This window comes from Nostoc sp. UHCC 0870 (assembly GCF_022063185.1).
Classification (GTDB): domain Bacteria; phylum Cyanobacteriota; class Cyanobacteriia; order Cyanobacteriales; family Nostocaceae; genus Trichormus.
On the sequence record NZ_CP091914.1, the window covers coordinates 57,672 to 115,342 of the forward strand.

Sequence of the window (57,671 nt, forward strand, 5' to 3'; positions counted from 1 at the left end):
ACCGTTAGATAGTTGACTCCAAGGAGTTGCTAAAACATTTCCTGTTCCTTGAGTTCCATCATTAATAATGAAAATATCTGATAAATTGCGCCAATCACTACCACGAGAGACTAATCGTTGATGAACCTGTTTAGTTGCGAGTAAAGTCCGTCCTACATCTCCCAGATTTTGAGCAATAAATGTCTCAAAGGAGGGTAAATTTAAGAAGCGTGAACCTTCATTCCAAGTTTTTTCTACTTGTTCCCACCATCCTGAATTTAACTTAGCACGATGCTGAGGAATTAATTTATTTACTAATTCCTGCATTGGTTGGGGCATATTCTCATAGGATATACCTGATTGGATAGCCCAGGAAAGATTTTGTAAGTCTTGATGAGCAAGATCAGAATTAGCTGTTGCTAAATTTAATGCCGCTAATACCTCCTTACGCTTTCCTCCGTATTGTCCTAAAAGATAACGATGTCCATTGGGACTTGCTGCTACTTTTTGCAAACAGTAAACTTCCACAAAAATAGCATAATCCCCAGGAGGTATAGCATCTTGTGGATTAGCATTCTGTAAATCAAGCACTACAGGGTTAAATTCATTTCCTGGAAGAGAAGGAGTTCTCGGAAACAGTTTGTCACTGCTCACTGTGACTGGGGCATTTTTTTCTGATATTTCTCTGAGTTGTTTGGCTAATAGTGATTCTGTCAATTGTCCACTATCAATACAAAATCCAGCAACACAGATTTTTTTACCACCAATTACACGATTTATATCATCGAATAGACCCTTACGAAGTTCTGGTTGATGAGTAATAACCTCAGCAGCTATTGCCTGTTGTTGAATATTGACTACATTATTGGTTAAAATTAGGCTCAGTAGTAAATTGGTAATTATTTTATTATTAGAATTCATGGTAAACCCCATTGATTAATATCAAATTGCTCTCAATTGAAGCTTTAATGATATTTATAGATTACAAATGATCAAAAATTAGTGGGGCTATTTAATGCGAATGACAAAAATGGAATCATTGACACTAAAATTATTGACTTAGAAGTTTAGTAGGGTGCGTCAGTGTCAAAAAACCTAACTAAAACAACATGGGTTCGACGAATTTAAAAGACCCCTCTCCAAACCTCTCCCCTGCAAGGAGAGAGGCTTCAAAACCTTCATTTTTCCTTGAGCTTTCAAGATATTTAAGCCCCTCTCCGCGTCGGAGAGGGGTTTGGGGAGAGGTCATTGAACTCACGTTAAACCAAGAAATTATTTATACTGACGCACCCTACATTCTAAATTGATTGTGAATTGACTCGTCTTCTTGATCTGTAATTTCCTCCATATCCATAAAAGCGTACTACGTAAGTTGTACAGAGATTATATCGACCCCTATCGTAAGTCCCATTGCTGTAGACAGCTTTAATATCATAAACACATTGGTAGTTATCATCATGAAATGTGACCTTTGTTGTTTCACCACTCGATACGATAGAGTTGAGAATATTTGACCCCCAAGAGTCAGAATATTGCGAAGAAACATAAAAACCAACAATTGCTAGTCTATTTCTGTTATAAACAGAGAAATCACGAATGTCGTTTGCTAAAGATTGTTGGCTAGCGACTGATAGGGTTGAAAATGCTAAGGTAGCACCTATTAAAGTGTTGCGAAGTTGGGTCAACATTGTACAAATCTCCTAAAGTTAAATAAACTTTGCTGAAAATATGCTTGATAATTTCTATGCTGAGAATGAGTCATTGCACATTCATGTGTTGATTTCCTCATTCACAGTTGATTAGTGGCGATATATATAGATTACAGGTGACAAAAATAAAGATATCTTTCTTGATGCGAATGAGGAAGCCAGTCAATGAATATATTAAAAACCCCTATTCATTCCAAATAGGGGTTTAACTTTTATTAGTCAAATTTATGTTTTCTTTCTGAAATTCAACTTCTAAAGAAGTTTAAAGTTTCTTTCTTATTTTTCTGCGTTGAAAAGGCATTTGGTTTCCATTAATTCAACTTCCGAAGAAGTTTAAAGTCTGAAAGAACTTTTTATTTCCTATGGTAAGCCTGGTTTCCATTAATTCAACTTCCGAAGAAGTTTAAAGTGTGAATGGAAACGGCAAACTTCCGCTCTCGCCCAAATCGTTTCCATTAATTCAACTTCCGAAGAAGTTTAAAGAATACGCATCCCGCTGGCAATTCTCTCCTGCATGAGCCTTGGTTTCCATTAATTCAACTTCCGAAGAAGTTTAAAGGCGGACTCAGTGTTTTTTGGTCGATTAAGGCTATAGTTTCCATTAATTCAACTTCCGAAGAAGTTTAAAGGTGTTCGCCAAAACCCAAGTGTATTACTATCAAAGTTTCCATTAATTCAACTTCCGAAGAAGTTTAAAGAATACGATTGGCTTACATTCATTCTTATCTTGAGACAAGTTTCCATTAATTCAACTTCCGAAGAAGTTTAAAGAATTGCACACTCTACCATGTTTGGATTGATACTTTCAAGTTTCCATTAATTCAACTTCCGAAGAAGTTTAAAGTGAAGTTGATGTGAACTCTGCCCAGTTCCAACAGGGTTTCCATTAATTCAACTTCCGAAGAAGTTTAAAGATTATATATGCAGTCGTCTGCATAATATATGCAACGTTTCCATTAATTCAACTTCCGAAGAAGTTTAAAGAATAGTTACTGACTCTAAATATGCAATTAGCCATTTTTTGTTTCCATTAATTCAACTTCCGAAGAAGTTTAAAGATGAAGTTAGTCAGCTAAAGATAAAACTCCAACGTGTTTCCATTAATTCAACTTCCGAAGAAGTTTAAAGAGCAGAATATAGCCGACTTTCCAAAGCAAGTTTTTTAGGTTTCCATTAATTCAACTTCCGAAGAAGTTTAAAGTTCTAGACTCTCTTCTGGGAAACAATGAAGGTTTCCATTAATTCAACTTCCGAAGAAGTTTAAAGTCTGCATCTGTAGGAGTATCAACGGTTGTTATTCTTGAAAGTTTCCATTAATTCAACTTCCGAAGAAGTTTAAAGAACTATGATTTGAGTTTTTTACTTGAGAGAGCAAAAAAGTTTCCATTAATTCAACTTCCGAAGAAGTTTAAAGATGTTTCTGAAACCAGCGACTCCTTCTCAAAGTTGTTTCCATTAATTCAACTTCCGAAGAAGTTTAAAGGCTTGGCTTCTGAAAACCTTACCCTGACTTAATTATATACAGCCAAATTTGCGGGGGGTCAAGACTACCTGTCAATAAGCCTAGTTTATTGAGAATAATACCCTAGAGGACAGCACCCAAACCCTTACCCAGAAAGCGATTTGCGGGGGGTAACGATAGAATCAGTATTTCAGCCATTGCCTACCCCCCGCAAATTTACATTTCGTTACATTTCTCAAATTATCGGTCAATACACTTTCACTTCACCCATCAAGCAAGCAATATACTCCCATTACGATAATATTATTGCTCAACTGTCGTAATTACCTAAAATTCCTTCTCCTATTGTCTTCACCCTCTGCACCAAATCTTCTGGAGTTACCACCTTCACCCCTGCGCCAAAACCAACAATCCATCGCCACAAGTCAAAATCGTCTAAAGTCCACTTGGGAAATGTGGCTTGAAAACGATGGGGGAAATTGCGATCGCCGGTTTTCTGCAAACAAAACAATGACTCTGGTAAATTAGTTGTAATCTTGTGAATTGGTGGCGACATTTTCATCTGTGCAAACCGTTTTGTCCCCTCGGTAATAAAAGGATAAATGCGATCGCTAAACCAGAGTTCCACAGTCACGCAGACTTGCATTCGCTTATTCAAATCAGCACTGAGAAACAGTTTTTGGTCAGTGGTGCTGTTTCCCAAGTGCATACCTGCACCAGCTTTAAATAATTTTTGTAACTTTTGTAACGTCTTTTCTTGTTCTTCCTGACTACGTTGCTTCGTTTGTTGTCTACCTAAAAATAGTCTATCCAGACGTTCAAACCGCAATAAACCAGAAGTTTCACCACTGACGCACTCATAACCCAAGTACCAAGCCAAATTCGAGAAAACTATTTGCAATGGATACGCTAAGAAAAAATCTTGTTCATCCCCTGGGTATCTACCCACACCCACCAACCGTTTTAGCTCCAAAATGCGTCCTTCTACAATCGCCGTCTCTAATTGGGCAAGATTATTACTTAACGCGCTACTATGGAGATGCTTGGGGTCTATGATGGAACTATTAGCGATCGCCCGTACTGGATAAACATTTTCAGTATTTTCAATAATATGTGTTTGTAACAAACGCTGCTTAAAGGTTTCGTAGATTGCTAAAGCCTGGGGGTCATTTAAACTATTGGCATGGGATTGGATAATATCAAATACCTTAATTAATTCTGGTTTAGAAAGGATACTTGTACCCGCAAAATAACCACTACGCATAGGAAATTCCGGTAAGATTTTATAAGGTTTTAAAACTTTTTCAATATCTTTACGAATTGTAGCTTTTTCGCTATTAGGGTTGTAAATTACCCCAGCTTGTGCAAGATATTTAGTCATAGTTTCCAAGCTACCACCACCCACGTTAGCTAAAAAAGGATAGTGGAGAATAAAGCGGATTGTACCGATTAAACGCTCAAAAACTTGTTTGTCTGAGTAAGAGTGTACTGCACTTAAAGATATCAATTCATCACTATCAAATTCTTGAGCATTTTCATTGGTAATAGGGAAAGTCGCATTAATAATTCCTTGAGTTTCCAGCCATTTCAAATCCGCCGCTATAGCATCTTCCTTGGCGTAAACTGCACCCCGCAATTTAGTCATCATGCTAGTAATCTCTTCCAGGGAATTAGTAAAATTAGGAATATATCCGAGAATATTTTCTAATAATTCAGGTTTAGTTAGGTGGAATTCACCAATCCCAGGATAGTTAATGATTAAGAATATCAAATACATCAAACGCTCAAAATCTAACAGATGACCATAACGGTGGGGTGTGATATTTGCATGACGATTTTGGAAATTGACAATTTGACGGGGAACACCTGCAATTAGTTTAGCAATTTGGTGTAGCGAAAATTTGGGTGTAGTAACATCAATTTTATTGACTGCGGCGAATCCTTCTCCAGTAATGGGCGGAAAATCTTGCAGCAGCTTATACATACTCTCAATAATATTTGAGGGAACTTGGCGTTGGCGTTGTTGATTCCATTCAATGCAAGTTGAAAGGGGAGTTTGTAAGTACCAACCAATCCAGTTGGGTTGAGTTAATTCCCATTGAGCAACTTGGGCGTTGACTTTGAGTAAAAAGTCCATGCGAAAACAACGCTTAAAATTGGTAGCATCATAGACTACACTTTTACCTTCGCTCAATACAGTACAAATACGGTGAATGGCAATGTCTTCAATTTTATGCCATTCCCCTTGAATTGTCGCATCACCATATAACTCTTCGCGGATGTCGTCAGTCGAGATGATTTCACAATTTCCCAAGCTAGATATGAGTTTCGCGAAGGTAGATTTACCGCTTCCTGGTGTCCCAATGAGAAAATGAGCATAGACCGCCGTAGGTATCGCTTTTGAGTCGGTTTTAGTTGATACTTGATTCTTGATTATGGCAGTTGGCATATCAGGTAATATTTGTTTCGCTGGGCTTGTTATATCTGATATTAAACTGCGATCGTCTTTTCTAGTCCAGTGCTGGTGCGAATGACGATTTTTTATAGGGAAATTCTAGAATCTTCTGTCAAATTCCATAAAGCTATAACCATCTTCAATTATCTATAAAAAACAAAATACCCAATTTTTTAGATAAATCGGGTATCTCCCATACTGGGTCTTGTTTCCATTAAATCATCTGCTATATAAATCCTAGACAAGTCTAGACATTTATTTCTTACTTCACTGGGAGCATGGGAGCGGTTATCCCTCAGTAAGCTTTCAAGGTTTAGCCAACCTCGATAAATTAATTGCGGCGTTTAAATCTCTATCCATTGAATGACCACAACTACCACAGTTATAGGTTCTTTCTTTGAGTGGCATATCTTGAATATGACCACAATTTGAACAGGTTTTACTGGATGGATACCAACGATCTGCAATAATTATTTCACAACCAAACTTTTTAGCTTTATATTCCAACTGCCTTTTGAACTCATAGAAACCGCAATCAGCAATGACTTGGGACAATTTATGGTTAGATAACATCCCAGAAACATTTAAATCTTCTACTACTATTTTTGCGTGGTTTTTACATAAGAAAGTAGTAATTTGATGAAGAGTATTATTTCTGAGATTTGCGACCCTAGCATGATGTCTGGCTAGTTTAAGTTTGGTTTTATGTCTATTGTTAGAGCCTTTAACTTTTTGAGAAAGTTTTCTAGAAAGTCTTTTGAGCTTTCTTAAATTAGCTTGATAGTATTTTGGGTTAGGAAATACTACCCCAGTTGATAATGTAGCTAATTCTTTCACCCCTAAATCAACACCTACAACTTGGTGCTGCTTTTGAGTTATTTCATTTTCCTGCTCGTAAGCAAAAGAAATATACCAACTATCAGCAATTCGAGATATAGTGATTGATTTACAAGTTGTATGTGGTAAACTTTCATGAGTTTTTACCCATCCAATTGTAGGTAACTTAATGGATGTCCCGCCTACAGGAATAGTTTGACCGCTAGCATCTATAGTAAAAGAATCATGTTTACCTTTCTTTTTGAAATTAGGATAACCACTCTTGCCAGAAAAGAACCTGCCAAATGCTGAACCTAAATTATCAAAAGAGTATTGAGTTATTTTCTGACAAATTCCCTTTTCTTTAATCCATGTAAATTCAGGTTTTACGTGATTGTTAAAGAATTTTTTGAGCAGGTATTTGTTAGGCTTTAATCCATCTTTAACAAAGCTATTCCAAGTAGCAAGACCCCAATTATAAGTAAATCTCGCAATTCCCGCGTGCTTACTCATGATTATTTTTTGCTCTTGACTTAGTTTGAGCTTTGTTTTGATAGATAAAAGCATTTGACACGACCTTTTCAAATGTGGGAGCATGGCATAATACACGTATTATATAAGCAAGTCAACCTATTTTAGATTTTGGATTTGAGGTTTTAGTAGGGGTGGGTTCACTGATATCCTCAATTATTCACGATGATTCGGGTAAACCTGCCCCTACTGCACCCATACAGGTATGCTCCCTGGAATTAAACGCTAATAGCTTAAGTGATGCTATCGAGAAAATATCTAGAAAGCAATAAACAGTTGACTAGGATTGTCTATTTATGTCTAGCAAATTGGTTACTAGTAATCATCTCCACATTGTTAGTAGAGACTAGTACAATTTCAGCGATCGCCTGTCAATATCTCCTTTTTGAAAAAAACCTCAAATCTAGTCACAGGAAGCATTTGAGAGTTTGCGCGAACCCCGATTTCCCTGGAAATTGCTCAAAAGCAGAATAGACAAGGGTTTGAGGGTTATATAACAACTGTTAGATCAAAACAGCTATAGGTTCGCGCGATTATCCTCTCCTCAAACTCATCAATGCAATCCATCTTGAGTTAACTGAGTTAGAACCCAGTCACGAACATCAGAGTAGATATAGTAAGGACTATTCAAGCCTACATAGTGACTTACAGGGTTATTAAAAATTCGTGCTGTTTGCTGACTGATAGTCGTGATTTCTGTCAAAATTTCTGTCGGGGAACAAGCTTGATTAGCATATTTAATCTTGTACTTTCTATCTTTTTCTAGGATTTTTACCATACTTTCTAAAGAAACACCCTGAGAACTATGAATGATTTGGTTTCTTTTATCAATCCAATAATCCAGCCTATCTAAAGATTCAGTAATTTTTTGCCAAGCAGTTTTTTCTACTATATCATTTCTATAGTTAATAAGAGCATCCACAAAATTCCATTTACTAAACCTGCCTGGTAACCGATACAAAGATTTTTCATTACTTTTTTTACCTTCTTTTTTCTCAAAAATTTGCCATAATTGAGATTCTACTTGCTTTTTATTGACATACCAATCATCAGGATAGTTAATTTTATCAAAATATTTCAACCCTCCTAATTCTTTGATAATATCATGTAAAACTTCTTCACCAAAAGAAGCTAACCTAGATAAGAAATGAGCAATTTGGTTCAATTGCCAAAAAATACGGCATTGAGTATAAATATTCAAAAGCCGATCATAATTATCATCGCAAATTAACTTATGTAAATTACTAGATTGACGCAAATATTTATTCTCAGCCTTTTTCAAGTCTTGACTGGCTTTAAAATTATCTAAATTAAAACAGTCTACCGCTACATTTAAGGCTATAATAACCTGTTCAATTAAATCATCATTAACTGTACTTACATCAATCACATTTTCTTGTATTAAGGATTGCAAATATTCCTGATAGCTCCTCATTAATTGAATAGAACCATCAAAATCCCAGCGTTGTAAAATTTGATTAATTGCCTGATATTTTTGTCCTCGAATGTATAGCCAATAAGCATTTAACTTGCATGGGGAAGCTTTCCCTGCTAAAACTTTAACAATATCTAATTCTGGCTCTAGATAAGCTTGGAAATCTACACTCAAAGCCATAACTTGGATTCGCAAAGCGATTTGCATTTGCGGTGTACCACCCTTGAGACTAATTAGAATCTTATCCTGTCCCTGACTTATTTTCTGCAACTGTTCATAATAGTAATTAAACAGAGCATCTTGCTCAACAGGTTTAATGTTTTGGGGAATTATAATTGGTGTGATTTGCAAATCCAAAATTTCTCGTTTCAACCAAATATTGAGAATTTTAGCAAGATTAATAGTATCTGTAGGATAGCCGGAAACTTCAGTCGGTGGTTGATCAGTAACAAAATAGTAAACGTGTTTGACATGAAACTTTTCCTGTGCAGTTTTAATAATTCCCCATATTCTGCCAGGACGCAATCTAGAATGCCATTGTTCAGGATTTTGTTGATAATTTTCTAATATTTGGTGAGTTAAATCTCGAAAGGAAGCATTATTATTCAGCTTTAGTTCATCACATAAAAATTCTTGGATGAATGATTCACGCTGAGTCCAAAGTGCTGCTTCATTAGAATTTGCAGGTGGTAACTTAATATTTGGTTCATTCCGGTCAAATTTTATGGGAAAATAGTAATCTTCGATTTTAACTGCTAAGTCAGAAGTGCCGATATTAGCAATAAGGATAGACATATTTTGGTTCTCACTAAGCCTAATTTTTGCGGAATTGGATAAACTGAACAGCAAGATTTAACAAGGAACAGTGAACAGTTATCAGGCATATCAGCATAGACTTCAATCCAGAGATTTAACTGATAACTGATAATTGGTTTATCGTAAATTCAAGGGTTTAAGACCCCTACGTCTACACGTAGTATCAGTTGAGTTGGGGTTTAAATCCCCGACTCCAACTGTCTTTAATTTTGAATTTTGAATTTTGAATTTTGAATTGTTAAAATCTCCCCTGCCAAATTTCTTGATATTCCTTGATAGGATACTCTCGTTGCATTAACGAATCGAAATATGCTTTACGAATTGGGTTATCAACCCCGAAAATAGTTATGACATCAAAGCGATCGCCAATACGCGCAATCCAAATCGGCGATCGCATCCGTATCGAACCACACAATTCGGAGTCATAACCATTACCTATCCTGGCTTTTTGATGCAGCAAGGCTAAAGCTGGAGGTTTATCATGACTAAAGTCACCCTGAACGCAGATAATCCGACAGTTGCTATCAACCGCCTCTGCCCAATCACCAGTTCTGGTTGCGGTTCTTGGCTGTGTATAATCGAAAGATAACTGAGTCAGTCTTGATAGATTCGTATAAAAAGAATTTAACCGACTACGAAAAAGACTTTGAAACTGATCTAACTGTCTAGGGCAATTCCAATATTTATTTTCTGGACTTTCGCTCATGAGTTTGACAGTTGAACCACGCCAAAAAGGGGGTCTAGAATTGCGCCTTTCTTGGCGAGAATAACATGGTCTTCTTGCTCCTTGACCAACACCACCAAGATGAAAAGTTAGCCATGTTAAACTTGCTAACAAGTTTGTCAAAGCTGTTTGCTCTTCAGGCTGCATCTCTCGAACAACTTGTGACTGATATAAAATTAAACTTCCTGTAGCTAATCCAAATTCTTCTTCATCATCTTGAGCATTATTGCGGATGATTTTACCATCAGGAAGTTCTAATTGAAACATTCCCAGTGTAGCTGTAGGGTCAATACCTCCAAAAATCTTTAATTCCCATTCTTTAACTATATCTGCCTCCAAGACTCCCAAAGCTAATGTCCGAAACCAATAACGCAACATAGAACGAAAAGCTGGAGGACGGATTTCAGATTTTGCCTCTCCTGGTGGTTTCCATCCTGTCCCTTCACTATTTTTTGCCCAATTTTTAAATCCCTGTCTTCCGTGGACTAATTGTCCCTGCAATTTAAATTTAACACTCAGAATTGATTTCCGTTTTTTCGGTTTTTCTTGTTCTGCTTGAGTTTTAACATCTAACACTCCATAACCACTATTGACCCTTGAACCAACACCTTGATTCAGACCTTTAATTAACCATTGTTGAACACGGTTAAGTATTTCTAGATTCTGGCTATTATGTACACGTAAACCAACTACAAAAGTCACTTTTCGCAATGATAAAAATACATTAGGATTAGTTTTATATTGAGGATTATCACCATCCCATGTCCAGATAGAATTTGCCATATCCGGTACTAATCCAGATACTTCATCTGGGGAATCTTCATCTATTTCTGGGAATGGTAAGGGGTAAGCATCAAGAAAAATCACTTTCCCCATACAAGCAGTTGGTTCAATATCGCCAAATATTTCTCGAATCTCATCGTCAGTGACATTGCGATCGCGTCTTGCCATTTCTCGCGCCACACCCTTTAATGTAGAGCTAGGGATAGAAGGCATACCCAAAGCATCAAACGCAGGTAATAACATCGATGCTGGCCCTCGCATCCCTCCCACACGCACCCGCCAAGATGCAGTAGCCTCAAATGATACTGTAGCTAACCTCCGAGTACGGTCTGTTAATGTTTTCAGTCGAGAATCATAGTTACTTATTTCTTGTAATTTATCCAGCAGTTGTATAACTTCACCGTTGTTGACTAAATCAATTTGTGTGGCTAATTTTTTCCCCCGTTCAGAAGTGTCATTTGGTTTTTCTCGTAAAATCCGCATCCATCGCAGATATTCGACAAAACTAGCTTCTTCTACAGGATTTGGATTGCGATTTAAAGGGTGATTTAGCCAAGGATTAGTGGGAATAGGTTGTTGTCGTTCTCCAGCATTGGTCATATTAACAGTTCCTAGCTTTTTAATGTTGCTGTACTTGTTTAATTAGAGATTATCTATAAAGTAAAAAGAAAATTACTGTAGGGTGTGTTAGGCGCATATTTTCGAGATAATTTGTCACAAAAAACTATCTGAGTGCCTAACGCACCGCCATGTAATATGGTGCGTTACGGCTAATTATAATTGTCTGCTTGTCTCAAATCCTTTCATAGCCGTAACACACCCTACTTAATATTTACTTTATAACTAACTACTAAAAATATTTGATATGTAGAGTGCGTCAGCCGAAAAAATATTGAACATACCGATAAATGATTCGTACTGACGCACCATACTAACTACCAACTGTAGTTGCTTGATTAGTAGTTTGATTTACACCATTATTAGACTTTGGTTTAGCGTATAATGCTTCAGCCCAAAACGAAAATTCCCGTGCTACTTGCAGTGCAACTCCTGTTAATCCCAAATATTCTGACGCAGACAAACCAATAATTTTTCTCATTCCTTCCATACCTATAAGTGGGTTAGGTTGCGTATTTGGGTAAACTAATTCTCCTAATGTTTGAAAAAAGCATCTCACAATCTTCTGTTTTTGGATCTGATTAACTAAAGCAGGGTCTTCCCCTTTTAATCGCATTAATCCCCAGGTAGCAATATAAGTATAAAGTTCAACCGCTTGACTTTTTTGTTCATCATGATGTTTGGCATCTTGCGTACTGTCCTTAACTGTTTTGAGATTTTGATAAACCTTAATGGAATTTTTGCGAGGATCGTAATTAGCCATTTATTTTCTTCCTATGTACATAATGATGGAATTAATTCTCAGTTTAGAGACTTCCAGGTAAAAAAATATGGCACATTGTAGGGTGCGTCAGTGCGTGAAAACCTAGCTACACCAAGAATTTATTTATACTGACGCACCCTACCAAAGCATGAATCTAGGATAATTTAATATCTGGAAATCCCTGAAGCAATGAAACATCCCGCACAATTTTTTAACCAACTTTGGGGGGTTAAATCACCGGACGCTCACGGACTCGCTACCGCTACGCAAAACGTAATTGCGTTGGCGTTAGCCTTGCCGCAGGCTATTGCGAATTGCGTTAGCGTAGCGTCTCGTAGAGAAGCGGGACGTTAGTCCATTGCGAATTGCGAATTGCGAATTGACTTAACGATTCGGTCGTTGAGGTTTTTGTAATGGTGGAGTTGGAGATATTTCGACTTGAGTATTTTCAATTTTGGGAGTTTCTATTGAAGAAGTTAATTCAGGTGTCCAGAGTTCCACTAAACCCCTTCCTAAACTTTCTTGTCCACCAAACTGCCAAATATTTTGCTGACTAAATATTTGTCTTAACTGATTACCAGCAGTATCACCATTACCATTCGCAGTTGTGGTAGTTCCCCAAGGAAAATACATCAAAGTCTCAGGAGGAATTGCTTCTTCATAACGAAAACCTGCATTGTCAGCCAGGGTTTTACCTTCACTTAAATTCACCCTAACTTGTTGCCACAGACTGGTTTGAATCAAAACCTTACAATCTTGATCAGAAAGGACTAAGGCTTTATTAATAGTTTTCGTAATTTCATTATCTTGAGGAATATATTGCTGCCAATCTGACCATGAATTAAGTTCTCTTGCTTCAAATATGGCATCTTTTAAATAAAGCTGCTCTCTATTACCACCACTAAAACTATTTGGAGATGGTAGACTCAGAGATTGATTATGTAATCGCAACCACCGACGCAGTAAAAATTGCGATGTAATCCAAACAATGCCATGACTTAAAGAAGGAATTGGAAACCAAAGAATTGCCGCATCACCAATCCAAATAGTACCTTGAGTTAGATTATCATCTCCATTTTGTTGCACATCTTCCAGCGTATTCCCCCATAAGAATTTCTGCTGTTCTTTTGGGGTACTAGCCCTAACTCTACCACGCAGACCTGCGCCTGGCATATAAGGTAAATCTGTATGAACTTCACGGGCAATTCCCACAATATTTCCCTCTTGCGTTGCACCTCCTGTATGTAGAGGTGACAGTAAATAAAGATACGATAAATTGGTTTTCATAACTACTTACTCCAAAGTAAAACACCATAATTGAGACTAATCAAAGTTTCCAACCATTTATGGTCAAACTCACGTTCTGTAGATTGTTTGGACTCAGGGACAAGAGATTTTTCCGGTAAAAGTCTGCTAACCTCATTCATCCCTTGCTTGAATAAGTACACTGTCCCTGGAGGCACGAATGCACGTTGTGGTAGCATGGGAGTTGCAGTATGCCTAGATTTACCACCCCATAAAATCGGGCGATCGCTGGCACAACTGAGTAGACTTTCTCGCCACACCCCAGGACAAATCCCATAAACGAACTTTTCAGGATCACTTGCTGCTAGTCCAGGAGTTAACAAATAAGCTTTATTGCGGTCTGAGGATGGCTGCATAAACTCCTCAATAGCATCCCAATCAGGTAAACTATCCAGGGGAGAAACCAAAGCCCGATGTCCCTCACCTCCCAAACGCACGACAAATGATTCCAAAGTTGCGTTAATAGCTGCAACTAACTTCCAGCCAGTGTGTAGCCGCACTGCAACTTCCGTAAAATAACCATCTTCATCTCGGACTTGACGCTGGTCTGTTTGCATTTGAATATGAGGTAAAACCTGCACACTCCAAGGATCGTCATGAAAATCTTGCGGATTATGTAGACTTTCTCCCTTCAGGTATCGAATCAATGCACCTGCTTTCATCCAAGGTTTTGGACGACCACAAATCCATTCATTCTTACCTCTCACCGATGGACTATCACAGATATCTGCATTGTCAGAAATTGGTGGCGGAATCATGGGGAGAAGATGATTTTCCTCCAGGGAAGCCGAACCACAACAGACATCTTTCCATACTGGACTCTCAAAGTTTAACGGTTGTAAACAAACTAGACGCGACCATTCATCTAATTTCTCTATTTTTTCGTATTCTGGATTTTCATCTGGGTTATTACTGCGTTCCCTCACACAAAGTAAATCCTTTGGTGTAGGTAGCCACAGTTCTTGAGATGTAGATGTCTCCCGCAGCAAAAACGGCCCCATAAATTCTAACTTTTCTGTAGTCTTATCTGTTTTGGTGACAGAACGTAAGGCTTGAAAAACAGCCGTTGGTATTGGTGGAAACATTCCCTTAGCCCATGCACCTTCTCCCGGCGAAAATGGTTTCGCCTCTCGGAATAATAAGACATCTAACGCTTCAATTGCATACCATTTCTTCATTTTCAGTTTCTTAAATCCAGTTACTTTCTACTTGCCGACGCGACATCAAAAATGCCGTAAATTTTAACAGCATAGACATATCTTCTGGAGTATTACCTAAAGCCTTATCTTGATTTTCTGTGCTTCTCCCTATACAAAAAGCCCACTCTTCCCATTCATCTAACCAAGTTAATAAAGCATTTTTCACATCTTCAGGAACTTCTTGATTACGACTTTGAAAAACCACCTCAGCAACTTGCCGGAATAATTTATCATTCTCTGTAACATCAGCATGACGCGGTAATTCCTCTGCTAACCGATACAAAATTGGACTAAAATCTACTTGTTCATAATTTTGACTAACTTGGATAAATTGCCACCAACTTTCAAGTAAATGACCTTTCATTAAGGCTTCTAAAGTATTACCAGAACCGTAAATTATTTGGAAGCACAGACCATCTTTATTAGGTATTATTTTATTCCCAATACCTCCACCCAATAGCTTTTTCGCCTTATCTTTTTCTGCTGACCATAACTGTTCTAAAACTGTTGGTAAAGGAACACTCTTGTGAGCAATGACTACTCCTAAACTCATCGTTGCTTCTTTACCCATAGTAAATAACGGACGAGATGGAATATCGGCTGGTTTTGGGCTTTCTTCATTCCATTGCCAATAACCACCCATACTCCTAAATTCATCTTCAGGGTCTTTACTACCGCACCAAGCAGCACGTAATGAACGCAAAAATTTAGGTAAATCAGCTAATGGTAATGCTACCATTACATCATCTCCACCACTATAAATTACCCGTCCACAACAACGCTGTTCAGCAATATAAGGAACTAAGCGGTTAGAAAAATCCAGCAATGCTCGGTTGAGTCCAACGTGAGTAGCAGGCCCCATTCTTTTGCGTGTATTTTTTAATAATTCCTCCCATCCCGGATTTCTGATATGATTTTCATCAACTAAGCTATCGATAATATAATCTTCGTATTTTTTGAGCTTACGTCCATTAACATAACCGCCCATCCCATCACCATCACCTAGTACCAACACCCACCAGTCAGCAGGGCTGCTATCACCAAAGTGTCTTTTTTGAACTGTATCAACAATGCTACGTAACGCAGATGTTCCTGAATTTTCTAATCCCATGTCATCTGCAAGCCATTTGCTAGAAAACATTACACCGTTGTAACCTTTTTGATAACTAGTATCTCTTCTCAAAGCCTCATCTGCACGTTTGACTTGAAAAGGACGACGGGTAAGTTTTCTAAATTCTCGGTACTTACTTTCTTGATTTTGGAATTGGGGATGTTGTTTAAATTCCTTTTCTAAATCTTGCCAATATCTTTCGACTTCTGTCGGATTGTGAGTGGTAAAATGTGCAGCAGCAATAGAACAAAGATTAGGAAAGCGAATTAATCCTTCATAGTCATCATCAGCATCACTCAAATTAATTCCTAAAGATTGTGCTACACCCCCATATTTCCAAGCCATACGCTTAGTTAATTCAATAGCGTTTAATTTTTCAGAACCATTGAATAAATTTAGATAAGCAAGTGCCATAACTCGCCAAAATAAGCGTAGTGATTCCGAAGGTACACCGAACCCATTTTGGAATTTTTGATAATTAAAGCGCGGATATAACGCACTATATTGACCAGAAAGTGTAGAACGTTCGCCAGGGGCAACGGGTATTTGCCAAGCACGGGTATTTTTAATTGCCTGAATCGCATTACCAAGACGTGCTTGTAGACTTCCCCACCACGAACCTACATTAAATTTTTCGTATGCAGGTTCTTCCGCAGGAGATGGTAAATCAATAATTGGTTGTGCTATCTGGTTTTGTGAATTTATCCATGCTTGTAATTGATCATTTCCTTGCTCAATTTCTAGGGGTTGTTCAGGAGAACCTAACGGAACTGCCACAAAATAAGTTTCCCATGTGTTATTAATCTGTACATCCCAAAGTTGATTCCACTCCCAATTACCTCCTTGATAAAAATCTTGGAGAGTTTTTTTAATCTCTAGACTTTTTTTCATCTTGGTAAGTTTATCTGGACTTATCTCCATTTCTAGCCAAGCTTGTTCTAATTCTGCTTCATTCTTACCTTGCACAAATTCGTCAGTAATTAAATTCCAAATTTTTGATAATTCTTGTTCATCGATAACTTGGATAAACTCTCTAGCAATTATTTTCCAAGTTTTTTGTAACTCTTGCTGATTTTTAACCAAATCTCTCACTCTTTCTTTGACAGAACTCCTGACATCACGACTCATGTTTAACCAAGTATCTTTTAGAATTTTTTCTAAATGTTTCCCCAAATCTACCGCTTTTTGTTGATTAGGCACGAGAATAGTAATTACATTGGGAAAACCTGCTGTACTTAAACTTTGAGATTGAGGAGTGTTAAAATTACTTGCTGGGTCAATTTGTATGTCTTTACAGGGATTTTTAAATATTTCTTGAATCTCTGGCAATTCACTAAAATTTTCAATTATCAAAGCATCAATAATTTCCTGACTCCACAATGAAGGAGTAATGACTGCATCTGGCCCGTATTTTTTGGCTGCTTCAAAGCAAAGTAATGCACTGAAGTAATGAAGTAAAAATGACCCCGCCCAAAAATCAAGAAATTTACGTGATGACTTAATAAATTCTTGGATAGGAGAAAAGGTAAATAAGAGTAAATAGGGAGATTTATTCTCGGAATTTGATTCCTTTTCATCAGAGAATATTGCTCCAGTTAACGCGGAGACTGTGCTTTGATAACCGTGCAATGGACAATCAGGTAAAATCCGGTGTGTGGGAATCAAAAGAGCATTTCTTGCATCTTGACGAGACAACAGTTCGGGGAAGTATCGCCAAAACCACCAGAATACTTTCTCTGCGTCTTCTTCTTGCGCAATTCTACTAATATCTAAGGGATTAGCAAAGGCTGAAACTGTAATTTCTTGTCGTTCTCCACTAATGGCATGACAAACAAAAATGTCTTTTTCATTACCTTGCTTTGGTACGTAATTTAGGCTAACACGATCCGAAGAACTGCTGATACGTACTGCTTGTTCACCATTTTGGCTTTCCCACCATTTCTGTAAATCTGCTAAATACGGTTGCAAACAAGCTAAATTATTGTAAATATAATTCAAATCTACCTTCAGCCAATCAATTTTTTCTATTGCTCGTAGGAACGCATAGAGTTTTCGATGATAAACATTCATGCCCGTCGATTACCAGTGACTAAATGTAAGTTATATCACTGACTGCCAAGTCATAACTTTTTTGATGCGAATGACAAACAAAAGTATAAGTTTTGACATTGATTGTAATTTCAGTTCTTAATCTTCAAGTTTGCTGAGTATATTAAACATTCCCGACCTTATTCGGAACATGGAAACTTTTAGGCGTTGACCATCATTTAATGGGGTGGTACAGTCCATCATCGCGCCTCTGCCACCCAACAGAACCAGGATCTTTCGACCTGCACCACCTTTCAAAATCCTTGGGAGTCTGGCTACTCTGCTCTCGCTCTAAAGTTGCCAAATCGACACCCAATCTTTTAGCGAGATTTTTTCCCTGATATGCTTGCAGTTCGTGCTGTGGTGGATGGTAATTATAAGACTTTTGCCGCGAGCCAGTGGAAGAGCGTTGAGAGAGTACAGAAATTGCTCCTTCTATTTTTGCTAACTTTTGGGCGATCGCTTCAGTTTTTTGCTCAAGCGTTGATAGTCTCTGTTGTGAGCTTGATTCTACCCCCGATTCTGCACCTGCTTCTATACGGTTGGCGATTTGCTCCCATTGGATTTCCAGATTGTGTAGACGAACTTCTACACTAACTTCTGTACCTGCAACTTGTCCGAGGACATGATACAGTCCTTGGATCACCAAATCAGACCAATTCGCAATTCGCAATTCGCAATTCGCAATGCCAGAAAGTCGACTCCAAGTCGCAATTCGCAATTTCCGTCCCCCAAACTTAAGTTGTGGACTTGAACATTGATGAAAAAAGTAAAGGTTCAAAACCTTGCCCCTTGTGGGCGTTCGCGTAGCGTCTCGCCAGAGAAAAAGTCCTTGTATTTCAAGGTAGGTAAAAACCCCACCTATGAGTGGGTGGCTCAATGAATTGCGAATTGCGAATTGCGAATTGCGAATTGCAAATTGGTGTAAGGGTTTTGGGGAGTTTAAAGTTGATTGATTCGCGTTCTGTGTTACCCATATCTACACCCAAAATATACCAAAGTATATAAATTTTAGGGTTTATGGTAGAAAAGTGGAAGCAGATAACTGATAGGATGATTAACCATCGCGGTTAGTGGTATCGGGTGAAAATTGACGGACACGGCAAGGCGAAAGTCTTGACCCCAGAAGAAATCGAAAGTTTGTTCACATCCGGGTTGACAACAGTGCGAGATAGAACCCTAATTGCCGTGATGTTGTACACAGCTTGCCGTGTCAATGAAGCAGTCACCCTAAAAATCAAAGATGTTTACGACAGCCGAGGAAGGGTCAGACCGGAGTTAATTTTCCGCAAGGGCAATACTAAGGGAAAACTAGCGACCCGCACGATACCAGTTTTAGAAGACTTAAGACCATTTTTAGAACAGTATAAGCCGGAAAAATCCGGTGACAATTTTTTGTTCCCCGGAAGATGGGGACATGGACACTTGCATTCGGAATATGCCAGCCTGATTTTTCGAGAAGCCTGCCTCATAGTAGACATAGAAGGAGCATCAACACACAGTTGCCGCCGGACTGCATTAACACTGATGAGTAATGCCGGCATTCCCTTGCGTGTCATCCAGGAAATTAGCGGACACCGAAATTTGGAGCAACTGCAAAACTACCTGGAGGTGGAAACGTCCCAGGTCAGGGGTGCGATCGCGGCATTGTCGATGCTGACCCCAGCGAAAACTGCTAGTAGCGAATTGTCCTCCTTAGAGCGTAATCATACGAAGTCTAGGGCGGAGTAATAGATCAGGAAATATGTCTTTCCTGATCTAGATAGAAAGATTGACCATTAAAGACTCTAAGGATGATCAGCAATTTTGTGTTTATCCCTCCATCGGCAACACATCCTCAGACAGCCATTGATAAAAATCAGGCAAAGATTGCTCAAGATTACGCATTTGATCTGGTGCGATCGCTTCAAGTTCTAGCACAGTCTGCCAACGCAAATCAGTAGACCATCGTTTGAGGATACCTTTGATTGCTGAGACCCCTTTGGCAATCCCAGAACGAAGCATTTCTACGCAATTAGCCACCAAATCAGGCGTAGTATCCGCCCCCTCACAATGGGAGTTCCCTATACCATTATGGGGGGGGGTGAATACGGGGGGTGAAACAGCATCAACGCTAGAATCAGACTGCATTTGGGCGTAAGAGTTACGTTGTTGTTGACGATGGGCGATGACTTTTTGGGCAAATTCCAATTCTGCCTTTGAGAGTGAGAAAAATTTCACCTGCATTCCACGCTTGCCTTGCTTACGATAAGTTAGCTTCAGTCCCAATTGTTCGAGCAGGGTAGCCAGTAACCAAATGGGTTGACAATCGGGTGGGATAGTAAACCCAAGAATTGCTTTAATATGAGCCGCACAATCAACTGCGATCGCCGTCATATTATATAGATGTGGGTCAGAAGCTGTAATGTCCTCCCCGGCGACTAATCTTTGTAAGATGTGATGCAGCCCCAGGTTAAACCGTGCTAACCACTTGGCAGAATAATTCCCCCAGTCCATACAAAACGGTAGTTTGTCTCGTTCCGCGCGGTCTTTGCTGGTGACAAATGCTGGGGGAACGGGGTACTGTTTACCAGTATTGGAGTCAATGATTGTTTCATCTGGTGGTGAGAGAATAGATTCCAGTGATGCGATCGCTGTAATTAATCTACCGCCGTCATCTTTCTCAACCAGTCCTGGAGTAACTTCCATACCGTAAGCATCATGAATACGGAATTTTTCACACTCCACAATTTCGTCAGGTGAAAGATAGTCTTTAGTTTGCCTTGCGCGATATTCACTTTTGGAGATATTGTTAGCTTTGGCGACGGCATAATGATGAGCAGTGTCTAGAGCATCTGCCGCTTGTTTCAAATTTGACCAAGCCAGAGCATCATTCTCATCACCCACACTTATAATGTGATTGCCCATTTGGGTTAATAAGTCACGCAAATCAGCACGGAGATTATTTAGGGATTGATGACGTGCCGCTTTAATTTGACAATAAGCATCCATTGCCCATTCTTTTTCAGCACCTCGCTTTCCAGTTTCTCGGTCAATTCGCAGTAAAAAAGCGGTGATTTCGTTGGTTTGCAATAACCTTTCTTTGATTTTAGTGGGGTTGGTAGTTTGATAACCAAAGGGAGGTTTGGGGGCTACCCAAACATGAATGGGTACTTTCGGACGATAACGCCACAGCTGTTGAGCGCATTCGGTAGCAGTTTGCGAAACTCCATGAAATACGCCAAACACTAAATCAAAATGAAAGTCGGGAATGTCTACACCAGTTCCCAAGGAAGGAGAGGTGAACAAAGCATCTATATTCTTAACGGCGTTGGTGATGTCTTTGATAAACGCTACGTTTTCTTCACTACCAGAATTATCGGAATGAATTGACCAAATTCTTAGGGGTGTAGGGGAGCAGGGAGAAAGTTGTTCCCCTTGTCCCCCCGCCCCCTGCCCCTCTGCCTCTTCAACCCGCACACTAAACATCTTTTCAAGTTTCTTAATAAATCGTTTCGAGTCGGACACAACCATAATTTTCTGCCCGGACATGAGTGCGGCGGCGATTTGAGCAACCAACGCTGATGAATCCTGACCTTCATACCAGTAAATAGTGCGATCTCCGTTCTTCCAATCATTCTGGATAATGACTGGTTGTTCACCTTCGGGACGCATGACACGAAAGAAGTCGATGGTGACATCATCCATGTGAGCATCAGCAATCACGACCATTGGCGCATTGTAGACAATATATTGTAATACTTCCAAAATGGCGGCGCGATGTTCTTTGCAGGTGTTACTGAGTAACAGGTGCGTGAGGTATTGGCAGGCCTCATCTATAAATATGCAGCCGTAAGTTAACGCTTGGGTGTTGAGCTTATGTAAGCTATCTATAGTAATGGACAATGCTGTAGCTTTGGCCATTCCTGTGTAACCAAGGTCAGAATACATCTCGGTTTTGAGACGTTCTGCTAAATTTTTGAGTAAGTTAACACGATGCCCATTGTTAAGAAATCTTTGATCTGGATGAGCGTCACGCCATCGCCGCATGAGTTCGGTCTTACCAGTTCCCATGTCGCTGATTAGTACAATTAAACCAGTACGGGGAAATACGAAATATTTGGGTTCTTGATGATGGGACTTTTTGCGCCTGTATCTGTTCAATGATTGCTCAGTTTCAGATTGCTCAGTTTCAGGTTGTTCGGTTTCAGATTGCTCAGTAAGGAGTTTACACCATTCCACTAGGGGATCAACGTTTTGGTTAGCATCGGCGGGAGTTGGCATAGGAGGAATTTTGATGATCTCCTGTGCTTGTTGGTCGGCTTGTGCGTCTAGGTCAACGGATTGCAGATTGCCGATTGTCGATTGTAGATTGACTCCTGCTTGAAATACAGGAGCTTGAGATTTAAGATTGTGGATTGTAGATTTATTGTTGATATTAGAGGGTAGATTGGAGATTTTCCCCTGCTTGAAAGCTAGAGGCTTGTTCAAACTCAATCTACAATCTACAATCTCCATTCTCCAATCTTCTCGGTCTTCTTCTTCTTTGACGAGCAGTGCTTGAGTCAAATATTGAACATCGACTATGATATCTGGTTTATACTTTCTTAGCCCCCGGTGCTTGATGAGAAACGATTGTTGGTAATCTTTCAGTGATAAGGCATCGTTGGCGATCGCTGTCAGTAATTTGTTGGACTCATCTCCTCGTGCGACGACGAAATCATCCACGCCTTTTTCTGTCCCTGGCAACAATGCTACCTCACACACACAACCAGCCGCTTCAATCGCTTTGCCTGTGCGAACTGTAGCTTGAAAAACTGACCAGCGAGTTTTCAGTTTGGTTTCATAGTCAAAGAGAATTTGGAATTTCCGCCCCGGTTGCGCTAGTGGTATTAAGTCTGGATGTAGTCTCTCATCAAAATCCTGTTTCCCCACTCGCCCGTTCCAAATTCCAGGTAGTGCTAGAGCTACAAATCCCAAACTCAGTAAACAGGCTGCTTTTTTCTCACCTTCGCAAAGTATAATCGGGATTTCGGGGTGTCTTATTACCCATTCCCAGAATATCAGTGCGTTAAGCCAATCTTGCAAACGCAGTGCTAAAGGTGAATCATATCGCTTAATGTTATGGCGTTTCGCTACCAAATCCCAAACATAGTCGGAGATATCAAAGTAAGTGACTCGGTTTGGAGTTTTGGGTGGAGACTCGTACTTAACAAGCTTACCTTTAAGCCAGTCAATGCGGGGATTAGTGGGTTTGAGTCTTCCCCACTCCATTGGTCGCCAGTTGTTGAGGGGGTCTAGTCCCGATATCCACGTTCCTCCCGCCAGTAAATGCACATAAGCCTTCAAAAACCCGTCTGTGACTCGACCGGCATTTTTTCGGGGGATGGCTCTTGAGATGAATAGATACTCGTAAACTGACTGTCCTTCAATATGCAAGAAGTTACGTTCGATGAGCGAGGGATGAATCGCACTCCCAAAGGCTAGCTCATGATACTCTGCCGCCGTCAGATTGTTGGGGTAATAACAATTCGCTGCTTTTCGCAATGGGCTACGCCCCGCTACGCTAACGCAATTCGCAATTAAAGACAATTGCGAATTTTTTTGGTTATTTAACACAGTAGATTCCTCTGATAAATTGGTTTTCCAGTTTCAGAGGGGGTTTTTTAATCAAGAATTCAGAATTCAGGAGAATTAGAGTCCCAAAATTTGAAAGTGCGATGCTCTGACCGAGGGTAGGTCATCGTCTCGCTATGTTCACAATTTATTTCTCACACTAGTAGTGCGCTAAGTTTCCTTTGAGGAATCAAGGGTAAAGGGTAAGGGAACTCATACTTTAGCCCTTTCTGTTTAACCGTTATTCTCTACCTAGTCTCAACCGGAAATTGCTGGGTTGGTAAACTACTAGAAAACGACCCAGGATGTCTTCTGACTTCTGAATTCTCTTAGTTACGCTGCTTTTTACAAAAATTTACTTAATTTAAATATAAATTCTTTGCCAAGATGCCAAAAAAAGGGCAACAAAAGTTGTCTTTACTTATCCCTTTATGGTTATAATTGGCATAGTAAAGCAGCGTGGTGTCTTACTGACAAGTCAGTGGTTTCAAGTCGGCAAACTTTCAATCCCACTTTCTTCGTCATCAGAAGGTCAACCCCGCTCTGAAATTATTTAATTTTCTGCTTTCCAGGCAAAGCGTTACTCCTTAGTACGTTTTGCCTAAATTTTTATGTGCTGTTTGTTTTCCTCCAGTTTTATGTATTAGTCAGCTTTATCTTACAAAACTTCGTGTATTTTCGCACATAACAATATTTTGACTGTTGAATGCTACTACCTCGTGTTTTGTTAATTTTTGTTTAAACTCAAAACATGAGTCTAAGGTACTTAGAGGAACTATCATCAGTGAAACTGATGATATTGTTGAGTTTATTGAATACGCTCTTATAGTTTTGCTGCCGAATTGACAAACACTTTCTTGACTTAGTACGTACTAAGTGACAATATAGCAGTATGGCTTGATGTTTACAAGCCAAATTATTGAGATTTAAGGCTGTGAGAGATAAAAAATAAATATAAGGAAGTTACGAGGTAGAAAACTAACAATGTTAAGAAAAATAAACCAAGCTAAAATCCTCTTTTCTCGTACCTCATCCTAGGTACAAATATTTACACCATTATACTTAAATAATGTTTTAAAATTATTCGGTGAGGAATTTTCATTATTAATAATTTTTAGTGGAATTAAATTCCACTAAAGTACGTACTTTTTGGGGAAGTTAGATTAAAGTAATACTTGAGTAGGGTTATCAAATGGATTTTCAAGAAGCTATTGCTTATCTAGACCAGTTAGTGTTTGTCAAACAAGGTAGATGGTTGGAGCAACCAGAAAAAATTGTTCTTGAGTCTGCTTGGCTAGATCAAAGTTATGAGGATGTAGTAAAAAATGGTGTTTACGACATTAATCTTTTGCAACGACGCGTAGCACCCAAGTTATGGTTATTACTGACCGGAATATTAGGGAATGGAGAAAAAGTTACAAAAAAACGCCTACGTGGAATTGTAGAAAAAGAAATACTTAGCTTCAAAAGTCAAAAATTAGAGCCTATTTCAAATAACGCTCCTGTTAGTTTACCTGTTCTTAAGGGAGTTCTACCCGAAATACCTAATTTTTATGGAAGAACTCCTGAAATGTCCATGTTAAAAGAATCATTAGCTCAAGAGCGATGTGTAGTTCTTACCGGAGTTGCAGGGGTTGGTAAAAGTGCCTTGGCAGCTAAATTAGTAGAAGCAATACTTTTGGGTTCATTTGAATTTAATAAAATAATTTGGAAATCTATCTCTTATGGGCCATTACTTCCAGAGTTAGTTGGTGATCTGATTAAAAGCATGAATGATTCATCAGAATCAGACATACCTGAATCTACCCAAGCCAGAGTCTCAATGCTGTTCAGTCAAATACAAAATTCTCGTTGTTTAGTAGTGTTAGATTCAGCAGAGTCAATACTACAAGGAAATAGAGAAATTGACTTGAATCAGTATGGTAAAAAATATGAAGAATATGGAGGTTTATTTAAAAGATTAGTAGAAGAAAAACATATGTCTTGTTTCTTAATAATTACCAGAGAACCTTTTATTGATATTAGTCGCTTATATAGAAAAGGAGAAGCAGCAAGAACGATAAAATTAGAGGGTTTAGGAAAAGAAGCTTGGCAAATTTTTCGGAATTATAGATTAAAAAATAAAGAAAAGTGGGGAGATTTAATCGCTACGTATCGTGGTAATCCTTTATCGTTAAATGTGTTAGCTCAAAAAATTAAAAATTTTTTTGGTCATAGCGTAGATGAATTTTTGAAGTTTAACACAGTATTAATAGCAGATATTCTTGAAGATGATTTAGACGAATTATTTAAAGATAATGGTCGTTTAACTAGCCTAGAGAAACAAATATTATTGTTTATAGCTGAGGAAATTAGGAGTTCTTCTAGTCATGGGTTTACGTTTAACCAATTAGCAATAAAAATTAAGGATAAATACCATAATGTAACATCTACATCGTCAATACTTGATGCTCTAGAGGCTTTGGTAGAACGCTCTTTAATTGAAGAAAAAGTAAATGATAATTCAGAGATGGTCTTTGGTCTTCAGCCTTTAGTCATCAAGTATATAATTAATTACTATTCTAAAAAATCTTTAAAATGTGCCTAATTTTGTAATAATTGAGAAGCCAGAAGTTAGACTTTAAAAGTAATCGATTATAACTTGGCATTCATTTGTTATGAAATTTTTCTTATAATAATTTTTTAACTATTCTGATGAATGTATTCTTCCTCAAGTTTAACTTAATTCGTTAAAAAGTGTGGCTTACTGTATTAATCCTAATTGTGAACATCGTCAAAATCCAGACGATGCCCAAAAGTGTCTCAATTGTGGAACAGAATTACTAATTGACCAGCGATTTCGGCTAATAAAACCATTGCGTCCTTTAGATTTTCGTCATAAGACGGAAATTTTTGAAGTAGAAGAGAATGGTAATCGCAAGGTAATGAAAGTTTTAAAATCGTCAGATTCTAAAGCAATTGAATTACTGGAGCGAGAAACACTGACCCTACAATTATTTGATCATCCAGGGATTCCTAGAGTAGTGGATGATTTATTTAGTATGACACCCAACAATAGCACTCTAAAACTGCATTGTTTAGTGATGCAGAAAATAGAGGGTCAGAATTTAGAGAAATGGATAGAAGAAAACGGAAGAATCTCTCAAGAAGTAGCAATAAACTGGCTGAAGCAGTTAGTAGAAATTATTGATGAAGTGCATAGAACAGGGTACTTTCATAGAGATATTAAACCTTCTAATATAATTGTGCAACCTAATGGACAGTTGACTCTGATTGACTTTGGTGGGGTAAGAGAAGTAACTAACACTTATCTAGCAAAAGTCAGTGGAGTTGGGGGAAATGATATAGGACTGGGTGGAAGATATGAAATTACAGTGCTTTACAGTGCTTATTACGCGCCTCTAGAGCAAATAAATGGACAAGCAGTACCACAGTCAGATTTTTATGCTTTGGGGAGAACCTTTGCATATTTGGTAACAGGGATTCCGTTAGGTAATTTGCCAACAGATCAAGAAACAACAAGGTTGATATGGCGCAAAAAAGCTCCACAGATTGAAAAGCCTTTAGCTGATTTATTGGATGATATGATGTCTCCTGCGCCTGGTAAACGTCCGGCAGCAGCAAAGTTCATCTTGCAAAGATTAGAAAATTTACCATTTAAATTGACAGTAAATAGAATAGTCCACTCTCATCCATTTAGAGTTGGATTGTTATTAACTGTCTTATTAGGAGGATTTGGGATTTATAAGGTAATTAATTTAGGTTTATCTACTTATTATTTTAGTCAAGCGTCAAGGTATGTAGAGCAGCCTAAAATAGCTAAGAAATATTATGAATTAGCAATAAAACATAATCCTGAAGATGTGGTTGCGTACAATAATTTAGCATTAGCTTGTCAGCAGATAAGAGATGATGATTGTGCAATTAAAAATTATCAGAAAACTTTGAATCTTCAAAGCAATTATTGGATAGCACATTATAATTTAGGTAATTTTTATGAACTTCAGAAAAAATACGAACTGGCAGAAGAAGAATATAAATTAGCAATTAAAGTTAGTAATAATGAAGCAATAAATGCTGTGAGTAATTTAGCCAGATTGAATAATATAAAAGGAGAATATGAGGAAGCAGTAGAACTGAGTCTCCAAGGGCTAAAAGAAACTAAAAATCCTGAGTGGCAAGCAGGGTTATATAAAAACCTGGGCTGGGCAAGATTCAAGCAAAAACGCTATAGAGAGGCTCAAGAATATTTGCAGAAATCCGTGAAATTAGATTCAACAAGAATAGATGCTTACTGTTTATTAGGACAAACACAAGAAGCACTGAATGAAATGCAAGAAGCCAGATTATCATGGGAGCTTTGTATGCTAGGTGTTGAAGGTTCTGGATTGCCAGAAGTGATTAAATGGCGACAACAATTATTAGACAGATTGCTCAAGAATAATTGACCAAAATTGTTAGTTACCGTAAGCTATATAAGAAAGTAATCAAACATTTTTATATAACAATGCTTTTTGTAAAAATAACTAGAAAAAATAAATTGTCGGTGGGATTACAAGCAGTTACTTTTGCCTCAGTATTATGCTTTGCTTATCCTACATGGGGGCAGCAAGCTACAAAAACTAATCTAAGAAAAGATGTATGTGAACCCATAGCTAAAGTTATTAGTAAAGGGAATAGTAATTGGCCATTCCTCAAACAGCTTTGCGACAATGATGTAATTAATTCATCAAGTGTTGTTGAAGTTTTTTGTTATTTAAATGGAAGAATTTTGAATATTTCTAGTGGTGAAGTAGGAAAAGTATGTTTAATTTCTTCTGAGCAAGTTAGGGGATGCAGTTATAAAAAAATAGGGGACTGCCCAAAGATTAAGGGGCCTGATGAAGATGATGCACCAACATTAATAACTCCTCATGGAGTAGCTATTTTAAATTCACGTCCTACAATTTCGTGGATAGATAGTCCTATGGCTACGAGCTATATCGTGCAAATTGAAGGAAAAGGAGTTAATTGGTCGGTAGAAATCCAAGATACTCAATTGCCTTATCCTCAAGACCAACCAGCTTTGCAACCAGGAAATGTTTACAATTTAAACGTAATTGTGAAGCAAGGAGATGAACCAAAGACTGCTACATCTTCTGTATTTGCTTTGATTGCACAACAGAGAGCAGAAAAGGTGCAAGGTATAATCAAACGCCTTGAAGAATTAAATATGCCTCAAGATGAATTGGCGATTGATGCCAATTATGTATATGGAGCAGAAAATCTTCTGAATAAAGCAATTGAAGTATTGGAGTCACAAGTAAAATCAGGTTCTCAAAATCCAACTGTTTATCGATTATTAGGGGAGAGATACCTGGAAGTAAACTTGTCAGATTTGGCTAAACAAGCATATACAAAGGCAATTAGATTAGCTCAAAAAAAGGGTGATACTAACGAATTAGTAAAGGCACGGGCAGGAGTACAAATTCTCAATCAAATCCAGTTGCCAATGAGAAGAAAAGCTCCCCAGTAGTATGGATGGGAATATTTATTAGTTGAGAGCAAAGTTAGTTGTGCAAGTCTTAGAGCCTCAGCTTTAGTCAGACGATTTTCTAAACCTTGATAAAATGCTGCCATAAACATAGCTGTAGATTCAGCATCAACTAACCATAAACTGGCAACAGTGCTACGTGCGCCGGCCTGGGTTGCTATTCCAGCGATACCGAGAGATGAACGTCTATCTCCTTTTGCTGTTTGACAAGCACTGAGAACAAGTAAATCAACTCCTGAATATCTTTTTTTCAGAATAGATTCGATATCATGAATGTTAAGCGGTCGATCCCAGGCTAAGATGAAATTTTGCTTGGGGTCAGAACTGTATTGAGCATGGGTACTGAAATGAACAACTTGAAGCGGATTGTTGGTAAATTTTTTTTGAATTGTAGAGCTAGTGAAATCATCATTCAGCAGTTCAATAGCAGAAGTAGCACTCAATTTAATTTTTTCAATTTCTGTTTTTATTTCAGGTAAAGGTTTGAGACTCTTAGGAACGATAGGATCATTTAAGCTGGGACTGTCTTGAAAAATTCCAGCTACTAATACTTGAGATTGTTTTAAATTTAAAGGTTTAGCAAGAGAAAATTGAGAATTTAAATCTGTGGAAATACTATAAGATTGTATTAAATAGTTTTGACCATCGTATAACATACCCATAGGTAAATTCTGAAGGTATCTATCCAAGACAAATATTAACGTTCCTGAATCTGGTAGATAAGTTTGAATAGGAGCAAATATTAATTGATAAAGAGTTTGGCAGTAGCTAAGAAAATCATGACTCTGAGTATTAACGAACTGCTTTTTTTGAGTGAATTTGAGCAGATTATTAACAGCATCATCAATTAAATTAAAAGGCAACCGATGCTCATAAAGTTCTCCTAGTGATGTTCTAACAATAACTTCTAATTTATCTTGAGTTTTAATTAAGTAGATTATAGGTGGTAAATTTGCGAATTGATTACTGTCAATAAGAGAAAACATAGGGAGTTTACCACACCGGAGGAAATTTTCTAATTCAGCTACTTTTAATTTGTCATCAATTCTAATTACTTGTTCTAAATCCGGTTTTTCCTGTGAAAGAAGAAGGTCAATATATTCATGGTAAACTGGTTCTATCTTTTCTTGAAAAGCAAACTGAAAATCAGGATTAATACCGAGAATACTACCTCTTACTTGGTCAAGACTGTCAATAGCTGCGGCGTAGGCTTTGGCTGCTTGTTGTAAATTGCCATTCTGTTGATATAAACGTCCCAATTGCCATTGCCACTCATAGGCGATATCCCATGCTTGTACTGATTGTGCTAGGGCTATAGCTTGTTCAAAATAGTTTTGTGCTTGGATTAATTTACTTGATTCATTGTAGATATAACCGAGTATTCCTAAAGAGTGAGAAATTGCCCGATTATTATTTAATTTTTGAGAGCGAAGTAAGGCTTCTTGAGTAATTGAAAAAGCGATAGATAATATATGGTTGTCAATTAACTTAACGTCATGAATAATTTTAACAAGCTGATGAGAGAAATTAAGTTGAGAGTAAATATAATCAATTGTCGGGATATTTTCAAAAAAATTAAGTTGATTTAATATTTGTTTGATTAAGTGAGCTATTTCGTGTTCTAAATTAGAAGTGATTGGAGATAAGTCAGGTAAAGATTTTAGCTCTGTTAAAATTTTTAATTGATTTAAACTAGCCTGTAGTGCAGATTTATCTTGGTTATCACTGAGTTGCTGATAGGTTGTGAAAGCGGAATAAATCTTAGATTGAGCTAAGGTAAGGGCTTTTTGTTTAGCTACAGGCTCATCAATTAAAAAATATTGATTTTTGGCTTGTTTGTAAAGCGTAAATTCTGTATTGGCTATACTGAGTAATAATTCATGAGAAAATGTAGAATCTTCTGCCAAAAATTGACTCATGCTGAAAGCTTTTTGTAAAACAATAGCAGAGGAATCAACTTCGCCCATGAGCCGGAGTACAGTCCCTAAATTATATAGTCCAATGATTTGAATTTTCTGTATTGGTTGTTTTTCTAAAGCCTGATTTAATTGTGCAAAATTTTGTATGTTATTTTCTTGTGTAAGGCTTGGACAAATCGAGTATTCTAGTTTCAAGGCTTGCTGGAGAGTTTGACAAGCGTTAAGGTAAGAACCTAAAGCTTGAAATGCCAAACTCTGGTTAATTAAACTACCAATCATACCCTGTTGATTTTTTAAGTTTTGATAAGCTGTATAAGCTAATTGCCAGGTTTGTAGTGCCGATTTAGCTTGCCCTTTTTGTAACTGTAAAAATCCTTGTTGGGTGAGAGTTTGTGCAGTTTGTTCTAAACTTGGTTTGGCGGCTAGTAACATTCCTTGATTGAACGCTAATAAGAGTGTTAAAGCCAGTGCTAAAAAAATATATTTTACTTTTCTTAAAAAAGTTGGTAATTGAGAGAAAAATAAATTCCGTTTTCTTGCCATGTTTTGAAATTAGAGTTTGAGTCATTTAAAGGGATACCCCAATCTAATCGGGCATTAAAGCGGGAGCTACTGTATTCAATGCCTAAGCCGACAGAGGTTAATGAACCAGAAGTGCTGGAAATATCAGAAGTGGAATTGTTCCATGTTGTACCGAAATCAATAAAAGGGATAATTTGTAATTCTTGGGAAGCATTTTTCCAGGTGGGGATACGCAGTTCGGTAGAAAGTAAAAATCCATTGTCGGAGATGAAAGTATCTTGCCGATAACCACGTACAGTATTGATTCCACCAAGACTAAATTGTTCAAGTGAAGGTAAAGGCCTATCTGCCAATTGGAGACGAGTTCTCATAAGCAAAGAAGTATCACCTAAGCGTCTAAGCCATGTTCCTTCACCAAACCAACTGAAAAAACGTCCATCAGGTGCATTGGTGTTAATAGTGGAATCGAAAGCATCAAGTCCCCAGCTAAACTGAGAGCGGACAAATAAAGATGACAATGTGCTACGATTTGTCCAGTCTTGAGAAAACCTAACAGCAGAAACCCGTGTGCGACCATTGGGGTCTGCTCCCGCAGATATAGGAAAGGGAGTATTTTGCAAAGATGATTCATTTTCTAGTCTGCTAGCTGTCAATCCAAGAGCAAATTCTTGGGCGGAGGTGGCTGAAGCTTGACGGAGTAAAGGTTGTCTGTAGGTTAGTTCGTACAGGCGGGCATCAGAAACAATGTCTAAGGTGGTAAAAGGTTCTTCAATTATATTGTTAGAAATATTGGCATAGGAAAAGCCGATTGTGCCGTTTTGGTGATTCAAGGGAAGAGAGTAACTAGCGGTTAGAGCATTGCTGCCATCTGTATTCCTGTATCCGACGCTGAGAGTATCGCCTAGTCCGAGTAAGTTAGTTTGGGATAGCTCTAATCTACGCTGGAAGCTTCCAGTAGCTGGAGAACGATAATTGTCTAGAGCGACATTAGCTTTAAACTCTTGACGAGGAGTAACATAAATATTCAAAACCGCTTTATCAGGTGTAGTACCGTCCTTCAAGCTGGCTGAAATTTTTGCCAGTAATGGGTCTTGTTGTAGCAGTTGTAACGCTGATAATAAACGCTTGTTGTTGAGTATCGGTTGTGGAATACGTGCGCGAATATAATTGTGCAAGCGACCACCTCCGGTGGGGCGCAGCCCATCGCCACCGATAATATTGATTTGTTCTAGTTTCCCTTCTACTATGCCAATAGTAACCACTGCCTCATTAATCTTGAGTGATTGGTTTTCTGATACAGGGAGGTAAGCTCCAGAGTTGATGTAACCTTTGTCTACATAGTAGTTAGTAACAGTATCAGTAACTTGTAACAAATTAGAGAAAGAAATTTCTTTCCCTACAAAAGAAGCTACCAGTTTCTCTAATTCCTGATTACTAAAGACTGTATTTCCTTGAAAAATAAATTTTCTGATTTTGATTATTTGCTGTGTGTTTGGTATTGGTGATTGAGAAGGTATTGGTAAGGAAGTAGGCGGAATTGTCGGCTGTTGATGTGGGGTAAAAGTCGAAGGTAATCTAGGAAGATTCTGTATAATTGGGATATTTTCGGAATTTATTTGATTGGCTTCAACTGGTGTTAAAAATAAGTTATTTGCTACTAGAGAGGCTAATAGTGATTGTGTATTCACTGGATATTTTCATGGTGTAATTGTTTTAAAATTTGTTCTACAAACTGACGGAATTAATATTTAGGGATGATTTCGTCAGTTTTTATCAGTCAATTTTACTGGCTATCAGAAATATTGAAATGACAGGGTGGTTCTGATATGGGGTTAGAAATAGTTAAATCATTAGGTGTAACAGTGAAACTTACAGTTCCGTCACCGTTATTTTTCCAGCCTTGTGCTGAAACGATAGCTTGATTTTCAATTTGATTAGATTGGTCTATTGGTGTAGTGGGAGCGACGATTGATTCTGAGGATTCGTCTGTCCATCCCACCGTAGCATCGAGAATATCGGAAGGGTTTCTAGGTATTCCTCCCTTACCTGTGATTGATAGTTGCTCAGTTTGATTTGGCGGTTCTGGAGAACAAGTATTTTTAATTTCAGTAGGGTCAAAAGTTGAAGCCTTGATCCCAGAGAAGCCAAAGTCTAGTTGTGAAGTATTGATTTTAACAGAGCCATTAACACCTTGTTCGGAACTAGCTGTAATTTTACTGTTTTGTGACACAAATAAGCCTTGAGTTGTGATTTTAATATTCCCGCCTCTTCCTTCAAAAGCATTAGCTGTGATGCTGCTATTGTTTTGCAAGACTAATACGCCTGTATTAATGTCAACATTTCCACCATTGCCATTAGTGCCGTTTGTACCTGCGGTTGCAGAGATAATACCGTTGGACAAATCAATGTTTTGCGAGTTCAAGCTGATATTGCCGCCTTGACCAACAGATGTTGTGGCATTAATATTTCCGCTTTTAAGCTGAATTGTATTAGCGGTAACGCTAAGATCACCAGCATTACCTGTGCCAATATTTCCTACGCTAATTAGCCCTCCTTGATTAATATTCAAATTTTCAGTATTAATAGTTACTCTTCCGCTAGAACCAGAAGGAATTGAAGGTAGGTTAAGAATTCCTCTCACAGCTTCGTTAACAGTGTTAGCTGAAGAACTGATGAAGCTAGGCTGAGAGTTTATCGATTGTCCACTCACCTCTACAGATTCTCTAGCATTAATATTGACACTACCAGCATCTCCAGATGCTAAAGAAGCTGAGTTAACTATTGCTCCGTCTTTTAATTTTAAAATTGATGTATTTATATTAACAGCCCCAGCATTTCCAGAGCTAAAGGTTGCAGAGCCTATATTACTTGGTGCAGAGCGTTCTAATTTGAAGCCTGTAATTTCGATAAATTTGGCATTGATAGTTACTGTATTTCCGTTTCCAGAGCCAAAAGTTGAGGATGCTATTGCTCCGCCATCAGTGATGTATAGCTGATCAGTAGAAATCTGGACATAGCCAGCATTTCCTTTAGAAACTGTAACAGCACCCATCGTACTGATAATATCTCCTCTACGAAAAGGATTAGCAAATCTATTAGGTAATAAATTTATTGAATTAGAGGCATCAATAATTACATTACCTCCTAAAGCATCACTGTATGTAGTTGAGTTGATTCTTGCTCCATCTTGAAGGACTAGCTTCTGAGTAGAAATTCTAATATCACCACCTTTTCCGGTATTTAGGCTTTCTGCTCGTAAGCTACTCGAAATATTGCCGTCTGGAGAAGTTCCTTGTACCAATAGAGAAGCAGAAGCACTTACGCTAATATTTCCAGATGAAGTGTTTCCTAGATTTTGAATTAATATGATTGAACCATCTTGCAAATCAATATTGGCTCCGTGTGCTTGAACCAATCCACCGGGATTGCCACTTGCATTAATTAGAGATTGCTTAGAAATATTAATATCGTCGAAGTGGGATACTCCTTCATAATTAAAAGACCAGCCGTTAGAAGCGGGAATAAGGTTAATAAAACCTGAATTTATACTGCCTAACTCAATATTTCCACTTTGAGAGGCTAAATTAGCCCCCTCTAAAGTGATTTTGTCAGCCAGTAAAGCTAATGTTTGCTTTTCATTTACAGATAAATGCAGTGAATTATTATTTGGAATAGTGGGTGAAAAGAGTGAACTTGGAGCAATCAATCCTTGTCCTGCTCCCTGCACGGTAATACTTCCTGAGTTGCCATTGAATTGTAGCCCAATAGGAATATCAATTGTGAGTAGCGGTGCTTGAGGATTAGTAGCACTAAAAGAACCATTAGGGAACTCAATAGCATCGGCGGTAGTAGCTAAAAACGAACCACCGATATCCAAACGAGCATTAGGGCCAAAGACGATACCACTAGGGTTAATCAAGAATAAGTTAGCTGTACCGTTAGCACTAATTAACCCATCAATATTAGATACAGAACTACCAGTAATTCGAGTGATGATGTTTTGCACATCTAGCCCGTTGTTGAACTGAACGCTAGTTCCTGTAAGTATGGAGAAGTCCTGAAAACTGTGGAAAAGATTATTTCCTACTTGAGTTCCCCCTTCGATAATTCTGGTGTTTCCATCTAATGTGGTGGTGGAATTATTAGGCAGAGTTAGATCAGGGGTCATTTGCGCTTGAGCCTTTGAGAGAACACACAACAACAAAAAATTAAAAAAAATGAAAAGCCGATATGTCATAGGGAAGTGAGCAGCTTGAAAATCCCCAATGATTAGTGGGTTTTCAACTGCTTGATCAAGGGAAAAGGAACTTCAGGACTCAGAATTTAGAAGTCGAAGAATAATAACTCCTGACTCCTGAGTTCTTTGTCATAAACCTAATGAGAGAGTTTATCAAAAACAGAACGAAAAAGATAGTTAAATATTTTTAGTTAAAATTCTTTTGTGTAGGACAAAAGCTACGAAAATCAATAAAAAGATAGTTGCGTGATTGACAATTTTATGGTGTAAGTAGGTATTGAAGATAAATCTTTTGATAGACAATTGCGAAAAGTAGCAAATAGTGAATTATTTAATCAATCAATTAACTTGATATTAGCATTAAAACATAAGGATACAGTCCTGCTGAATAATTCAAATTCTCATTTCTGACGTTAGAACTGATCTTCTTTCCAAGCTTGTTCTTCCCAGTATTCATCAGTTTGCTGTAGAGCCAGAAGTTCAAGTCTCCAACAGTAGTAGTCAGTAGCCTTAGCAGTGACAGCACCAAGGATAGCCCCAATGAATATAGAAGCGAGGACAGGTTTCCAATCGCCTCTCCAGAGGGCATCTTTGGTTAACCAAGTCAGCAGAATGTATGCGCTGATTGCAGAAGAGATATTGATACTAGACCAAAGAAGTGGCTTGGCGATGCTTTGTCTTCTGAGCAGCAACCATTGAGTGAGAACAGCGAAAGCAGCCAAGATGATGGTGAAAAGACCGAGTAGAATAGCGATATCCTTAGTTTTGAGAAGATCCCAAGTGAAGGACAACAGTACAGAGAAAGTCACCAAAGCTCCGAAGAAGTAACCGACAGTAACAGCCAACATATTAGCAACAGTCCACCAGCCCCAACTGAGTCGAAGGCGAAGCCTCAATACTCGTTCGTGAACAGCAGACATTGTGAGCCACAGAAGTATTGCACTCCAAAAAAAACCATCCATTGATTTGCGGTTATCGAAAACTATCCAACTTTAATGATGCAATTAATCGCAGAAGCCATCAACACGCAACTCACGCCAAATATCAGAAGCTTGCCAGCCGGAATTACCAGCAGATGGGAGTGTGGGGTAGTCTTGCACTGGAGTATAGTTTTGCAGATATTCTGTGGCTGGGCTTTCTGTATCTACAGATTGCTCTAGATCAACGATTGGTTGTGAAGGATTGATATCCTCAATTAGTTCTTGTGGTAGCTGTGGGGGGATGGCTTTTTTGAGAGAGAGAAGTTCAGGTTTTTTGGTGGTTTTCATATTGAAAGAGATTTTAATAATTTTTACAAATGGCAAATGAAACGTTGGATTGTAATTAAGTTAATGACCGAGAAGATTGGAGAAGCAGCAGATTGAAAAATCAATAAATCTAAAATCTAAAATCTATCAATCCCAAGCCCCTAACTTTAGTTATGGGGTGAATCTTCAATCTGCAATCTGCAACCTACAATCAGTTGACCCATTTATAGTGTTGGATTGGAGCGAATTTAACAAGTGGTGAAAACAAGGTAATTTGTTCGGTCGAGTAAATCTGCAAGCACTCATAAATGCAAAGATAGAAACAGAATAAAAACCCCAACCTCAGTAAAAGGATGGGGAGTAGGTAAAATAAGATTACTTGCCATGATCATACAACTAAATACTGGTTCAACCACCTTTACGCAAGAGGTGGATTTATGAACAAACCCCCCTCTCGTAAGCAGCCAAAACCGACAAAGGATAATCCACCATCAGTCACCATTGATGTGGCGGCGGTTGAAGTACCAGAGTTAACCGAAGAAGAATTGCGCGATCGCCTGCACTTGGAACGTCGTGTGGAGAGGGCTTTTTACGAAGCGGGGAAGGCCTTGATGGAGTTGAGGGATCGCAGATTGTACCGAAATACGCACCGAACATTTGAGGAATATTGCAAAAACAGATTTGGTTACAGTCGTGATGCGGCGTACTTGAAGATTTCGGCTACTGAGGTATATGAGAATATTCAGAAATTTTTGCCGACCATTGGTCGGCAAATTCCAATGCCGACCAATGAACGTCAATTACGCCCGTTAGCTAAAGCCGAGTTAGAACCGAATAAGCAAGCCAGCGTTTGGGAGCAGGCAGTAGACCAAGCTGGCGGTAAAGTTCCGTCTGGTCGGGTAGTCAAGGATGTTGTAGACAGAATCCGAGAGAGAACCAAAGTCCCCAATCCGTACCACCTGGGAGAAATATGCGTTATCCAGCCCAAAGATAATCCAGAGTTGCGGGGCAAAAGCGGCTGTTGGGGTGTGATTACTTATGTGGGGGATTATAGTTGCTCACTCCAGACCTGGGACGGTGATTACACAGCCAAAGTTGAGCATTTGAAGTCACTGGAATTGCTGGAGGAGGATTGCAAATTCATGGAGCAGCTATGCGAAAGACTACGGCGGTTGCATGAGGTGGGCGGACGGGATGAGGCAGTAGATTGGCTATTACAGGGATTGGGGAAACAGGCTAAACCGTATTTGTCTGCATTGCAGGCGAAGTTGTTGGTGGCTGTCGAGAAAGAATATAACTTGGTTTGGAGGCAGCAGAGGTGATGCAGCAATGCAACAAATTAACAAAGCAACAATGCAATCTTGATTTATGTCCCCTACCTCTACAGGTAGCCCGTTTTGGGTCGGGGTCTAAATCCCCGTCACAAAACGTAATTGCGAATTGCGTTAGCGTTCACGGAGTGTCTCGTAGAGAAGCGGGACGTTAGTCCATTGCGAATTGCGAATTGGTTTAACTTTTCCCCGACACCCCACAACCGCCCTTTTTGGGCTGTTCAAAGGCAATTCGGTACAATTTGGGAAGAGAACGGAGTGATCAGTAGGAAAAGCAGTTGAGCCAAAAGAAATCTAAAGCAGCAAACCAAAAACTGAAGATTACGATCTTAACAGTAGGATCTAGGGGAGATGTGCAGCCCTATTGTGCCTTGGGCATTGGTTTAAGAGATGCAGGACACAGGGTGACAGTAGCAACAAATGAGAACTATGGGGAATTTGTCAGGCAATTTGATTTAGAGTTTGCACCCATAGCGGGAAATTTTCAAGAGCTATTGCAATCAAAAAAAGGTCAGGAATTAATTGCGGGAGAAAAAGTTCAACTGGTGAGCGAAGAGCTATTTAAGCAACAATTAGAGTCGGGCTGGGAAGCTTGTCAAGGCACAGACGTAATCATCTACACCCCGCTAACAAACTGGGCATATCACATGGTAGAGAAATTAGGCGTACCATGTTTCTTTGCATCAGTTATACCAGCGACTCCAACAGGAATGTTCCCATTTTTGAGATTCGCCCGAACAACAAAAAATCCACTCAAAAAAGTCCTTAACTATGCCAGTTACTTTGTAGCGGAGTTTTTGTACTGGCAGAGATACCGAAAACTAATCAACCAATTCAGAACCCAAAGATTGCAACTGCCTCCCTTGCCCTATCTAGGCAAACGCTTCCGTAAGAAACCCCCGGCTAATGTAGCAAAAATTCCGGCACTGTATGGATTCAGCACGAATGTAATTCCTAGACCAAAGGACTGGCCTAGCTGGGTGTATGTGACAGGATACTGGTTTATTGACCTTGCTCCCACCTATGAGCCGCCGGAAGAACTGGTGGATTGTTTGGGACAAAAGCTAACACCTGTGTGTTTTGGATTCGGCAGTATGACAATGCAACGTCCAGAGTATTTGACGTATTTTATTGTGGAGGCGTTGAAAAAAGTTCGTCAACGGGGCATTTTATTATCAGGTTGGGGAAATGTGGGCAGGATAGTTAATGTGAAAGATTCAATACGCGTGTTTGTGATCAATGAAGTGCCGCATGATTGGCTGTTTCCTCAAGTGTCGGCAGTAGTTCATCATGGAGGAGCAAGTACAACGGCGGCCGTACTAAGAGCAGGGATACCCTCAGTGATAGTACCCTTTTTTGCAGAACAACCGATTTGGGGTGAAAAACTAATGAGGCTGGGGATAAGTCCTGCACCAATACCGTATAAGAAAGTATCAGAAGAGACTTTAGCAGCAGCGATTAAGGTAGTGCTGGGTGATGAAGTGATGCGCTCAAAAGCACAAGAGTTAGGTGAGAAAATTGATTGAGTGAGCTAGGATCTCTACAAATAGGCTTTTAAGATCATAATTATAGACAACTAAGATTTAATTAGACCGCGAATCGCAAACTTTGACAATCATCATGGCATCTGACGAACCTAAGCCTTTGGAGTCTACTGAGACTCAGTTGCATAAAGAGAAGCTGTTTGTCCAACCAGACATAGCTCAACTCCCATCAAAAGAACTTTCGACAACCGAGGTAGAGGTAAATCCCCTACTGGAAAACCCAACAGATGATAAACAAGTAAATATTGAGACAGACTCAGCAAAAGATGAGATTGAAGCAACAGTAGCGATATTTCAAGCTGTTGGAGTAATTACGGGAGAGGTAAACCTAAATGCTCTTGGCAGCAGCACTGTGACGATTGGTCAAAATCAATACCCCCTTTTCTACATTCCGAGAAAACTGAAAGTATTTGAAGCTCTCAAGAGAGAAATAGAAACTACTGGCAACCGTACTCAACGTTTAGTAGTTTATCCAAAGGCAATTCATTTTCCACGCAGAGAGCAACCGCTAAAAATTGCTTTTCAGCTAGTAGGGTTTGACAAAGGGCGATTCCAGGAGACAATCTCAGGAGAGTTAGAAGACCTGGAATTTAAGATATCAGGACTGTGGCAGTTTATCCCGGTCTGCCCTACTCCCTGCATCTCTATATTCCGCAACTTTAGTCCCGAAAGACTGGACTATATTAAGCAAGCCGAACCAGCCCGGAAGGTGAAATTCATGAAATCCAGTCATCTACCCTTGCTGTGGAAGGATGCACCAGTTAGACCGTTCAGATTTAATCCCAAAGTCCCTAAAAAAGAGCAAGGACACGCAGTATTTGTGGCGATGAAAGCGAAATTTATACCAGGGCGTGATGTTTTTGGTTTTGTGGCACTCACCGCACCACCCCTAGAAACTGCACCCAGATTTCTCAAAGCCTCCAAACAAGATAAAGCCACAGTCCAGCAATCTGCCAAAAAGACTCAGCCCAAAGGGCAGAGGCCATCTAAAAAGGATAAATTAGGCGGCAACACAGAGGGTAGTAATCCGCCACCATTACCAATTCTGAAGAAAAAGCCGCTTGGGGGGGGAGGAAAAAACAGACAAATAGTTTATCTCTCAATATAACTCCTGCGACCATTACCAAGAATGTTCAGTCTGCGCGATTACCAACAAGATTTAGTTTCAAAAACCTTCGCCACATGGTCGAATGGAATGAGAAAAGTATTGCTGCAACTAAGCACGGGTGGTGGCAAGACTATTATCTTTGCAGCAGTGGCATCTAAATTGACAGCCGAGGGTTCAGGTGTGTTGGTAGTCGCTCACAGAGAGGAGTTGATTACCCAGGCCACAGAGAAACTGGCGGCGGTGACAAAAGTGCAACCGGGCATCATCAAAGCCGGATACAAGCCAACCGATTCGTTAATTCAAGTAGCCAGTATCCAAACTCTTGCTCGTCGCCAAACTTACCCGACAGCCAAGCTTGTCATCATTGATGAAGCGCACCATGCTTCAGCGAATAGTTACCGCAGATTGTTAGATGCTTATCCAGATGCCTTGATTTTGGGACTGACAGCCACACCAAGACGGGAAGATGGTTATGGATTGCGAGATATTTTTGACCACCTGATTTGCTCAATCACGACCAAAGAATTAATCGCCCTGGGACACTTGACAGATTACAAATTAATCGCAGGCTTTAAATATTCCCAGCACAAAGTCCCTCAAAAACGCGACTTCACCAAAAAAGAATTAGAAGAAGTAGCTTCTGACTACAAACCCTCTGAGGTATTAAAGCAGTGGAAAAATTTTTGTCCTGGTAACAAGACAGTTATCTTTGCAGTCAACGTCAAGCACTCTCAACAGATTGCAGCAGTGTTTTGTGCTGATGGCATCACCTGCGAACATTTGGACGGAGAAACACCAAATAATCAACGTAAAGCAATTTTAGATAGATTTCGTAGTGGTCAAACACAGGTCATTAGTAATTGTGCAATTTTGACAGAGGGATTTGATTGTCCTGACTCTAGTGCGGCGGTGATTGCTCGACCTACTAGCAGTGTGACTCTCTGGCTGCAAATGATTGGCAGAATATTGCGTCCTGCACCGGGAAAAGAATCTGCAACTATCCTAGATATGACTGATAACTGGTTTAGGCTAGGCCGTCCCTGTGACAACAGAAAATGGAGTCTAGACCCAGTATCCTGCGACCCAGATACCCAAGGGGTGAGATGCTGTCCCCACTGTCACCATGTCTTCAAACCAATGGTTCCCTTAGTTCGTACCAAAGAATACTTTAATTCTAAGACAGCAGAGTTTGTTATCCAATATGAAGCAGATTGTCCTAATTGCCGTAAATCTTTTAAGTGGGTATTAGAGGAATCTTCTGTTAGAGAAAATGATGGAGTACCAGTAATTGTTTCTAGCGTTGATATTGAGTTCAAAGAAGTTCCGCCTGAAGTCCGTTCAATTTTACTTGTGCCAATTATTCAAGCCAAAAAACGCAAGTTTAGAAGCCCAGAAAAAAAGTTAATTTTCTATAATTCTACAATTAGAAACTGGTTTTTAAATTGCCAAGAAGTAAATCTCAGAGAATTACTTTACGCTATTGAGCTACTTGGTTGTCCAGAAGAAATATTTGATGAGAGCATAGAATTTTTAGCCTACCGTGTTCGCAACGCTCAAGAATGGTTAGACGTGACCAAAATTATGTCTAGTCGTCCAGACAATGTGAAGAAAGTTATTTGGACTAGGTTATCTCATCTAGAAAAAGACAGACTGAACAAAATGAAAGCAGAGTATGAAAATGAAACTAAGGAATGGTTGAGTGAAGAAAATTTGTCAACTACAGCAGAGTATTTAGAAGCTTGCCAAGATATGGAAATGTTTTCTTGCTTATGGCAAATATATAAAAAACCAGCTATTAAAGCAGCAATTGAGCGGCTAAGTGCCGATAAACGCGACCAAATCAATCAGTGGATTGCACAACTTGACAAAGCTAGTTACTGATTTTGGTATTAGCTAAACCACCAATGCTCACCACCTGAGCAATCCCATGCTGCTGTTTATTGTCAAGAAGAAGGGTGTTGGGGGGTAGGGTGTAGGGAAGACGGCGTTGGTCGGGGCTTGAAACCCCTACCAACGCAATCGTCTTGACTCATACGGGGCTTGCAACCCTATGGTTGTTGGGGCTGTCTCTTTCCCCTACACCCTACACCCCGCCCCAACGGGGCTTAGTCAAAAGTAATACAATAGCCCTTCTAAAGAGCCAGTATGATTCCATATGCCGAGTATCCTAGCAACTGAAAGCGACTATTAAAAGCAGATTGATTCGTAAACATCTAAAATAAGCGATATTCTGACTTGAAACACGGATCATGAGCTTTGCGAATAAAACGATTGTTCTCACAGGTGCATCGGCTGGAATTGGCAGAACGCTGGCAATTTCGTTAGCCCAACAGGATGCAAATTTAGTCTTGGCTGCGCGCAATCAAGAAGCATTAGAACAGACAATTACTGGGTGCAAAAACTATCCAGCCAAAGTGATTGCAGTATCTACAGATGTAACTCAAGTAGAAGGTTGCCAGCATTTGATAGAAACAGCGATCGCCACGTTTGGGCGGATTGATGTCTTAATTAACAATGCCGGAATTGGAATGCTGACACGCTTTGATGAAGTAACAGATATTTCCATCTTTGAGCAAGTAATGCAGGTAAACTATCTGGGTGCAGTGTACTGTACTCATTATGCCTTACCCTACCTGAAAGCCAATCGAGGACTGTTAGTGGCTGTTTCTTCAATTTGTGGCAAAACAGGAGTACCCACTCGTACAGGTTACGTTGCCAGTAAACACGCTATGCAAGGCTTCTTTGATACATTGCGAATTGAATTGCACTCAACAGGAGTAGATGTATTGGTTGTCTCACCGGGGTTTGTGGCAACTGATATCCGACAACGAGCGTTGGGAGCGGATGGAAAACCATTAGGCAAAAGTCCGCGTGATGAAACTCAAGGCAATATGTCAGTAGATGAGTGTGTGCGTCAAATTATCTGGGCAATGGAGCGGCGTAAACGAGAACACATTATGACATTGAAAGGAAAAGCAATACCTTGGGCAAAGCTGATTGTACCAGGATTTGTTGATCGTATTGTTGCTGCTACCATTCGCAAAACAACTTCCACCCAGTAGTAACATTTTGGAGTACCAAATTGAGAAGTATCAAACCAAATTTAACTGCCTTCCGTACTCCGCCTTGAGCCTAAAGAAACACACACACCACCTATCGCCCACCACCCGTTCAATCCCATGCGGCTGCTTGTTGTCGAAAGCAATGCAATCGCCTTCCTCCAGCCAATATGATTCCATCTGTCGGACATCCTGACATCCAGAAATTGAGAACTTCGCCCGACCCATTATATTGATTTGCGCTGCACCAGAAGCATAAGCAGGTGAATCCCGATGTACTTTGATTTGCGTCCCGGCTGGGTAAAACAGTACAAGTGCTTGATGAAAGTCCGGCAGCAGCTTCTCGCCCAAAGCCTCAATCAAATCTGCACCAGCATAACGCCCCGGCTCAACCACCTTAACCTCAGCCTTCTTCCCCGATTTAGCACCAGTGAGACTAACGAACCGCCGTAGATGTAGTTCCAGACGACCATCGGCGTATTGCGAGACTGAGGGAAACATCTGGTTTTTGATAGATTTGCACCAATCCTGAATCTGAGCTAATTCCTCCCCTTCTAGCTTGTCCATCCGTGTAATCAAACTGGGGGATTCGGGTTGTGCGGCAACAGTCTCTTTTGGTACTTCTGGAATTGGAGGAGTTGCAGTAGCCAAGGACGGAAACAACCGCCCACGGTAAAACTCATGCTGCAACCCTGACAGAACCCCCAGCACGCCCAACTCTGACCAATCGCCCAAATTCTCCCCATGCAGAGACACGCGATAGTACCCACAAGCTAGGCGATCGCACACCACAGGAAAACCAGACGAGTGGCATTTTTCAATGAGGCTCAAAACCTCAGCAGGATATGTTACAGGATGATTAATCTTTCCTCCTTGTACAACTTTCATCTCTGGACGAGTTGTCCCAACTTCGCCGCCCCAAAGCTCAGGTAAGTATTTTTGTACTACTTCTTCTCCAACCTGATACCGATGGCAGAAATCCCCAGTTTTCTCGAAGCAGCACAGCGTTATATCCACAGGGTTGTCCTTCTGCTTGGCTACCCAAAGCTGTATCAGAGTAAGCCGAGAGTCCAGAATCTCGCGGAACTGTCGTTTGTATTCCTGTTGTGCGGTGGTATCTTTTGCGGAGGACTTCCACCAATTGAGGAGTTCGGGAGTAGGGGAGAATAGGGGAAGATGTTTGCCAGTCCAACTTTTGGGAGGATAAAGCGAAATGGAAATGGTTTCACCTTTGATTTCCCCTGCGTAATATGAGGTGTAAATTGTCATACTCAAACCCCCGTTAAATCGTAGTCAGTAACCCAGGCAAGACGACTTTGCACAGTGGGTTGCTGGAAGGATTGGGGGAGGATGCACAGGGGTTGCTCATCGAATTTTGGCAGAAATGGAGAACGCAACTCGATACTGTAGAACCACGAATCGTTGATCAGCTGTAGTCCCAAAACAGTGCGAACCTTGACGGCATCAGCAGCAAGGCGGAATTTGACCAACTCGCCCACCATAAAAGTGGGTTTGGGAAGACGTACAGCCTGAAGTTGACCAGAAGCAACAATTTCGACTCCTGAGACCAATATAATTTGGCTGTCCAAAGCAATAGAATAGCACCAGCCGTCGGATGACCATTCGACCCCGCAGCAGTAACCGAAAGCTTTGGTTTTGGGCAGATAAACCCTTTCCAGCAGGCTGATGACCAACGGCAGGATATTTTTACCCCAGGGTGGTGAGATGTACCAGCAGGATTCTAGGGTGTTAATTTGATAACTCACGAAACGACCTCCTGATGAAGCATGAGACTGCACAAATAATGAATGCGTTTCCAAGGAACAGCTGCTTGTCGTGGGGAACAACTCAACCCGAAAGCACGACGAGCATCAAAGTTACCAGGAATTTTTTTAGCTACCCCAATGGAAACCCCATGAGCCACCGCAAGAACTCCGGGTTGATAGCTTCGGATTTCGTGAGAGAGCCGTACTTCCGCAATGTGATTTCCAATTTGGTCTGCCCAGGAGGTCGGCTGTTGACCGTGGAATAAGCCATTGGGGTAGGTAATAATAAAGACCCGTTCCCTTTCAAGCGGCAAGCCAAGGCAGTATGCGGGTATAGTTTCCCATTCGCATATATACCCGATTTGGGAAAGGTCTTTGAGGATAGTTGCCATTCCTAAGCGCGAGTAGCCCTGTGGGATTTTCGATGAGAGCGATCGCTGGTCTGTTGGAGTCGATAATCCTGAACTGTTCAGCCCAGAGTGCGGATCTGGGGTCATCAAGTCCTTGGCGGTTGCCGGAGTTACTTGTGCCACTGCAAGGGAATCCCCCGCACACGATATCGAACTGTCCCCGGTGGCAGAAGTAGGTGGTAATGTCCGGGTGGATTGGGATTTGGGGCTGTTCATGGCGTAGTTGTGATTGGGAGTGTAGCGAAATTTCGACAAATTGCCTAACTTGGAACTTGTGGGACAAACCCGCCGCAGAGATACCGTGATGGCAGAGTCCGCCTATGCCGGAGAATAAGGAGAGGACTGATTTCATGCAACTGCCTCCAAGCCGTATTCAGATAAATCAACTTCGACATTAAACAACCCTTGTTTGCCAATAACACTGATGGGTGGAACAATAGGTCGAATATTGTCCAACTGCCAAGCGAAGCGTCCAGGCTTCCAATCACCAGTATCAATTTCGGTTTCGGGTTGTTGGTTGATGAATTGTGGAGTCATTTTGATGCAGGCGGTGAGGTCAACAAGTGTAACGGCGCACCCAAAAGGTAAGTCCTGCCATTCCAGGTAGTTATCAGTTTGAGTAAGTAGTTGTTGATATTTGTTGATTAAATAGTTGTGAGTTAATTTTTGGGAAGTGCTAACTTTTTTTGCTGCACAGATTAGCAACTGGCCTCTGTAACTGGTGTGCCAAGAGCGAGTTTCGTACTTCTTCAGTCCCATAGGGATAAATGTTGCCCAAGGCTGATGAAGGCTAATGGCTTTGATGATTGTGGTAGTCATGAGTTGTGAATCTTGTGGGGGGATTGTTTGAATGAGACATAAATTAAAACTCAATTTCTTGTGATTGTGATTGTGATTGTGATTGTGATTCTTCCGCGAGCCATTGATGAGCGATCGCCTTGACATCAATCGGAGAAACTGGAGGTTGATAGCTAGTGATGTCATCAAAAATGCCTTGAGGGGAGTGCCAATTGGATTTGGTTTTCATAGCAAATTTGAACTTAGCTAAAACTTGTTGTTTAGTCTCTTCATCCATTGCTAAGAAAAAATTTAAGCGTCGTTCATCAATCTGCCAAGCATACCGAGCAAACATACCAGCATAAATTTCTTGCGTAGGGATTACTTCACCTTGAGCCAGCAGATTAATTTTTTCGAGTACACGACGAACTGACGGTGGTTTTTGAGTCGGGTCGATAGGCTCTCTTTTTACTGGGAAATTTACAACATTTGCCTGACTTGACTCATTAGAGCTTGTTGGCGCAGGGGGAAGAAATCTTACACCAGTTGGCGAATCACAGTAAACACTGACAAACTTCTTCTCCAGCTTGTCTAATTTCCAGTCATTAGCCAGAGCAATAGCTTCTATGCCACCAACGTAAGCAAGGGTAGCATGGCCTTGTGGAGTCAAAGATTGAAGAATTTGTTTTTGATATTCTTCGTTACCAGTTTTGGCCGCAGCGATAACTATCTGCCAGTCAGCGATCGCCCTGACTTCTTTACTGGCGAAAGCAAACTCAACTAGTCGTTTAGCATTGGGGAAGAAATCAAGACTGAGGATTGCTTGTTTGACAGCTATTGTGAATGATTCATCGTCCAGGTGTTCGTTGAGGTATTCTGACCAAATAGCGATCGCGCTCTTGCATAACTCACGGTTGAAGTGTGTTTGCAGTAAAGCGATACCTTTGTCAAATTTCTCTTGAGTAATCATAGTTTTTTCTCCAAGGGTGTAAGGGTCAAGAAATTCCACTTCCCACCTGTCTCAAAGCTCGAATTTTGTACTAGCAGCTTGCCGGATGCGATCTAACTCTTGTTGGTGATTGACCGCAGCCGCAACATTTACCGTAGTTTTGCTTTGACGCTGCTGCTGCCACTCAGTCACCCAACCCACCAATTTCTGCCAACACCGAGGGTCACGTTCGCATTTGTTGATCACGCTAAAACCCAGTGAGATCGTTGGTTGTTGCCCTCGCTTGCAGTTCTCTCCCGCGACGTAAACCGCAAACTCGACGGAGACATCATTACCGCCTGTGAGGATGAATCCGCTTTTACGGTAAGTTTTGACATACTGCCCAATTTCTTGCTTTGCCCAGTCCCGTAATTCCCACTGTTTAAGCGGTATTCCATCAGCGTCAAGTTGTTGGTAACGACGGAGTGTAAGAACTTCACGATTCTCCGGCTCAGTAGTGTCCTGAGTGGAAGCAAGAGTTAAATTCATTTGTTCGAGATTATCGAACGACCCCGCCACGATTGAACCAAATGCAGGATCTGATTTTTGTTGCAAAGATTCGGGTTGATTTGGTAACAAAGAGTGAATTTTTGGGGCTGGTTGATCTGGTTTCTCAAGTTGAAAGTCCAGGGCGAGTTGGTTTAGTTTTTCAACTTGAAGGGCTGGGGTGAGTTGGTCTAGTTTTTCAACTTGAGAGACTGGGGTTGATTGGTCTAGTTGCTCAACTTGAGAGACTGGGGTTGGTTGGTCTAGTTTTTCAGCTTGAGAGACTGGAGTGGGTTGGTCTAGTTGCTCAACTTGAGAGACTGGGGTTGGTTGGTCTAGTAATTCTGTTCCTTCAGAAATTTCTTCACGAAGTGATGAATCGAGTGTGAGGAAGTGTGTTTCTTCTCTCTTTTTGTTTTCTTTTATTTGGTTTTCTTTATATTGTTTTTCTTTTAGTGGGGTTGATTCACCGCCCCTGGTTCGACCACCTCTGGTCTGACCGCCTCCGGTTTCACCATCTCCGGTCTGACCACCTCCGGTTTTGACCCCCCTGGTTAAGCAATTCGCAATTTCCAGTTCGCAATTCGCAATTGCTTTTAACTGCGAATTGTGAATTGCGAATTGCGAATTGTTTTGGTCACTTGTCAATTCCTTTGTTGGTAAGCTTTGGCGAAAAGCGATCGCATCATCACAGTCTTTAAAAATGTGATATTCACAATCAAATAAGCCTCCACAAGTGCGGATTTTGCGTCTAACTAAATAATTGTAATGTTCGGCATTTTTGAGAATCTTACGTAACTTATCCCGACCATAACCTAAAGCAGTCTGAATGTTATTAAAGTTAATCTCAAAACCTTCATCATGTGATGTCATCCAGCAAATAAGGCGGAATGTGCTGTCATCTATTTCGCTATTACGAATCAATGAATTAGAAATTGGAGTATAATTCTTTTTAAGAGATTTACCCGCTACAACCTTGCTCATAAAAACCTCCGGCAATGCTTCTGTAGCTAATATTCTTGTTTAAACTCACCAAAACCACATCTTTCATTTTCAATTCCCCAACTGTTGAATGCAGCCTGGGGAATTTGTTTTTAGAAGTAATTTGTACTTACTTCCCCGTGAGCAATCGCGCCAACAATACCCTCTGCTTGTTGAAGAGGAATCGCTTGTTCAGGGTTCTTGTAGAAGCCGATAATTTGAGATTTGGGACGAATGACAAGCCGTTGGGAAGTCGTGCGCTTGTCCCATACAAAACAAGAGATAGTAATGTTATCGGTAGCCCAATGACTACCAGTTTTGTCCTTGCGAAAGCAGAACCGGGGCAGGGTTAATACAAGTGATGGTGGGTGTTGCTGCAAGAAATCAGCTCGGTCGTCACAAGGTTCTAAAAAGCTGGTGAGTAAGAAAGCCACAACACCCACACTCGCCTTTTTGAAAGCATTCTTGATAATTGGTGCAGCATATTGAGCATAGGGGGGATTGGTGCAAATCCAATCGCAAGCAGGAAACTCATTCCAGGCTTTGGGCTGTGTTGCATCGTAGTGATAATCAGCATCTTTGTTCGGATCGATGTCGTTCGTCCAGATGGATTTTGTGTATGGCCACACTCGGAGTAAAGAAGCGATCGCACCATGTCCCACACAAGGCTCACCAATCACACCAGATAATCTAACGTGACGCAGTAGTTCAGTTGTGAACCAGGATGGAGATTCGTAGAAGTTCAGGGGATGTTTATTGATCTTATGTTCTGGTTCTATTAGTTTTGTTTGAATGATACTCATTAAATTTCCTCTGATTGCTTAACAATCTGTGCGCTGATTGATTCAAAATCGACTTGGAAGAGATTTAAATCAGTTTGCATTGCTCCAGAATTGTAACGGTCAACAATGTGCTGTTTGATTGCATCTTTTGATAGCCCATCAGGAATATTAATATGAGCTTCACTGTGAATTTTTTCGATTACTTGAACGATGACTTTCATGTAAACATCCTTGAAATTAATCTATTTTTTCGAGGTTACTATCTCGAAACTCTCCAATGTATTGAGTTACAGCATCTCCGTGACAACCTTTTTGAGTTACTGGAGAATCAAGTTCGACTTGCACCCATGTACAATCCATCTCCCACTCGTATTCACAGCCAATAACTGAACCATCTCCTACTGGCGTTTTTACTCGGTCATTTTTATTAAATTTGGACATTGTTTTTACCTCTTTTTTTGACTACTAATAACTGATGACCATTGACCATTAAGCAGTAACCACAGGCTTTCTATTGAAAGCCCCAGCAAGCTTGAGTACCTCCGCCGGGTTCGGATCTGCGAAAAATTCTTCAATAGCCTTGGTCAAACCCTCAGCCACCGCTTTTTCATGGCAAGCGTAAACGTAGACTGATTGTTGAGTGCCGTTAACCAGTCGCGTTTCCTGGCGTGAGCCTAAGTCTGGGTAAAATGTGCGTACCCAAGTACCCAGATGCCCCCGATAGTGAGAGCCACTGGTGGGGACATGACGACCTAGTTCGTTCTCCGCAAAATTCACCACACCCAGCCACTTCTCTTGTGTGCCAGTGAGCGTTTTTCGGTTGTGTTCCGCCAGAAGATTAGCGGCGAAGTCCTTAAAATGTTGCTCGATGTAGGGGTTGAGTCTGCCACCTGTTAAATCCGCAAGAGTCTTCATGGACTGGACAAGAGTGTGCAGACGTTGTTCTGGTGGGGGAAGGGCTGGTGTGGGGGGTTGGGGTGTGATGGTTGGTACAGCTGCAACCAAGTCTAAAATGATGGTGCGGACTTGGGCAGCGATTTCAGACTGTTGTAAAAGCATTGCAATTCTCAAAGCACCCAAAGGACTAAAAATTCTTGCTTTTGGGGTTCTGGAACTTAGACAGAAGGTCTGTCTAACATCCCGTAAGTCCTTGCCAGTAAGGGTTTTAGTTTCTGAGTCTCGAAATTCTGCACTATTGACTCTGTAAACTTCTTTAACTGCTGACTCTGTGACATCAAAATATTCAGCGATTTGTGCAGTAGTAGCCCAACCAGCACCAGCCCAAACAGCAAAGATAATTGCCTTAGCTTTAGCCAGAATTTCTAAGGCTCTGTCATCAGAAAAATTGGTGATAGCTGAAGTCCTCAGTGTTTTTGACTCTAGCAACACTGATGGATTTAAAGGTAAACTCATATCTGTTCCTTTTAGATGGGACGGGCGATCGCTAACTTTGGACGGTGGGCGATCGCTTTTAATTATTTGCCGTTAAAAACATAACTACATTTCAATCCCTAATTCTGCTCCTAGTGCTTTCTCGATGCTTCGTAATGTTTCAATAGGTAATTCCTGAATTTTTTCATTTTCAATCCTGTTCCAATGGGGAGTGCTAATACCTGCCTCTGCTGCCAATTCCGTTAAGGATTTAGGAGAAGCCTTTCTAAGAGCTTTAATTTTTTCTCCCAAACCAGGAATTTCTTTGCTAAACGTAACCCGCATTAACGTTAATTCCACATGCACTACTCCTTAAGTATCTTTGGCGGGGTTGTTTTTCTCATGTTTTTAGTATTGCATATCATGTATTACTTGACAAGTATTACTTTCAGTGATATATTTTATATATAAAGGAGGAAACAAGCACCAGCCTCTCAGAAAAATAAAGCGGTGCTTACGCAATCTGAACCATGACAGCATAATCCAGAGTGACCGCTTGATGAGTAACTGAGGCACTGGCGCAACCAGAGAAGGTGAGGGGTACACAGCCGGGAAATGGATTTGCATGAATAAAAAAATTACCAACAAGACGACTGGCATCTGAAGCTGTATCTGTCGCCTGGCTATTGTGCCTCTTGTTTGGTGATGCTCCGTCCACTGGCTAGGGGCAATAAATACGGCTTCGCCAAACTTCTGTGAGGTGCGCTGTGGTTTACCACAGCGTTCTCCCAACGCCTTCAATCCACGAATCAAAGACAGCAAAGCTGTATGGGAATTGAGAGAAAGCAACGATGCCCAAAAACAAAAGCGATCGCTAGCCCTGAGAAAGTTTGCGATCGCCTTTTTACCTTATTATCAAAGGACTTCTATTATGACTTACACAGCACAAACAAAGCAACCCGTTAACGAACAAGTTCTAGCTACAGAAGAACTGAGAACAGTAGAAATTTCGTTCTTTGACCACGAGATTTACTGCGGGGACAAATTGATAGCCAGCATCAGCTACGACGACGGTGATTTTGTGACGCAACCGTGGGTAGTGATGGTGAATGGTGAAGAAATCCACAGAGCCAACACCTATGCGAAGTGCCACACCTACATCAGAACGCACTACAAACGTGGGACTTTGCCAGTACAGCAGCCCGAAACCCCAGCCGCTACAACGGGGAACGAAATCATGGCTCAGATTGCGGTCGGGTGCGAACAGTTGGGTTTAGAATTGCGGGACGATGGCATATATCGCAACGATAAAAGACTCGTTGAATTTGTGTATAAGAATGGCGTTTGCTGGTATGTAAGAGCTTCTTTAGAACCGTTACAAATAGCTTCTGAATTGCTGTTTGAGGATTGTTCTGGCGAGGAACTTTTGGATATGCCATTCGAGTTATTAACACCTGAACAGTGGGAGAAGGTGCGAGATTTTGAGGCAGTTGAGGAATTAGTAGCGGTCTAGTCAGAAAAAAGGCGATTGCATTCAAGAGTTGCGATCGCCCCACTCCAAAAATCCTGGTGTAAATTATGACACAAACCACCATAGACAAATCGAGTGCAATTCTGCTACCTCCAACAGAATTGCAGATTTCGGGATATAGGCTGGTGTTGGTTTCCTCCAAGACATCGCCCAAGACATGGCGATGCTACAAAGGAATTTCGATGCTGGGATTGTTGTTTGAGCATCCCACGCACTGGTCGAATGCAGTAGACCGGATTAGGTACAGCGAACCATTGGAGGCTGCTGTGGGGTTGGAGGATTTTATGCGCGTAGCGGGGATTGTGAGGGGGCAGCCGCAGGAATCGGAGGAAGGGATTATTGCAGCGTAAAATACAGGTGGGGGCTGCAAAATCAATAAAATGGTGGGTAGCTCACCAGATAAAAAATGTTTACCCCTGAAAGGAAGTAGGCCATGTTTCAACCTTTAGTTGAGCCAATAACCTTTGAAGAGTTTCTGGAATGGAAACCAGAAAATGGTCGATATGAACTGCACAAAGGAGTGATAGTCGAAATGCAACCAACAGGGGATCATGAATTAGTCAGAGGATTTTTGATTAGCGAAATCAACTTTGAAATTCGGAGATTAAAACTTGCATATTCGATACCTTCTCAAGCTTTAGTGAAAGCAGTAGACAAAAAATCTGGTTATATTCCCGATGTGTTGGTATTAAATGTGCCTAACTTAATTAATGAAGCATTGTGGAAGAAATCATCAACAGTTTCTCAAGCGGAATCAATACCATTAATCATAGAAGTAGTCAGCACAAATTGGCGTGATGATTACTTCCTAAAATTTGGGGAATATGAAGAAATGAGGATTCCAGAATATTGGATTGTTGATTATGCAGCTCTTGGTGGCAAGCGTTTTATTGGCAGTCCTAAACAACCAACAATATCAATTTATGTTTTAGTTGAGGGAGAATATCAGCTAACTCAGTTTAGAGGAAATGACCAAATTAAATCACAGACTTTCCCAGAATTAAGTTTGACTGCTAATCAAATTTTTGAAGCTGCTTTGGGAGAGTATTAATCAACAATAATTAACCCAAGATGACCAGGAGCTAATTATGAATTTAACCCAAGCATACCAGGAAGCTAGAGCGCAAGCTTTACAAGAAGGACAACGCCAAGTAGTAGAAAATTTGTTGAGATTCAGATTTGGGGAAGTAGATGAAGAACTATCAAAAGTAGTCGATAGTTTACTAGAGTTATCGGCAGAAGAATTTACGCCCATGTGTCTAGAATTATCGCGTGAAGAACTGTTAGCCAGATTTTCGCATTAAACGTAAGAATACAGGAGTCAGGATACAGGAGTCAGAATAATTCAAATTCTGATTTTCATCGCTAATATTTCTAAAACACTATTAATTCTGACTTCTGAGTGCTGAATACTTAGCATTAAACCACCACACATCAAAAATGCAAGCGGTTTGTTAACAGCAGACCATTGGTGACAAGTTAAGGCTGTAAATCTTTTGTCAAGAGGCTTTGAGAGAATTGTTGAAGAAAAACTGGTCAGACCCTCGTTGAAGATCAGGGAAAGGAGCGACAATTAACTTAATGTTTGGTTTTCGCTTCTGTTTGATAATCCCTAAATCTCGATTTTGAGGGTCAGCAAAATACTTAACAGGGTCTGTTGCCTTACCTTTTTGATGAGCCATCGTAAAATGATAAAGACCACGATAAATCATTTCTAATGAAATCTCATCAAAAGGCAGAGAAAGTTCGTCAGCTACAGCATCACCTAAATCTACTAAAACCGCATAAAATAACCAAGTTGCCCAAATCTGCAACTTAATCCCATTAATTGAACCCGTCCATAAATAACTTAGCCCTAAGAGTCTTTTGACAGTATTAAAAGCATCTTCAATGCGCCAACGTCGTCGATATAAATCGGCTACAACATAAGGGGGTAAAACATTAGGATCTAGAACGCTTGTTAAATAAGAATGCCATGTTTTTCCAGAACGCACTTCAATTAACCGTAAGGTAATAAATGGGGTCTTATTTGTGCCAGAACCCAGACGTATCTTTCTGTCCCTGAGTCCATAGCTATCTGTAAATACCTGTTCTATCTTGATTGCTGCTCCTTTTTTTATTCTCGTAATAAAGTCAACTTTTTTCTCGATTAACTGATGCCAAAACTTAAAGTGATAAAAACCTCTATCTAATAAGAGTAAAGTTCTTGTTGTAACTAAATTTAGGATATTTTCTTCCGATTTAGTGTCAGATGCCTTGGGATTTTCTTCAAACCAAATTTCTACAGGTAATCTGGTCATTAAATCAATGACTGTACTCATTTTTCCTGCTAATTGCCCTCTTTGAGCCGACTCTAAGCTTTGTAATTTTCTAAACAATGCCTCCAGTGTTGACCCGTCTACTATCCAAATTTTCTCGAATTTTGATAATGTAAACTGAATACTTTCTGGCAACGGTCGTTTATTTCTACTATGCCAAGCTGTTCTTAAACTAGGCAGTAAATCTTTAAATACTTTTTCAAATAATTCTGATGGAAATGTCAAAAATCTCTGTGATACAGCTTGTTGACTAACTTTTGTAGGATTACACCACAGAAAACCGTCTCTAGCTAACATTCTTGTCAGTTCTCTGACTCCGGCTATGTCTCGCCATAACAAGGTTAGTACCGCAGCCATCATCAATGGTAAATTCAGTATCCGTTCTCTGAGTCCTAGTTTTCGGTAGTAATTTTCTTGATTTGTAATCGCTGGGGTCAATAATTTTTCCAGTTGCTCTGCAATTACTTCGTCTTCCACCATTGGTCTGTGTTTCTTTTTGGCGTGGTCTCTATTGGTTTTTTTGCTGGTGGTCATGACTGGACTCAATCGCTCAATTACTTGTCTAGACTGAGTTTCCCATGCTTTTGACCACTACAAATACCACCCTTGACAATTTTCCCTTTTCCTTAACTTGTCACCAATGGCTAGAGCCGGAGAAACAGCTAGAAGTTTGGCAGCAGGCAGTAGAACTTGCTGGCGGTAAAGTGCCGACTGGTAGGATTGTGAAAGATGTTGTGCAAAGGATAATCGAGCGCACCCAAATACCCAACAGCTACCAGATTGGGGAGGTATGCCAAATCTTAGCCAAGGACAATCCCGAACTCAGAGGTAAAGGTGGCTGTTGGTGCATAGTAGTTGCTGTCCATGACTTCAGTTGTACCGTGAGGCTTTGGAATGGCGAATGTACTGTTGGTATACAGCATCTAAAGTCTTACAACTATCTGCCTGCTGAGTGTGAGCAGATGCAGGTGATCTGCGATCGCATCAATCGGGTGTATTCTACTGAACTGGAGGAGTCGGTGCAGAAGTTTTTGGAGTCGTTGGGGAAGCTGAAGCGGGTTTATTTGACGGGGTTGGAGGAGAAAGTGCTGGGTGTGATAGAAAGAGAATACGGTGTTGTGGGTTAAACTCCAGAAAACACTCGACAATATAAAGATACTCATCATATGATTAGGGAATCAGCTTGATTTTTGGCAAACCTATAGTGAGGTCAAAAACCCTGGGGGTTTGCCAAAAACGCCAGAACCATGACAACATAATAATTACAGCGTTTCTATAATTAGGGAAGTTGCAAATTACTTGCAATAATGACGGCTGAAATCGACCTGATTTTGAGGTTTGTCAAAATGCTTCCCAGGAAGCCTGCTCCGTAACAGTTTCAGCACCGGGCGGTTTCCAAAGCCTATTACCCCGCAAGGGGACTGAAACAATGTATTATTTTCATCAACTGAATAAGTATTATTTGTTTCCAAAGCCTATTACCCCGCAAGGGGACTGAAACATGTCTTTAACGTTTATCTTTAAAATTCTTGCACAAGGTTTCCAAAGCCTATTACCCCGCAAGGGGACTGAAACATATAAATCTAATATCAGGATGTAATCCCTGTTTTTGGTTTCCAAAGCCTATTACCCCGCAAGGGGACTGAAACGCTGCATCTAATCTTTCTATAGCCAAATCTAGTTCGTTTCCAAAGCCTATTACCCCGCAAGGGGACTGAAACAGACTACACAAGTAGAACTAACAACTGAATGGTTGGTTTCCAAAGCCTATTACCCCGCAAGGGGACTGAAACAGTTGTCAGCCCTTCAATGTTCATGTTTCCTCTTTTGTTTCCAAAGCCTATTACCCCGCAAGGGGACTGAAACGCGAAAAAAGTATTTTACGTCAAAATTTTACAGGGTTTCCAAAGCCTATTACCCCGCAAGGGGACTGAAACAACCGACTAGTTTCCAAAGCCTATTACCCCGCAAGGGGACTGAAACAACAACTAAGCAAATTAGACGACAAAGAAGAAATTTGTGTTTCCAAAGCCTATTACCCCGCAAGGGGACTGAAACTCATTTGTTAATTCAATTGGTTGTTGCTGTGTTGTGTTTCCAAAGCCTATTACCCCGCAAGGGGACTGAAACATTCATACGTAAAATGTAACTGCCTAGCTAGTAGGATTTGAGGAAAGGAAAACAGAGACATTACCAAGTAACGCATCAGTAATAACTTCCAATAGATTAAGATGACGCTTAGATGCAGTGGAAAGAAAAGAACGAATATTGGCAAATGAAACCGCAAAATCGAAGGAGCGAAAACCACCGGAAATTTTCTGCTTACACTTCATCATCCGCAAGTCACGTTCTGCTTGATTATTAGTAAACGG

General features: G+C 40.1%; 43 protein-coding genes, 1 pseudogene and 2 CRISPR repeat arrays (2 of these 46 cut by a window edge). Of the genes and pseudogenes, 14 read left to right on the plus strand and 30 right to left on the minus strand.

All coding sequences use genetic code 11. The features are described from left to right. The 11 genes from L6494_RS27360 to L6494_RS27410 all read right to left on the minus strand — a co-directional run. A protein-coding gene (locus L6494_RS27360; protein ID WP_237996818.1) for a hypothetical protein crosses the window boundary here: on the minus strand, window positions 1–900 show its start. The gene continues 924 nt to the left of window position 1, outside the view; 900 of the gene's 1,824 nt are visible here — the first part of the coding sequence; it begins with the start codon at window positions 898–900; its stop codon lies beyond the left edge, outside the window. Window positions 901–1,277: 377 nt separating this feature from the next. Next, window positions 1,278–1,667, minus strand: coding sequence for a hypothetical protein (locus L6494_RS27365; RefSeq protein ID WP_237996821.1), 390 nt, complete (start codon window positions 1,665–1,667; stop codon window positions 1,278–1,280). A 325-nt stretch (window positions 1,668–1,992) separates the two neighbouring features. Further along, window positions 1,993–3,171: direct repeats of the CRISPR family, unit length 35 nt; unit sequence GTTTCCATTAATTCAACTTCCGAAGAAGTTTAAAG. Window positions 3,172–3,460: 289 nt separating this feature from the next. Then, window positions 3,461–5,599, minus strand: a complete 2,139-nt coding sequence (locus L6494_RS27370; protein ID WP_237996823.1) for a WYL domain-containing protein — start codon at window positions 5,597–5,599, stop codon at window positions 3,461–3,463. Between the two features lie 312 nt (window positions 5,600–5,911). Further along, entirely contained in the window at window positions 5,912–7,030 is a 1,119-nt protein-coding gene (locus L6494_RS27375; protein ID WP_237996825.1) for an RNA-guided endonuclease InsQ/TnpB family protein, read from the minus strand. 475 nt (window positions 7,031–7,505) lie between these two features. Next, complete coding sequence (locus L6494_RS27380; RefSeq protein WP_237996828.1) at window positions 7,506–9,182, minus strand: hypothetical protein; 1,677 nt, start codon at window positions 9,180–9,182, stop codon at window positions 7,506–7,508. Between the two features lie 259 nt (window positions 9,183–9,441). Continuing rightward, complete coding sequence (locus tag L6494_RS27385) at window positions 9,442–11,310, minus strand: RAMP superfamily CRISPR-associated protein (protein WP_237996830.1); 1,869 nt, start codon at window positions 11,308–11,310, stop codon at window positions 9,442–9,444. Window positions 11,311–11,641: 331 nt separating this feature from the next. Next, window positions 11,642–12,091 carry a hypothetical protein gene (locus L6494_RS27390; RefSeq protein ID WP_237996832.1) on the minus strand — a complete coding sequence of 150 codons (450 nt, stop codon included), beginning with the start codon at window positions 12,089–12,091 and terminating at the stop codon, window positions 11,642–11,644. A gap of 384 nt (window positions 12,092–12,475) precedes the next feature. After that, window positions 12,476–13,378 carry a type III-B CRISPR module RAMP protein Cmr4 gene (gene cmr4 / locus L6494_RS27395; protein ID WP_237996834.1) on the minus strand — a complete coding sequence of 301 codons (903 nt, stop codon included), beginning with the start codon at window positions 13,376–13,378 and terminating at the stop codon, window positions 12,476–12,478. Between the two features lie 2 nt (window positions 13,379–13,380). Beyond that, window positions 13,381–14,574, minus strand: coding sequence for a type III-B CRISPR module-associated protein Cmr3 (locus tag L6494_RS27400; protein WP_237996836.1), 1,194 nt, complete (start codon window positions 14,572–14,574; stop codon window positions 13,381–13,383). A 10-nt stretch (window positions 14,575–14,584) separates the two neighbouring features. Continuing rightward, a complete protein-coding gene (gene cas10, locus L6494_RS27405) occupies window positions 14,585–17,776 on the minus strand; it encodes a type III-B CRISPR-associated protein Cas10/Cmr2 (protein ID WP_237996838.1) in 3,192 nt (1,063 codons plus the stop codon). A 193-nt stretch (window positions 17,777–17,969) separates the two neighbouring features. Then, on the minus strand, window positions 17,970–18,467 hold the full coding sequence (locus tag L6494_RS27410; RefSeq protein ID WP_237996840.1) for a hypothetical protein: 498 nt from the start codon (window positions 18,465–18,467) through the stop codon (window positions 17,970–17,972). Between the two features lie 410 nt (window positions 18,468–18,877). Between L6494_RS27410 and L6494_RS27415 the strand changes: the two genes are divergently transcribed. Next, window positions 18,878–19,525, plus strand: a complete 648-nt coding sequence (locus L6494_RS27415; RefSeq protein ID WP_237996842.1) for a tyrosine-type recombinase/integrase — start codon at window positions 18,878–18,880, stop codon at window positions 19,523–19,525. An 81-nt stretch (window positions 19,526–19,606) separates the two neighbouring features. Here the strand turns inward: L6494_RS27415 and L6494_RS27420 are convergent, their stop codons facing one another. After that, window positions 19,607–23,320, minus strand: coding sequence for a plasmid replication protein, CyRepA1 family (locus L6494_RS27420; protein ID WP_237996923.1), 3,714 nt, complete (start codon window positions 23,318–23,320; stop codon window positions 19,607–19,609). A 1,261-nt stretch (window positions 23,321–24,581) separates the two neighbouring features. On the opposite strand from L6494_RS27420, the gene L6494_RS27425 reads away from it, so the two are divergent. The 3 genes from L6494_RS27425 (at window position 24,582) to L6494_RS27435 (ending at window position 28,904) form a co-directional block, all read left to right on the plus strand. Further along, complete coding sequence (locus tag L6494_RS27425; protein WP_237996844.1) at window positions 24,582–25,976, plus strand: NB-ARC domain-containing protein; 1,395 nt, start codon at window positions 24,582–24,584, stop codon at window positions 25,974–25,976. A 151-nt stretch (window positions 25,977–26,127) separates the two neighbouring features. Beyond that, entirely contained in the window at window positions 26,128–27,837 is a 1,710-nt protein-coding gene (locus L6494_RS27430; protein ID WP_237996846.1) for a serine/threonine-protein kinase, read from the plus strand. Then, the gene (locus L6494_RS27435; protein WP_237996848.1) at window positions 27,834–28,904 is read left to right on the plus strand and encodes a tetratricopeptide repeat protein; all 1,071 of its coding nucleotides are present in this window, start codon (window positions 27,834–27,836) and stop codon (window positions 28,902–28,904) included. The genes L6494_RS27430 and L6494_RS27435 overlap by 4 nt, the downstream gene beginning before the upstream one ends. Here the strand turns inward: L6494_RS27435 and L6494_RS27440 are convergent. From L6494_RS27440 to L6494_RS27460, 5 genes are all read right to left on the minus strand, one after another. Continuing rightward, window positions 28,865–31,384, minus strand: coding sequence for a CHAT domain-containing protein (locus L6494_RS27440; RefSeq protein ID WP_237996851.1), 2,520 nt, complete (start codon window positions 31,382–31,384; stop codon window positions 28,865–28,867). The two genes, L6494_RS27435 and L6494_RS27440, sit on opposite strands and share 40 nt — an antisense overlap. Beyond that, window positions 31,336–33,051: a ShlB/FhaC/HecB family hemolysin secretion/activation protein gene (locus L6494_RS27445; protein WP_237996853.1), complete on the minus strand. Its 1,716-nt coding sequence runs from the start codon at window positions 33,049–33,051 to the stop codon at window positions 31,336–31,338. Before L6494_RS27445 ends, L6494_RS27440 begins: the two co-directional genes overlap by 49 nt. Window positions 33,052–33,146: 95 nt before the next feature. Further along, window positions 33,147–35,531, minus strand: a complete 2,385-nt coding sequence (locus L6494_RS27450) for a two-partner secretion domain-containing protein (protein WP_237996855.1) — start codon at window positions 35,529–35,531, stop codon at window positions 33,147–33,149. A 482-nt stretch (window positions 35,532–36,013) separates the two neighbouring features. Further along, window positions 36,014–36,520, minus strand: a complete 507-nt coding sequence (locus L6494_RS27455) for a hypothetical protein (RefSeq protein ID WP_237996857.1) — start codon at window positions 36,518–36,520, stop codon at window positions 36,014–36,016. Window positions 36,521–36,604: 84 nt separating this feature from the next. After that, window positions 36,605–36,868: a hypothetical protein gene (locus L6494_RS27460; protein ID WP_237996859.1), complete on the minus strand. Its 264-nt coding sequence runs from the start codon at window positions 36,866–36,868 to the stop codon at window positions 36,605–36,607. A 416-nt stretch (window positions 36,869–37,284) separates the two neighbouring features. Here L6494_RS27460 and L6494_RS27465 point away from each other — a divergent pair, with 416 nt between their 5' ends. The 5 genes from L6494_RS27465 to L6494_RS27485 all read left to right on the plus strand — a co-directional run bounded on the left by L6494_RS27465 (window position 37,285) and on the right by L6494_RS27485 (window position 43,892). Next, window positions 37,285–38,169 carry a hypothetical protein gene (locus L6494_RS27465; RefSeq protein WP_237996861.1) on the plus strand — a complete coding sequence of 295 codons (885 nt, stop codon included), beginning with the start codon at window positions 37,285–37,287 and terminating at the stop codon, window positions 38,167–38,169. 287 nt (window positions 38,170–38,456) lie between these two features. Beyond that, a complete protein-coding gene (locus L6494_RS27470) occupies window positions 38,457–39,704 on the plus strand; it encodes a glycosyltransferase (RefSeq protein WP_237996863.1) in 1,248 nt (415 codons plus the stop codon). 94 nt (window positions 39,705–39,798) lie between these two features. Next, window positions 39,799–40,830 carry a hypothetical protein gene (locus L6494_RS27475; protein ID WP_237996865.1) on the plus strand — a complete coding sequence of 344 codons (1,032 nt, stop codon included), beginning with the start codon at window positions 39,799–39,801 and terminating at the stop codon, window positions 40,828–40,830. 21 nt (window positions 40,831–40,851) lie between these two features. Beyond that, window positions 40,852–42,711: a DEAD/DEAH box helicase gene (locus L6494_RS27480; protein WP_237996867.1), complete on the plus strand. Its 1,860-nt coding sequence runs from the start codon at window positions 40,852–40,854 to the stop codon at window positions 42,709–42,711. A 368-nt stretch (window positions 42,712–43,079) separates the two neighbouring features. Then, complete coding sequence (locus L6494_RS27485) at window positions 43,080–43,892, plus strand: SDR family oxidoreductase (RefSeq protein WP_237996869.1); 813 nt, start codon at window positions 43,080–43,082, stop codon at window positions 43,890–43,892. A gap of 30 nt (window positions 43,893–43,922) precedes the next feature. On the opposite strand, the gene L6494_RS27490 is transcribed toward L6494_RS27485, so the two are convergent. The 11 genes and pseudogenes from L6494_RS27490 to L6494_RS27540 all read right to left on the minus strand — a co-directional run bounded on the left by L6494_RS27490 (window position 43,923) and on the right by L6494_RS27540 (window position 51,810). Then, on the minus strand, window positions 43,923–45,158 hold the full coding sequence (locus L6494_RS27490) for a DUF488 family protein, N3 subclade (protein ID WP_237996871.1): 1,236 nt from the start codon (window positions 45,156–45,158) through the stop codon (window positions 43,923–43,925). 2 nt (window positions 45,159–45,160) lie between these two features. Beyond that, window positions 45,161–45,655: a DUF1392 family protein gene (locus tag L6494_RS27495; protein WP_237996873.1), complete on the minus strand. Its 495-nt coding sequence runs from the start codon at window positions 45,653–45,655 to the stop codon at window positions 45,161–45,163. After that, a pseudogene (locus L6494_RS27500) lies at window positions 45,652–46,417 on the minus strand (DNA cytosine methyltransferase). The gene L6494_RS27495 and the pseudogene L6494_RS27500 overlap by 4 nt, the downstream one beginning before the upstream one ends. Next, complete coding sequence (locus L6494_RS27505) at window positions 46,414–46,884, minus strand: ASCH domain-containing protein (RefSeq protein ID WP_237996884.1); 471 nt, start codon at window positions 46,882–46,884, stop codon at window positions 46,414–46,416. The pseudogene L6494_RS27500 and the gene L6494_RS27505 overlap by 4 nt, the downstream one beginning before the upstream one ends. Window positions 46,885–46,927: 43 nt before the next feature. Beyond that, window positions 46,928–47,812 (minus strand): hypothetical protein, encoded by an 885-nt coding sequence (locus L6494_RS27510; RefSeq protein ID WP_237996886.1) that lies wholly within the window; start codon window positions 47,810–47,812, stop codon window positions 46,928–46,930. Window positions 47,813–47,863: 51 nt separating this feature from the next. Beyond that, a complete protein-coding gene (locus L6494_RS27515; RefSeq protein WP_237996888.1) occupies window positions 47,864–49,300 on the minus strand; it encodes a hypothetical protein in 1,437 nt (478 codons plus the stop codon). A 110-nt stretch (window positions 49,301–49,410) separates the two neighbouring features. Then, window positions 49,411–50,100, minus strand: a complete 690-nt coding sequence (locus L6494_RS27520; RefSeq protein ID WP_237996890.1) for a hypothetical protein — start codon at window positions 50,098–50,100, stop codon at window positions 49,411–49,413. Further along, complete coding sequence (locus tag L6494_RS27525) at window positions 50,100–50,300, minus strand: hypothetical protein (protein ID WP_237996892.1); 201 nt, start codon at window positions 50,298–50,300, stop codon at window positions 50,100–50,102. The genes L6494_RS27520 and L6494_RS27525 overlap by 1 nt, the downstream gene beginning before the upstream one ends. A 16-nt stretch (window positions 50,301–50,316) precedes the next feature. Further along, window positions 50,317–50,520, minus strand: coding sequence for a hypothetical protein (locus L6494_RS27530; protein ID WP_237996894.1), 204 nt, complete (start codon window positions 50,518–50,520; stop codon window positions 50,317–50,319). 48 nt (window positions 50,521–50,568) lie between these two features. Further along, a complete protein-coding gene (locus L6494_RS27535; RefSeq protein ID WP_237996896.1) occupies window positions 50,569–51,492 on the minus strand; it encodes a hypothetical protein in 924 nt (307 codons plus the stop codon). A gap of 84 nt (window positions 51,493–51,576) precedes the next feature. After that, a complete protein-coding gene (locus tag L6494_RS27540) occupies window positions 51,577–51,810 on the minus strand; it encodes a helix-turn-helix domain-containing protein (RefSeq protein WP_237996898.1) in 234 nt (77 codons plus the stop codon). Window positions 51,811–52,210: 400 nt separating this feature from the next. Here L6494_RS27540 and L6494_RS27545 point away from each other — a divergent pair, with 400 nt between their 5' ends. The 4 genes from L6494_RS27545 (at window position 52,211) to L6494_RS27560 (ending at window position 54,285) form a co-directional block, all read left to right on the plus strand. Then, a complete protein-coding gene (locus L6494_RS27545) occupies window positions 52,211–52,963 on the plus strand; it encodes a hypothetical protein (RefSeq protein ID WP_237996899.1) in 753 nt (250 codons plus the stop codon). A 200-nt stretch (window positions 52,964–53,163) separates the two neighbouring features. Further along, a complete protein-coding gene (locus L6494_RS27550; RefSeq protein WP_237996901.1) occupies window positions 53,164–53,331 on the plus strand; it encodes a hypothetical protein in 168 nt (55 codons plus the stop codon). An 83-nt stretch (window positions 53,332–53,414) separates the two neighbouring features. After that, complete coding sequence (locus tag L6494_RS27555) at window positions 53,415–54,032, plus strand: Uma2 family endonuclease (RefSeq protein WP_237996903.1); 618 nt, start codon at window positions 53,415–53,417, stop codon at window positions 54,030–54,032. Between the two features lie 37 nt (window positions 54,033–54,069). Beyond that, a complete protein-coding gene (locus L6494_RS27560) occupies window positions 54,070–54,285 on the plus strand; it encodes a hypothetical protein (protein ID WP_237996905.1) in 216 nt (71 codons plus the stop codon). Window positions 54,286–54,480: 195 nt separating this feature from the next. On the opposite strand, the gene L6494_RS27565 is transcribed toward L6494_RS27560, so the two are convergent. Beyond that, a complete protein-coding gene (locus tag L6494_RS27565) occupies window positions 54,481–55,779 on the minus strand; it encodes an IS4 family transposase (protein ID WP_237995764.1) in 1,299 nt (432 codons plus the stop codon). Between the two features lie 98 nt (window positions 55,780–55,877). Between L6494_RS27565 and L6494_RS27570 the strand changes: the two genes are divergently transcribed. Beyond that, complete coding sequence (locus L6494_RS27570) at window positions 55,878–56,426, plus strand: hypothetical protein (protein WP_237996907.1); 549 nt, start codon at window positions 55,878–55,880, stop codon at window positions 56,424–56,426. Window positions 56,427–56,690: 264 nt separating this feature from the next. Then, window positions 56,691–57,429: direct repeats of the CRISPR family, unit length 37 nt; unit sequence GTTTCCAAAGCCTATTACCCCGCAAGGGGACTGAAAC. Window positions 57,430–57,452: 23 nt separating this feature from the next. Here the strand turns inward: L6494_RS27570 and tnpC are convergent. Continuing rightward, window positions 57,453–57,671: the 3' end of an IS66 family transposase gene (gene tnpC / locus L6494_RS27575; RefSeq protein ID WP_237996916.1), read on the minus strand. It continues 1,185 nt past the right edge of the window; only the last 219 of its 1,404 coding nucleotides appear in the window; its start codon lies off the right edge, out of view — the gene reads right to left on this strand; it ends in the stop codon at window positions 57,453–57,455.

Excerpts from the sequence above, each read along its gene's own strand:
- L6494_RS27365 (WP_237996821.1), bottom strand. The coding sequence starts at position 1,667 with ATGTTGACCCAACTTCGCAACACTTTAATAGGTGCTACCTTAGCATTT.
- L6494_RS27370 (WP_237996823.1), bottom strand. The coding sequence starts at position 5,599 with ATGCCAACTGCCATAATCAAGAATCAAGTATCAACTAAAACCGACTCA.
- L6494_RS27380 (WP_237996828.1), bottom strand. The coding sequence starts at position 9,182 with ATGTCTATCCTTATTGCTAATATCGGCACTTCTGACTTAGCAGTTAAA.
- L6494_RS27385 (WP_237996830.1), bottom strand. The coding sequence starts at position 11,310 with ATGACCAATGCTGGAGAACGACAACAACCTATTCCCACTAATCCTTGG.
- L6494_RS27390 (WP_237996832.1), bottom strand. The coding sequence starts at position 12,091 with ATGGCTAATTACGATCCTCGCAAAAATTCCATTAAGGTTTATCAAAAT.
- cmr4 (WP_237996834.1), bottom strand. The coding sequence starts at position 13,378 with ATGAAAACCAATTTATCGTATCTTTATTTACTGTCACCTCTACATACA.
- L6494_RS27400 (WP_237996836.1), bottom strand. The coding sequence starts at position 14,574 with ATGAAGAAATGGTATGCAATTGAAGCGTTAGATGTCTTATTATTCCGA.
- cas10 (WP_237996838.1), bottom strand. The coding sequence starts at position 17,776 with ATGAATGTTTATCATCGAAAACTCTATGCGTTCCTACGAGCAATAGAA.
- L6494_RS27425 (WP_237996844.1), top strand. The coding sequence starts at position 24,582 with ATGGATTTTCAAGAAGCTATTGCTTATCTAGACCAGTTAGTGTTTGTC.
- L6494_RS27440 (WP_237996851.1), bottom strand. The coding sequence starts at position 31,384 with ATGGCAAGAAAACGGAATTTATTTTTCTCTCAATTACCAACTTTTTTA.
- L6494_RS27450 (WP_237996855.1), bottom strand. The coding sequence starts at position 35,531 with ATGACCCCTGATCTAACTCTGCCTAATAATTCCACCACCACATTAGAT.
- L6494_RS27455 (WP_237996857.1), bottom strand. The coding sequence starts at position 36,520 with ATGTCTGCTGTTCACGAACGAGTATTGAGGCTTCGCCTTCGACTCAGT.
- L6494_RS27460 (WP_237996859.1), bottom strand. The coding sequence starts at position 36,868 with ATGAAAACCACCAAAAAACCTGAACTTCTCTCTCTCAAAAAAGCCATC.
- L6494_RS27465 (WP_237996861.1), top strand. The coding sequence starts at position 37,285 with ATGAACAAACCCCCCTCTCGTAAGCAGCCAAAACCGACAAAGGATAAT.
- L6494_RS27475 (WP_237996865.1), top strand. The coding sequence starts at position 39,799 with ATGGCATCTGACGAACCTAAGCCTTTGGAGTCTACTGAGACTCAGTTG.
- L6494_RS27480 (WP_237996867.1), top strand. The coding sequence starts at position 40,852 with ATGTTCAGTCTGCGCGATTACCAACAAGATTTAGTTTCAAAAACCTTC.
- L6494_RS27485 (WP_237996869.1), top strand. The coding sequence starts at position 43,080 with ATGAGCTTTGCGAATAAAACGATTGTTCTCACAGGTGCATCGGCTGGA.
- L6494_RS27490 (WP_237996871.1), bottom strand. The coding sequence starts at position 45,158 with ATGACAATTTACACCTCATATTACGCAGGGGAAATCAAAGGTGAAACC.
- L6494_RS27505 (WP_237996884.1), bottom strand. The coding sequence starts at position 46,884 with ATGACTACCACAATCATCAAAGCCATTAGCCTTCATCAGCCTTGGGCA.
- L6494_RS27510 (WP_237996886.1), bottom strand. The coding sequence starts at position 47,812 with ATGATTACTCAAGAGAAATTTGACAAAGGTATCGCTTTACTGCAAACA.
- L6494_RS27515 (WP_237996888.1), bottom strand. The coding sequence starts at position 49,300 with ATGAGCAAGGTTGTAGCGGGTAAATCTCTTAAAAAGAATTATACTCCA.
- L6494_RS27520 (WP_237996890.1), bottom strand. The coding sequence starts at position 50,100 with ATGAGTATCATTCAAACAAAACTAATAGAACCAGAACATAAGATCAAT.
- L6494_RS27525 (WP_237996892.1), bottom strand. The coding sequence starts at position 50,300 with ATGAAAGTCATCGTTCAAGTAATCGAAAAAATTCACAGTGAAGCTCAT.
- L6494_RS27530 (WP_237996894.1), bottom strand. The coding sequence starts at position 50,520 with ATGTCCAAATTTAATAAAAATGACCGAGTAAAAACGCCAGTAGGAGAT.
- L6494_RS27535 (WP_237996896.1), bottom strand. The coding sequence starts at position 51,492 with ATGAGTTTACCTTTAAATCCATCAGTGTTGCTAGAGTCAAAAACACTG.
- L6494_RS27550 (WP_237996901.1), top strand. The coding sequence starts at position 53,164 with ATGCTGGGATTGTTGTTTGAGCATCCCACGCACTGGTCGAATGCAGTA.
- L6494_RS27555 (WP_237996903.1), top strand. The coding sequence starts at position 53,415 with ATGTTTCAACCTTTAGTTGAGCCAATAACCTTTGAAGAGTTTCTGGAA.
- L6494_RS27560 (WP_237996905.1), top strand. The coding sequence starts at position 54,070 with ATGAATTTAACCCAAGCATACCAGGAAGCTAGAGCGCAAGCTTTACAA.
- L6494_RS27565 (WP_237995764.1), bottom strand. The coding sequence starts at position 55,779 with ATGGTGGAAGACGAAGTAATTGCAGAGCAACTGGAAAAATTATTGACC.
- L6494_RS27570 (WP_237996907.1), top strand. The coding sequence starts at position 55,878 with ATGCTTTTGACCACTACAAATACCACCCTTGACAATTTTCCCTTTTCC.